57 protein-coding genes and 2 pseudogenes (1 of these 59 running past the window's edge) are annotated in these 50,212 nt (G+C 60.0%); 27 read left to right on the top strand and 32 right to left on the bottom strand.

The genetic code is table 11. From position 1 onward, the window contains the following. Nucleotides 1-268, bottom strand: a 268-nt coding sequence (locus tag C9E91_RS06255) for a Cif family virulence factor (protein WP_511458103.1), incomplete at its 3' end; no start/stop codon positions are given. A 104-nt stretch (nt 269-372) separates the two neighbouring features. Next, complete coding sequence (locus C9E91_RS06250) at nt 373-879, bottom strand: GNAT family N-acetyltransferase (RefSeq protein WP_107107489.1); 507 nt, start codon at nt 877-879, stop codon at nt 373-375. Between the two features lie 205 nt (nt 880-1,084). On the opposite strand from C9E91_RS06250, the gene C9E91_RS06245 reads away from it, so the two are divergent. Next, entirely contained in the window at nt 1,085-1,600 is a 516-nt protein-coding gene (locus tag C9E91_RS06245) for a hypothetical protein (protein ID WP_107107488.1), read from the top strand. Here C9E91_RS06245 and trhA read toward each other — a convergent pair. Then, nucleotides 1,575-2,243 carry a PAQR family membrane homeostasis protein TrhA gene (trhA, locus tag C9E91_RS06240; RefSeq protein WP_107107487.1) on the bottom strand — a complete coding sequence of 223 codons (669 nt, stop codon included), beginning with the start codon at nt 2,241-2,243 and terminating at the stop codon, nt 1,575-1,577. The two genes, C9E91_RS06245 and trhA, sit on opposite strands and share 26 nt — an antisense overlap. Nucleotides 2,244-2,562: 319 nt before the next feature. Between trhA and C9E91_RS06235 the strand changes: the two genes are divergently transcribed. Together C9E91_RS06235 and C9E91_RS06230 are read left to right on the top strand one after the other, a co-directional pair. Next, nucleotides 2,563-3,429, top strand: a complete 867-nt coding sequence (locus C9E91_RS06235; protein WP_107107486.1) for a VOC family protein — start codon at nt 2,563-2,565, stop codon at nt 3,427-3,429. 100 nt (nt 3,430-3,529) lie between these two features. Next, complete coding sequence (locus tag C9E91_RS06230) at nt 3,530-4,702, top strand: AI-2E family transporter (protein ID WP_107107485.1); 1,173 nt, start codon at nt 3,530-3,532, stop codon at nt 4,700-4,702. Between the two features lie 34 nt (nt 4,703-4,736). Here the strand turns inward: C9E91_RS06230 and C9E91_RS06225 are convergent, their stop codons facing one another. Next, entirely contained in the window at nt 4,737-5,531 is a 795-nt protein-coding gene (locus C9E91_RS06225) for a polysaccharide deacetylase family protein (protein WP_107107507.1), read from the bottom strand. A 273-nt stretch (nt 5,532-5,804) separates the two neighbouring features. Here C9E91_RS06225 and C9E91_RS06220 point away from each other — a divergent pair, with 273 nt between their 5' ends. Together C9E91_RS06220 and C9E91_RS06215 are read left to right on the top strand one after the other, a co-directional pair. After that, the gene (locus C9E91_RS06220) at nt 5,805-6,716 is read left to right on the top strand and encodes a DnaJ C-terminal domain-containing protein (RefSeq protein WP_107107484.1); all 912 of its coding nucleotides are present in this window, start codon (nt 5,805-5,807) and stop codon (nt 6,714-6,716) included. A gap of 3 nt (nt 6,717-6,719) precedes the next feature. Beyond that, nucleotides 6,720-7,052 (top strand): chaperone modulator CbpM, encoded by a 333-nt coding sequence (locus C9E91_RS06215; protein ID WP_107107483.1) that lies wholly within the window; start codon nt 6,720-6,722, stop codon nt 7,050-7,052. A gap of 5 nt (nt 7,053-7,057) precedes the next feature. On the opposite strand, the gene C9E91_RS06210 is transcribed toward C9E91_RS06215, so the two are convergent. After that, nucleotides 7,058-7,447, bottom strand: a complete 390-nt coding sequence (locus C9E91_RS06210; protein WP_107107482.1) for a DUF930 domain-containing protein — start codon at nt 7,445-7,447, stop codon at nt 7,058-7,060. A 283-nt stretch (nt 7,448-7,730) separates the two neighbouring features. Between C9E91_RS06210 and C9E91_RS06205 the strand changes: the two genes are divergently transcribed. Both C9E91_RS06205 and C9E91_RS06200 read left to right on the top strand, forming a co-directional pair. Further along, complete coding sequence (locus C9E91_RS06205; protein ID WP_107107481.1) at nt 7,731-9,824, top strand: S9 family peptidase; 2,094 nt, start codon at nt 7,731-7,733, stop codon at nt 9,822-9,824. A gap of 24 nt (nt 9,825-9,848) precedes the next feature. After that, nucleotides 9,849-10,370, top strand: a complete 522-nt coding sequence (locus C9E91_RS06200; RefSeq protein ID WP_107107480.1) for a DUF1697 domain-containing protein — start codon at nt 9,849-9,851, stop codon at nt 10,368-10,370. On the opposite strand, the gene C9E91_RS06195 is transcribed toward C9E91_RS06200, so the two are convergent. Next, nucleotides 10,367-10,678 (bottom strand): type II toxin-antitoxin system RelE/ParE family toxin, encoded by a 312-nt coding sequence (locus tag C9E91_RS06195; protein WP_107107479.1) that lies wholly within the window; start codon nt 10,676-10,678, stop codon nt 10,367-10,369. The genes C9E91_RS06200 and C9E91_RS06195 overlap by 4 nt on opposite strands. Nucleotides 10,679-10,682: 4 nt before the next feature. Continuing rightward, the gene (locus C9E91_RS06190; RefSeq protein ID WP_107107506.1) at nt 10,683-10,943 is read right to left on the bottom strand and encodes a type II toxin-antitoxin system ParD family antitoxin; all 261 of its coding nucleotides are present in this window, start codon (nt 10,941-10,943) and stop codon (nt 10,683-10,685) included. 95 nt (nt 10,944-11,038) lie between these two features. On the opposite strand from C9E91_RS06190, the gene C9E91_RS06185 reads away from it, so the two are divergent. Continuing rightward, entirely contained in the window at nt 11,039-12,547 is a 1,509-nt protein-coding gene (locus C9E91_RS06185) for a protein adenylyltransferase SelO (protein ID WP_107107478.1), read from the top strand. A 73-nt stretch (nt 12,548-12,620) separates the two neighbouring features. Next, nucleotides 12,621-13,151: a hypothetical protein gene (locus C9E91_RS06180; protein WP_107107477.1), complete on the top strand. Its 531-nt coding sequence runs from the start codon at nt 12,621-12,623 to the stop codon at nt 13,149-13,151. 90 nt (nt 13,152-13,241) lie between these two features. On the opposite strand, the gene bla is transcribed toward C9E91_RS06180, so the two are convergent. The 3 genes and pseudogenes from bla to dmeR form a co-directional block, all read right to left on the bottom strand. Next, a complete protein-coding gene (gene bla / locus C9E91_RS06175; protein WP_107107476.1) occupies nt 13,242-14,258 on the bottom strand; it encodes a class A beta-lactamase in 1,017 nt (338 codons plus the stop codon). Nucleotides 14,259-14,343: 85 nt separating this feature from the next. Further along, a pseudogene (gene dmeF, locus C9E91_RS06170) lies at nt 14,344-15,293 on the bottom strand (CDF family Co(II)/Ni(II) efflux transporter DmeF). Between the two features lie 37 nt (nt 15,294-15,330). Then, nucleotides 15,331-15,603 (bottom strand): Ni(II)/Co(II)-sensing transcriptional repressor DmeR, encoded by a 273-nt coding sequence (gene dmeR / locus C9E91_RS06165; protein ID WP_107107475.1) that lies wholly within the window; start codon nt 15,601-15,603, stop codon nt 15,331-15,333. 341 nt (nt 15,604-15,944) lie between these two features. Here dmeR and C9E91_RS06160 point away from each other — a divergent pair, with 341 nt between their 5' ends. After that, the gene (locus C9E91_RS06160) at nt 15,945-16,433 is read left to right on the top strand and encodes a GNAT family N-acetyltransferase (protein ID WP_107107474.1); all 489 of its coding nucleotides are present in this window, start codon (nt 15,945-15,947) and stop codon (nt 16,431-16,433) included. Between the two features lie 37 nt (nt 16,434-16,470). On the opposite strand, the gene C9E91_RS06155 is transcribed toward C9E91_RS06160, so the two are convergent. Then, the gene (locus C9E91_RS06155; RefSeq protein WP_107107505.1) at nt 16,471-17,088 is read right to left on the bottom strand and encodes a cysteine peptidase family C39 domain-containing protein; all 618 of its coding nucleotides are present in this window, start codon (nt 17,086-17,088) and stop codon (nt 16,471-16,473) included. A gap of 115 nt (nt 17,089-17,203) precedes the next feature. Here C9E91_RS06155 and C9E91_RS06150 point away from each other — a divergent pair, with 115 nt between their 5' ends. Next, on the top strand, nt 17,204-17,752 hold the full coding sequence (locus C9E91_RS06150) for a class I SAM-dependent methyltransferase (RefSeq protein ID WP_245407437.1): 549 nt from the start codon (nt 17,204-17,206) through the stop codon (nt 17,750-17,752). Continuing rightward, a complete protein-coding gene (locus tag C9E91_RS19960) occupies nt 17,736-17,984 on the top strand; it encodes a hypothetical protein (protein WP_245407436.1) in 249 nt (82 codons plus the stop codon). Before C9E91_RS06150 ends, C9E91_RS19960 begins: the two co-directional genes overlap by 17 nt. A gap of 15 nt (nt 17,985-17,999) precedes the next feature. Here C9E91_RS19960 and C9E91_RS06145 read toward each other — a convergent pair whose 3' ends face one another. From C9E91_RS06145 to C9E91_RS06135, 3 genes are all read right to left on the bottom strand, one after another. Continuing rightward, nucleotides 18,000-18,914: a cytochrome c gene (locus tag C9E91_RS06145; RefSeq protein ID WP_107107473.1), complete on the bottom strand. Its 915-nt coding sequence runs from the start codon at nt 18,912-18,914 to the stop codon at nt 18,000-18,002. 109 nt (nt 18,915-19,023) lie between these two features. Continuing rightward, nucleotides 19,024-19,467, bottom strand: a complete 444-nt coding sequence (locus C9E91_RS06140; RefSeq protein WP_107107472.1) for a c-type cytochrome — start codon at nt 19,465-19,467, stop codon at nt 19,024-19,026. 159 nt (nt 19,468-19,626) lie between these two features. Further along, nucleotides 19,627-20,262 (bottom strand): LysE family translocator, encoded by a 636-nt coding sequence (locus C9E91_RS06135; protein WP_107107471.1) that lies wholly within the window; start codon nt 20,260-20,262, stop codon nt 19,627-19,629. Between the two features lie 128 nt (nt 20,263-20,390). Between C9E91_RS06135 and C9E91_RS06130 the strand changes: the two genes are divergently transcribed. Next, nucleotides 20,391-21,092 (top strand): helix-turn-helix transcriptional regulator, encoded by a 702-nt coding sequence (locus C9E91_RS06130; RefSeq protein ID WP_107107470.1) that lies wholly within the window; start codon nt 20,391-20,393, stop codon nt 21,090-21,092. A gap of 36 nt (nt 21,093-21,128) precedes the next feature. Here the strand turns inward: C9E91_RS06130 and C9E91_RS06125 are convergent, their stop codons facing one another. Then, nucleotides 21,129-21,911 (bottom strand): SDR family NAD(P)-dependent oxidoreductase, encoded by a 783-nt coding sequence (locus tag C9E91_RS06125; RefSeq protein ID WP_107107469.1) that lies wholly within the window; start codon nt 21,909-21,911, stop codon nt 21,129-21,131. A 161-nt stretch (nt 21,912-22,072) separates the two neighbouring features. Here C9E91_RS06125 and C9E91_RS06120 point away from each other — a divergent pair, with 161 nt between their 5' ends. Further along, a complete protein-coding gene (locus C9E91_RS06120; RefSeq protein WP_107107504.1) occupies nt 22,073-22,969 on the top strand; it encodes an AraC family transcriptional regulator in 897 nt (298 codons plus the stop codon). Between the two features lie 20 nt (nt 22,970-22,989). On the opposite strand, the gene C9E91_RS06115 is transcribed toward C9E91_RS06120, so the two are convergent. From C9E91_RS06115 to C9E91_RS06105, 3 genes are all read right to left on the bottom strand, one after another. Beyond that, the gene (locus tag C9E91_RS06115) at nt 22,990-23,448 is read right to left on the bottom strand and encodes an anthrone oxygenase family protein (protein ID WP_245407435.1); all 459 of its coding nucleotides are present in this window, start codon (nt 23,446-23,448) and stop codon (nt 22,990-22,992) included. 116 nt (nt 23,449-23,564) lie between these two features. Further along, nucleotides 23,565-24,419 carry a metallophosphoesterase gene (locus C9E91_RS06110; RefSeq protein ID WP_107107467.1) on the bottom strand — a complete coding sequence of 285 codons (855 nt, stop codon included), beginning with the start codon at nt 24,417-24,419 and terminating at the stop codon, nt 23,565-23,567. Nucleotides 24,420-24,531: 112 nt separating this feature from the next. Beyond that, nucleotides 24,532-25,134: a superoxide dismutase gene (locus C9E91_RS06105; RefSeq protein WP_107107466.1), complete on the bottom strand. Its 603-nt coding sequence runs from the start codon at nt 25,132-25,134 to the stop codon at nt 24,532-24,534. A 287-nt stretch (nt 25,135-25,421) separates the two neighbouring features. Here C9E91_RS06105 and C9E91_RS06100 point away from each other — a divergent pair, with 287 nt between their 5' ends. Together C9E91_RS06100 and C9E91_RS06095 are read left to right on the top strand one after the other, a co-directional pair. Continuing rightward, nucleotides 25,422-26,072 (top strand): aspartate/glutamate racemase family protein, encoded by a 651-nt coding sequence (locus C9E91_RS06100; protein WP_107107465.1) that lies wholly within the window; start codon nt 25,422-25,424, stop codon nt 26,070-26,072. A 165-nt stretch (nt 26,073-26,237) separates the two neighbouring features. Beyond that, nucleotides 26,238-26,744: a hypothetical protein gene (locus tag C9E91_RS06095; RefSeq protein ID WP_107107464.1), complete on the top strand. Its 507-nt coding sequence runs from the start codon at nt 26,238-26,240 to the stop codon at nt 26,742-26,744. Nucleotides 26,745-26,785: 41 nt separating this feature from the next. On the opposite strand, the gene C9E91_RS06090 is transcribed toward C9E91_RS06095, so the two are convergent. Beyond that, nucleotides 26,786-27,130, bottom strand: coding sequence for a nuclear transport factor 2 family protein (locus C9E91_RS06090; protein WP_107107463.1), 345 nt, complete (start codon nt 27,128-27,130; stop codon nt 26,786-26,788). 184 nt (nt 27,131-27,314) lie between these two features. On the opposite strand from C9E91_RS06090, the gene C9E91_RS06085 reads away from it, so the two are divergent. Together C9E91_RS06085 and C9E91_RS06075 are read left to right on the top strand one after the other, a co-directional pair. Continuing rightward, nucleotides 27,315-28,127, top strand: a complete 813-nt coding sequence (locus C9E91_RS06085; RefSeq protein WP_107107462.1) for a helix-turn-helix domain-containing protein — start codon at nt 27,315-27,317, stop codon at nt 28,125-28,127. Between the two features lie 161 nt (nt 28,128-28,288). Then, nucleotides 28,289-29,521, top strand: a complete 1,233-nt coding sequence (locus C9E91_RS06075; protein ID WP_107107461.1) for an MFS transporter — start codon at nt 28,289-28,291, stop codon at nt 29,519-29,521. Nucleotides 29,522-29,525: 4 nt separating this feature from the next. On the opposite strand, the gene C9E91_RS06070 is transcribed toward C9E91_RS06075, so the two are convergent. The 3 genes from C9E91_RS06070 to C9E91_RS06065 all read right to left on the bottom strand — a co-directional run bounded on the left by C9E91_RS06070 (nt 29,526) and on the right by C9E91_RS06065 (nt 30,941). After that, nucleotides 29,526-29,777, bottom strand: a complete 252-nt coding sequence (locus C9E91_RS06070) for a DUF1488 family protein (protein ID WP_107107460.1) — start codon at nt 29,775-29,777, stop codon at nt 29,526-29,528. Nucleotides 29,778-29,846: 69 nt separating this feature from the next. Next, a complete protein-coding gene (locus C9E91_RS20055) occupies nt 29,847-29,969 on the bottom strand; it encodes a hypothetical protein (protein ID WP_280951158.1) in 123 nt (40 codons plus the stop codon). A gap of 84 nt (nt 29,970-30,053) precedes the next feature. Beyond that, nucleotides 30,054-30,941 carry a branched-chain amino acid aminotransferase gene (locus C9E91_RS06065; protein ID WP_107107459.1) on the bottom strand — a complete coding sequence of 296 codons (888 nt, stop codon included), beginning with the start codon at nt 30,939-30,941 and terminating at the stop codon, nt 30,054-30,056. Between the two features lie 208 nt (nt 30,942-31,149). Here C9E91_RS06065 and C9E91_RS06060 point away from each other — a divergent pair, with 208 nt between their 5' ends. The 4 genes and pseudogenes from C9E91_RS06060 (at nt 31,150) to zwf (ending at nt 35,906) form a co-directional block, all read left to right on the top strand. Continuing rightward, nucleotides 31,150-32,190, top strand: coding sequence for a zinc-dependent alcohol dehydrogenase family protein (locus tag C9E91_RS06060; protein ID WP_107107503.1), 1,041 nt, complete (start codon nt 31,150-31,152; stop codon nt 32,188-32,190). Between the two features lie 107 nt (nt 32,191-32,297). Next, complete coding sequence (locus C9E91_RS06055; RefSeq protein ID WP_107107458.1) at nt 32,298-33,362, top strand: patatin-like phospholipase family protein; 1,065 nt, start codon at nt 32,298-32,300, stop codon at nt 33,360-33,362. A 124-nt stretch (nt 33,363-33,486) separates the two neighbouring features. Then, nucleotides 33,487-34,237 (top strand): annotated as a pseudogene (gene tam / locus C9E91_RS06050) (trans-aconitate 2-methyltransferase). A gap of 169 nt (nt 34,238-34,406) precedes the next feature. Continuing rightward, nucleotides 34,407-35,906: a glucose-6-phosphate dehydrogenase gene (zwf, locus tag C9E91_RS06045; RefSeq protein WP_107107457.1), complete on the top strand. Its 1,500-nt coding sequence runs from the start codon at nt 34,407-34,409 to the stop codon at nt 35,904-35,906. Between the two features lie 26 nt (nt 35,907-35,932). Here the strand turns inward: zwf and C9E91_RS06040 are convergent, their stop codons facing one another. Together C9E91_RS06040 and C9E91_RS06035 are read right to left on the bottom strand one after the other, a co-directional pair. Further along, nucleotides 35,933-37,291: a metallophosphoesterase family protein gene (locus C9E91_RS06040; RefSeq protein WP_107107456.1), complete on the bottom strand. Its 1,359-nt coding sequence runs from the start codon at nt 37,289-37,291 to the stop codon at nt 35,933-35,935. 84 nt (nt 37,292-37,375) lie between these two features. Continuing rightward, the gene (locus tag C9E91_RS06035; protein WP_107107455.1) at nt 37,376-37,771 is read right to left on the bottom strand and encodes a hypothetical protein; all 396 of its coding nucleotides are present in this window, start codon (nt 37,769-37,771) and stop codon (nt 37,376-37,378) included. A gap of 241 nt (nt 37,772-38,012) precedes the next feature. Between C9E91_RS06035 and C9E91_RS06030 the strand changes: the two genes are divergently transcribed. Beyond that, nucleotides 38,013-39,542 (top strand): helicase HerA-like C-terminal domain-containing protein, encoded by a 1,530-nt coding sequence (locus C9E91_RS06030; protein WP_107107454.1) that lies wholly within the window; start codon nt 38,013-38,015, stop codon nt 39,540-39,542. A 38-nt stretch (nt 39,543-39,580) separates the two neighbouring features. Here the strand turns inward: C9E91_RS06030 and C9E91_RS06025 are convergent, their stop codons facing one another. Continuing rightward, the gene (locus C9E91_RS06025; RefSeq protein ID WP_107107453.1) at nt 39,581-40,357 is read right to left on the bottom strand and encodes a VOC family protein; all 777 of its coding nucleotides are present in this window, start codon (nt 40,355-40,357) and stop codon (nt 39,581-39,583) included. 284 nt (nt 40,358-40,641) lie between these two features. Then, nucleotides 40,642-41,367, bottom strand: a complete 726-nt coding sequence (locus tag C9E91_RS06020; RefSeq protein ID WP_107107452.1) for a DUF899 domain-containing protein — start codon at nt 41,365-41,367, stop codon at nt 40,642-40,644. Between the two features lie 73 nt (nt 41,368-41,440). On the opposite strand from C9E91_RS06020, the gene C9E91_RS06015 reads away from it, so the two are divergent. Continuing rightward, nucleotides 41,441-41,887: a MarR family winged helix-turn-helix transcriptional regulator gene (locus tag C9E91_RS06015; RefSeq protein WP_107107451.1), complete on the top strand. Its 447-nt coding sequence runs from the start codon at nt 41,441-41,443 to the stop codon at nt 41,885-41,887. On the opposite strand, the gene C9E91_RS06010 is transcribed toward C9E91_RS06015, so the two are convergent. The 3 genes from C9E91_RS06010 to C9E91_RS06000 form a co-directional block, all read right to left on the bottom strand. Then, nucleotides 41,884-42,642: an RES family NAD+ phosphorylase gene (locus tag C9E91_RS06010; protein ID WP_107107450.1), complete on the bottom strand. Its 759-nt coding sequence runs from the start codon at nt 42,640-42,642 to the stop codon at nt 41,884-41,886. The genes C9E91_RS06015 and C9E91_RS06010 overlap by 4 nt on opposite strands. Next, nucleotides 42,602-42,985, bottom strand: coding sequence for an MbcA/ParS/Xre antitoxin family protein (locus C9E91_RS06005; RefSeq protein ID WP_107107449.1), 384 nt, complete (start codon nt 42,983-42,985; stop codon nt 42,602-42,604). Before C9E91_RS06005 ends, C9E91_RS06010 begins: the two co-directional genes overlap by 41 nt. A 130-nt stretch (nt 42,986-43,115) precedes the next feature. Next, a complete protein-coding gene (locus tag C9E91_RS06000; RefSeq protein ID WP_107107448.1) occupies nt 43,116-43,538 on the bottom strand; it encodes an organic hydroperoxide resistance protein in 423 nt (140 codons plus the stop codon). Between the two features lie 133 nt (nt 43,539-43,671). Between C9E91_RS06000 and C9E91_RS05995 the strand changes: the two genes are divergently transcribed. After that, the gene (locus C9E91_RS05995; protein ID WP_107107447.1) at nt 43,672-44,133 is read left to right on the top strand and encodes a MarR family winged helix-turn-helix transcriptional regulator; all 462 of its coding nucleotides are present in this window, start codon (nt 43,672-43,674) and stop codon (nt 44,131-44,133) included. A 37-nt stretch (nt 44,134-44,170) separates the two neighbouring features. Here C9E91_RS05995 and C9E91_RS05990 read toward each other — a convergent pair whose 3' ends face one another. Further along, nucleotides 44,171-44,908: a L,D-transpeptidase family protein gene (locus C9E91_RS05990; protein WP_107107446.1), complete on the bottom strand. Its 738-nt coding sequence runs from the start codon at nt 44,906-44,908 to the stop codon at nt 44,171-44,173. A 153-nt stretch (nt 44,909-45,061) separates the two neighbouring features. After that, nucleotides 45,062-45,868 (bottom strand): L,D-transpeptidase, encoded by an 807-nt coding sequence (locus C9E91_RS05985; RefSeq protein WP_181316022.1) that lies wholly within the window; start codon nt 45,866-45,868, stop codon nt 45,062-45,064. 152 nt (nt 45,869-46,020) lie between these two features. Here C9E91_RS05985 and C9E91_RS05980 point away from each other — a divergent pair, with 152 nt between their 5' ends. Together C9E91_RS05980 and scpA are read left to right on the top strand one after the other, a co-directional pair. After that, nucleotides 46,021-47,373: a methylmalonyl-CoA mutase family protein gene (locus C9E91_RS05980; RefSeq protein ID WP_107107445.1), complete on the top strand. Its 1,353-nt coding sequence runs from the start codon at nt 46,021-46,023 to the stop codon at nt 47,371-47,373. 253 nt (nt 47,374-47,626) lie between these two features. Then, on the top strand, nt 47,627-49,759 hold the full coding sequence (gene scpA, locus C9E91_RS05975; RefSeq protein WP_107107444.1) for a methylmalonyl-CoA mutase: 2,133 nt from the start codon (nt 47,627-47,629) through the stop codon (nt 49,757-49,759). Nucleotides 49,760-49,763: 4 nt separating this feature from the next. Here scpA and C9E91_RS05970 read toward each other — a convergent pair whose 3' ends face one another. Further along, on the bottom strand, nt 49,764-50,212 hold the 3' portion of the coding sequence (locus C9E91_RS05970; RefSeq protein ID WP_107107443.1) for an alpha/beta hydrolase family protein. Its footprint extends 544 nt past the window's final position; 449 of the gene's 993 nt are visible here — the last part of the coding sequence; the start codon falls outside the window, past its right edge — the gene reads right to left on this strand; the stop codon is at nt 49,764-49,766.

The following is a 50,212-nucleotide window of genomic DNA, read 5'->3' as shown; positions in this document are numbered from 1 at the left end:
CCTCAATGATGTACCCCAAGTCCGCCGTCGCGTACTCGGAGAGGCGCTCAAAGCCGGTGGCCTCGCCGTCCCGGTAATTGGTTGCAGCCCGTTCCATGGTCGCGGCGGCCTTTTCCCACCCCTTCGCCGGCGGCCCGAACGGATTGGCGATAATGACGTCATCCCGTCGCGAGTAGAGATCTTTCAGAGGTTCAGGATCGCCCTTCACGAAAGCATCTAAAGCCAGATGATCCTGCTCGATAAAATTCGTTAAGTCAGAGGCCAACATCTTAGTGCCCTCAGATGATCGGAAACAGAACTTTATCCGAAAAGTCGGCCCTCCGCTCGCGCTGTCTCACTTCCCAGTCGGCCAACCGTTAATGAGTTCACGCCTTAGACCGTTATGCGCAGTTCCATGCAGGTCAGATCCAGCCAGCGACCGAACTTGGTGCCGACTTCTGAAAACTGACCAACGATGCGGAAGCCAAGCTTTTCATGCAGGCGGATGGAGGTGGCGTTGCCGGTCTCGATGGCGGCGATCATGACGTGGACATTGCCGGTAGCCGCACGGGCGACGAGTTCGCGCAGCAGGCCTTCACCGATCCCGAGGCCGCGATGATCCTTGTCCACATAGATGGAATTTTCGACCGTGTGGCGATAACCGTCAAAGGCACGCCAATCACCATAGGAGGCATAGCCGGCGACCTTGCCGTCCTTCTCCGCAACGACGACCGGAAAGCCCTTCGCCTTGCGCGCCTTGAGCCATTCAATCCGATTGTCGACGTCGACCAGCGTGTCATTCCAGATCGCCGTCGTGTGCAAGACCGCGTCGTTGTAGATCTCACAAATCGCAGGCAGATCAGCCTCGGTGGCATCGCGAAGCAGCACGGCTTGGTCCATAATCACATCGTCCAATTGTTCTAAGATACCGATGCGGCATACTCCGCGATATTGACGAAGTAAATCTGCCATTCCTGCATGGCTCGCAATGAAACCGTAACGAATTGAAGCTATTTTCTAATCATTCCTAGAATCACTATGGAATTTCTGCTGAAAAATGCGCTATTCATAGCTGGTTTGCAGATCCCGCCTCCCGGAAACCGCAATGCTCGCGCGCCTGATCGCCCTCCTGCTCTTTTCCGCCGCGCCGGCGTTGGCCACCGACTGGTGGTCCTACGACAATGCGCGGTTCGGCTATACGATTGAACTGCCGCCGGAATTCCGCCTTTCGGCCCGTTCGGACAATGGCGATGGCATGACCTTGGCGCCGACCGATCAGTCGGCGCGGCTGCTTGTTTTCGGCACCAATATCCTCGATGGCGACTTCTCGACCGAAGCGAATACCCGCATCGCACTCGCCAAGAATGATGGCTGGCAGATCTCCTATACGAAATCGACCTCGCACGGCATCAGCTTCTCAGGCACCAAACAGGGCCGCATCGTCTATGTACGCGGCGTCGCTCTCTGCAATGGCGCCGCGGCCTTCTTCCAGATGGATTATCCCAAGACGGACATGCAGCGCTTTGACGCCGTCGTCATGCGCCTGGTGCGCAGCCTGCATTCGACGATAAAGTGCGCGACAACGACACAGATCGTCAAAAATTTTCCGGTGACAGGCTGAAACAGGTCAGCACCGCCGAATAATGCACGGCGGCGGCGGCAAGCACGAAGCCGTGCCAGATGGCGTTCTGGAAACGCAACTTCTCCCAGACGTGGAAAATCACGCCCAGCGAATAGATGACGCCGCCGATGATGATCAGCAGCATCGACGCGAATGGTATGTGCAGGGCAACGGGTCTCGCCACCAGCACGCCGCTCCAGCCCATGGCGAGATAGAGCAGGATAGCCAGCCGGTCATACCGCCCCGGAAAAACACATTTCAGCATGATGCCGAGTCCGGCGAAAACCCAGATGGCAATCAGCATGGCAAACAGCAAAGGATCGTCGGCGCCACGCTGCAGGAACGGCGTATAGGTGGCGGCGATCAGGACGAAGATGGCGGAATGATCGAAACGTCGCAGGACCCACTTCGTCTGCGACACCGGCCACACATTGTAGGCGAAGGACATCGCCAGGGTCAGAACGAGGCCGACGCCATAGATCCAGGCCGCGGCAATCTCGCCGTAGGAACTCCATACCGTCGCATAGAAGATCAACACGGTCGAGCCGATCAAAGCCAAGACCACGCCGATCCCGTTGACGATGCTGTCAACGATCACTTCATATCGGTCATAGGCCCAACGGATCCCTCTGAATTCGGGCATGCGTGCTCCCATTGGTCGCGCTAACGTTGATCGTCTCACCTCGGGCGGATGGAGACAACTGGGTGGAATGCGCATATAGGTAAATCTTCGTGAATGGCGAGAGGACCATCACGCGGCTGTCAACGGACAGCGAACGCTCAATCCGCAATTTCTGATCTTCTGTGAACAATCAGAATCCGCCATATCTAGCTCAAGTACAGCGGGCCAGAGATTCTGAAGAGGCACATCAACCGGCGAAAGCTCTGAGGCCTGCCATTGGCGGCGTTTTCGTCGCCGCACCGGTTGCTCTCCTGCAAAACATTGAGGTTGGAATACCCGCATGACCGAAACCGCTCCCTCCTATGCACTGACGCGCCCCGCCTATGTCGGCCAGTCGCATCTTGTCGTCACCGACCTGGCGCTGGTGTCGCGCTTTTATCAGAACATGCTGGGCCTGAAGGTCATTGAAAAGACAGCCAGCGGCGAGGTGCTGGGCGTTGCCGGTCAGCCGCTTTTGACTCTGACGACCGATCGCGCGGCTAAACGAGCGCCGCAAACGGCCGCAGGCCTTTTCCATACCGCCTTCCTGATGCCCGATCGCGTCGAGCTTGCCCGTTGGCTGCGCCACGCGGCGCATAATGGCGTCGCCCTCGAAGGCGCCTCCGACCATATCGTCAGCGAGGCAATCTACCTTTCCGATCCCGAGGGCAACGGCATCGAGATCTATGCAGACCGGCCGCACGAGCAGTGGAAATTCCACAGCGACGGCACAGTCGAAATGGCAACGCTGCGCCTCGATTTGCAGAAACTTTACGAAAGCGCACCGCAGGATCGCTGGGACGGGATGGCCGAGGGTTCGGCGATCGGCCATATCCATTTGCAGGTCGGCGACGTCGCGGAAGCGAATGCCTTCTATCGCGATGTGCTGGGAATGCAGGTAATGGCGGCGCGCTATCCCGGCGCGACCTTCCTCGCAACCGGCGGCTATCACCATCATCTCGGCGCCAATACCTGGAACAGCCGCGGCGCCGGCGTCCGGTCCGAAGATATGACCGGCCTTTCCGACTACACGTTGCGTTTCAACGACAAGGACGCGCTCGACAAGGCCGTCGCCGCACTCGATCTGCATCAGATCAAGACGGAAAAGCGTGACGGCGGCGTTTCGCTGCGTGATCCCTGGGGCATCGGGCTGAATTTGATCGCCTGACCCCCTGTCCCGAAGCCTACCGAAAGGCCCGTTCTGGAACCAGGACGGGCCTTTCGCGTTTGCGTATCGAGGCAATGGGTTTCGCGCGACGGGTTCGGGGATGGATATCGCCAACGGCATACGCAAACAGGCGCGCAGACTTGCGGCGGCAAGCGAAGGGCGTTCCAGCGCCTGGGTGGATGCGTTACGGGCGGACACCGAACAGTTGGACAAAGCCTCATCAGAAAGACCCGTTCAGAAGGATGGGCTCGATGTCGCCGCGGCCTGGGCGGTTATCGGCATCTTCCTCGTCTTGGCGCTTGCCGGCGTCTATATGATGTCGATCATCCTCATTCCTGTGACGCTGGCCGTGGTCGTCGGCATGATCCTGGGGCTGGCTGCGGAAAGACTGAGCAAGCTTGGCGTGCCGCGCATCCTTAACGCCGTTCTGCTGTCATCGGCGGTGGCGCTGGTCATCTTCCTGATCATCAATTCGCTCGCCGGGCCTATGGCGACGCTTGCCCAGGAAGGGCCTGACTTTTTCCAACGCACCGTCGATCGGCTGATGCCCTATCTCGAACGGATCAAGTGGTTACACATCACGCCGCAGACCTTTGAAAGCGGGCCGATGTCGATCAATGTGCTGCTCGAAAACAGCGCCAACGTCCTGCACATCCTCGCCAATAGCCTGACGCCCGCCATCGTCCAGGGCCTGCTGTTTTTTGCGGCGCTGCTGCTGTTCCTTGCCGGCCGCATCAGCCTGCGCAAGACGATCATCTTGACCTTCTCCACCAGAACATCGCGGCTGGCGGCAATCCGCATCATCAATGCGGTCGAGCAAGTGCTCGGCTTCTACTTTGCGACGGCCGCGCTGATCTATGCCGGCCTCGGCGTCGTGATGACGATCATTGCCTATGTCGGCGGCATGAGCGCGCCGGTTCTCTGGGGCATCTTCGCCTTTCTCTCCAGCTTCGTCCCGTTCGTCGGCATCACGACGGTAACGATCGCGCTGGCGATCGCCGGCATCATCACCCATGACGATATCATCTTCGGTCTCGCCCCGGCCGTCGCCTTCTTCTCCGTCCATCTCACCGTGGAAAATCTGGTTTTCCCGGCAGTCATGGGTCGGCAATGGGAACTCAATCCATTCATCGTTTTCCTGGCGATTATCTTCTGGACCTGGATGTGGGGTGCTGTCGGCGCGATGCTCGCGCTGCCGCTGTCGCTGATCGTCATGACCGTGGTCAACGAGTTGTTCTTGGACGAAAAGGTGCAGCCGCAATTACCGGAGTGACCGCGTCAGCGATCGGCGCTGAGACCGAACCGCCTCAGTTCGTCGTATCGTCATCCCCCTGCTCGGGAATATCCTGTAGGCGAACGAACTGCACGCCCTTGGCCTTCAGCGCCAGGATGCTCGCGGCGACACCTTCACCGGCGGCATGGGTCGGCTGGTTGATATGCGAGATTATGACGTCGCCGTCCTTGGCAGAGGCATATTGTTTTTCCACCATCTTGGCCGGCAGCAGCGAGCCGCTGTCGCCATTCACGGAATAGCCGGCAATGCGATAGCCCATGCCGCGAATCTGAGCGATGGCCGAGAGGCTATATTTTGCCGTCGCGCCTCGGAACCAATGCGGCTGAGGAATGCCGGCGGCGATCATGGCATCGGCACCGCCTTTGACCTCCTGCGCGACCGCCTGCGGCGAACCGGCAGCGGGAATGCCATAGACCGCCATTGGGATATCGACCGCGGGAATGTGGTTCTGGCCGTGATCTTCAAGTTCGAAAATGTCGGGATGAGCGAGGAAGACGGCAAGCGTTTCGGGGTTGCTGCGCAGCCAGCGAGCGGTAACGAAGATCGTCGCCGGGATATGGTGATCGACCAATGTGCTGAGAATGCGCGGATCGGTCTTGCCCATGCAGGCGTCGAAGGTCAGGGCTATGCGCGGTGCGCCCTTACCGGCGCGATTGACGTGCAGATGGGGCTCGACCAACTTGACGTTCGAAGCCGCTGCCTTCGGCGGAAGTTGCGGCCAGACGACCGGCTTCGCCGTGGGCTCGGCGGCAAAAGCGGCCGGAACAGCGGCGAGCAGGAATGCAGACGTCAGCAGAAAACGGTTCATCAGGCAGCCACCGGTCGGATCGAATGAAATGAAGTCTGTTCGGAAAAGGTGCATGATTGCCACAAGCTCCTTGACGCTGTGCCCGCCATCGTCCGGCAAGGCGACGGAAATATGGCGGCTTGCCCATAACACCGCCCATTCCCCATCACAAATGCGGCAACGGCCATTCTGCCGCAATCGCCGGCACGACATGCCATCATTTATGCTACGATTGATACCACGCCTGCCTATCACTATCTGCGTATTTTCCTGTGCTCCCAAAGGGAAACATTCATGAGCCGTGATCCCTACGATATTCTGGGCGTAAAGCGGGACGCCCCGCAAAAAGACATTCAAAGCGCCTATCGCAAGCTTGCGAAAAAGCTGCATCCCGATCTGAACCCCGGCGACAAACAGGCCGAGGATAAATTCAAGGAAGTCTCCGCGGCCTACGGCATCCTCGGCGACGAGGAGAAGCGCGTGCGCTTCGACCGCGGCGAGATCGACAACACCGGCGCGGAGAAGCCGCCACGCAGCTATTATCGCGACTACGCGGCGAACGAAGGCCAGCGCGGCCCCTATCGCAACACGGGTGGTTTCGCCGATTTCGGGGATACCGACGATATACTTTCCAGCTTCTTCTCACGTCGCAGCCGAGGCCAATCCGGAATGCAGGGTCAGGATCGCCACTATTCCATGGAGGTCGACTTTCTCGACGCCATCAACGGCACGAAAAAGCAGATCAATCTGCCGGACGGACCGGCGCTCGACGTGCAGATACCGGCGGGAACCCGCGACGGGCAGACGCTGCGCCTCCGCGGCAAGGGCGACCCCGGTTTCGGCGGCGGCGCCTCCGGGGATGCGCTGATAGAGGTGCATGTGCGCCCGCACCGCTTCTTCGTTCGGGACGGCAACGATATTAGATTTGAACTGCCGATTTCGCTTGCGGAGGCGGTGCTCGGCGGCAAAGTCCGCGTGCCCACGCCGTCCGGTCCGGTCACTATTACCCTTCAACCGAACTCCAACACCGGCAAGGTTTTGCGGCTGAAGGGCAAAGGCGTGCCGGTGCATGGCAAGGACAACGGCGATGCCTATGTTTCGTTGAAGATCGTCTTGCCGGACGCGCCGGATGCGGAGCTGACGGCTTTTGTTTCCGAATGGCAGGGCGGCAAGACGCATGATCCCAGAAAGACCATGGGAGGCTGAGCTATGAACGAGAGCGAGTTTCGTTTGCGCCTCGAAATAGACAATACGGTGCTGGAGGTCTGGATTGAACAGGGCTGGCTCGTCCCCGAAACGACCGGTGAAGGCCGGCATTTTCGCGAAGCCGATCTGGCGCGGGGGCAGTTGATCCTAGATCTGGTCAACGCGATGGGCGTCAACGAGCCCGGTGTCGATCTGGTCATGGATCTGGTGGATCAGCTCCATGGGCTCAGGGGGACGCTACGCGACCTGACGGACGCCGTCTGTCATCAGAGTCCCGATGTGCAGGAGCATGTTCTCTCCGAACTCTACCGGCTGGAACGCCAAAGACGGCGCTGACGGCATCAATTGTAGAGATAGTATTTTGGCCAGCTCTCGCGCGGCACTTTCTCGCCGATTTCGTAGCTCAGGCCCCGCACATCGATATGCTGCGGGCCGGTCGTGCACTTATAGGAGAGATGATACCAGTCTCCCTTGCTGCGAAAGACCGCGCCAGGAGCATTCATCGAGTCCGGAGACATATCAGGGTCGCTGAACGTATAGGCGATGACCTTGTCGGGCTTGAAGCCGGCCTTCTCTGTGCTGATTCGTTTCATTGCCTCAGCATCGCAGGTCTGCTCCATCCGCTCGGAAGGATCGAGCTTCTCCAATTCCTTCTTCATGGTCGCATCCACGGCAAAAGCGGACGTCGCGATGGCTGCCAACGGGATGAGAATGGCGATGAATTTCAGCATGAAGACCGATCCCTTGCTTAACTGCGGGCTGGGAAGCGTCTGTTCGACCAGAAAAGCGATAAGGCCGCCTTATTATCGACGCAACATACGCGGACTTCGTTAAAGAATGTGGTCACATCAAGGCAGTCTGGGCGAGCTCTTCTGACTCCATCAGCTAGATCCAAGCTTATTGTCATCCGCTTGCTCGAGGCTTGAGCGGGCAATTGCCGCTTGAACCCCGGCCAAGCGCCCTCTATCTCTTCTTCACCTCATATCCGACTTTGATCCCGGAGAAAGCCTGCTCGTGTCTGCATTCAAGAACCTCCCCACCCCGCCCGCCGCTGCAAAAAAACCAGTCACGGATACGCGCCACGGCATCAGCCGCAGCGACGATTACGCCTGGCTGCGCGCCGACAATTGGCAGGCGATGTTCAAGGACACCAAGATTCTCGATCCGGAAATACGCGCGTATCTGGAGGCCGAGAACGCCTATATGAATGCGGCCATGGCGGATACGAAAGAGCTGCAGAAAGCGCTCTTTGCCGAAATGAAAGGCCGTATCAAGGAAGATGACAGCTCCGTGCCGGTCAAGGACGGGCCTTTTGCCTACGGCACGCTCTATGTCACCGGCGGCGAGCAGCCGCATTACTTCCGCGAGGCGCGCAATGGCGGCGAGCGCAAGCTCCTTTTGAACGGCGATAAGGAAAACGAGGGAAAATCCTATTTCCGCCTCTCCGGCATCGACCATTCCACGGATCATAGCCACGGCATCTGGGGCTATGACGACAAGGGCTCGGAATATTTCACGCTGAAGGTCCGCAATCTGGAAACCGGCGAAGATCTCGCCGACGTGATCGAAAACACCGGCGGCGGCGGTGTCTGGGCGCCCGACGGCAAGAGCTTTTTCTATACACTGCAGGACGAGAACCATCGTCCTTCGAAAATCTTCCATCACGTCGTCGGCACACCGCAATCGGAAGACCGGCTGGTCTATGAAGAGGAGGATTCCGGCTTCTTCATGGGTGTCGGTGGCTCGCTGCTGGATGACTATATTTTCATCGACATCCACGATCACGAGACCAGTGAATACCGCATCATTCCGACCTCGGATCTTATGGCCGAGCCGAAGCTGGTGGCCGCGCGCGACACCGGAATCGAGTATGAAATGGCGGAAGGCGGCGATGTCTTCTACATCCTCACCAATGACGGCGATGCCAAGGATTTCAAGATCATGGAAACGCCGGTCGACAAGCCGGCTAAAGAAAACTGGCGCGATGTCGTGGTCCACAAGCCGGGCACGCTGATCCTCAATCACATGGCCTATGCCCGTCATCTCATCTGGCTGGAACGCAAGGATGGCCTGCCGCGGATCATCGTCCGCGATCGCCGCAGCGGCGAAGAACATGCCATCGCCTTCGATGAGGAAGCCTATTCGCTCGGCCTGCAGGGTGCGGCCGAGTACGACACCGACGTCATTCGCTTCTCCTATTCCTCGATGACGACGCCGAGCCAGCTCTACGACTACAACATGGTGACGCGCGAGCGCACCCTGCTGAAGACGCAGGAAGTTCCGTCAGGCCACAATCCGGACGATTACGTCACCCGCCGCGTTTTCGCCCCCGCCTGGGACGGCGAACATGTGCCGGTGACCCTGCTCTATCGCAAGGATACACCGCTCGACGGCTCCGCGCCTTGCCTGCTCTATGGTTATGGCGCCTACGGCATCACCATTCCCGCCGGCTTCAACACCAATTGCCTATCGCTCGCCGACCGCGGTTTCGTCTATGCCATCGCCCATATCCGCGGCGGCAAGGACAAGGGCTTTGCCTGGTACGAAGACGGCAAGATGGACAAGAAGACCAATACCTTCAAGGACTTCATTGCCGCAGCCGACTATTTGAATCAGGAGAAGTTCACCTCCTACGCTAAGATCATCGCCGAGGGCGGCTCGGCCGGTGGCATGCTGATGGGCGCCATCGCCAACATGGCGCCGGAGAAATTCGCTGGCATTATCGCCGCCGTGCCCTTCGTCGATGTGCTCAACACCATGCTGGACGATACGCTGCCGCTGACGCCGCCGGAATGGCCGGAATGGGGCAATCCGATCGACAGCAAGGAAGAATACGAGCAGATCGCCGCCTACAGCCCCTATGACAATGTCGGCGAGAAGCCCTACCCGCCGATTCTGGCGCTCGGCGGCCTGACCGATCCGCGCGTCACCTATTGGGAGCCGGCGAAGTGGGTTGCCAAGCTGCGTGACAAAACCACTGGCGATGCGCCGATCCTTCTGAAAACCAACATGGATGCCGGCCATGGCGGCGCTTCGGGCCGCTTCCAGCGCCTGGAAGAAATCGCCTTCGAATATGGCTTCGCCATCAAGGTCGCCGGTAAGATCTAGCAAAAACCGCGGGAGGAGGAGCCGATGCCGGTCTATGTTGCCCTGCTGCGTGCCGTCAATGTCGGCGGCACCGGCGCACTGCCGATGGCGGAGCTGAAAGCCGTCTGCGAGGAGATCGGCTTTACCGACGTGAAGACCTATATCCAAAGCGGCAATGTGCTCTTCCGCTCGGACAGAGACGAGGCGGCCGTGCAGAAGGATCTGGAAGCGGCGCTGGCGCGGAAAATGGGTACATCGCCGGGCGTGCTCCTGCGCAGCCGTCAGGAGCTACAGGCCATCGCGGATGGCTCGCCCTTCCCGCATGCCAAACCGAACTATCTGCTCGTCAACTTCCTCCCAGAACCTGCACCGGCCGATGCCCTGGAAAAGCTGGTAGCACCCGGCGGAGAAGAGGTGCATGTCGCGGGTAGAGAAATCTACGTCCATTATCCCGATGGCTCCGGTCGCTCGAAACTGAGGCTGCCAGCACTGAAGGCGGGGACGTCCCGGAATCTCAATACGGTGAGGAAATTGGCGGAGATGGCGCGGGAGATGGAGGCGGGTTAACGATCCGACAAAAGCGTTTCGTAGTCCCGGCTACCGGAAAAGATATTGGTGATCCTCACCCGCTCGCCTTCAACCAAATAAAGAATAACGATACTGCGCTCAAAGACGACCATTCGCAGACTCGCGCCTAGATCCGAGCGAGCAACGCCGCCAAGTGGTACATCACCGATTTTTCCACATTTGTCCCGGATACGCTTGATATAAGCGAGCGCTATCTGCTTGTTTTTGCTTTGGTCCAATACGTATTCATATATCGACCGGAGATCAGCTTTAGCCGTTTCACGAAATACGACAGAATATCGCTTCATGCGTTTACTGCTGTTCCGCAGCCAGTGACTCGATCCAATCGTCTATATCTTGCAAACTCAGATCGGGCCTCGGATCATCCAGAGATGCCTTGACCTTCTGCCGGATCGCCGCGATCCGTTCCTGGTATTCCTCTTCCTCCCGCAACCACACGCGGACAGCAGCACGCAGCACCTCGCTGGTCGAGGCGTAAGCTCCGGCATCGACGCGGCTCTTGATGGCGGCGACCATTTCACTGGGGAGCGAGATGCTCAGTTTCTCGTTCATGGCGAACTCCTCGTGCTCGGTAGGATAAAGTAGGATCATTTCCTACTTCAAGCAAGCGCCTTGCGCCGCCTCCCCACCAGCCCTACCTTAGGTGCATGAGCTCTTCTCCCCATGACAATTCGGTGCTTCAGGCACCGTCGGCCCTGTTTGACAACAGCTATGCGCGCCTGCCGCCGCAATTTTTCGCGGAGCAGGCACCGACGCCGGTCGCAGGACCGCGGTTGATCAAGTTCAACGTGGCGCTAGCCGGCGAACTCGGGCTCGATGCCGAGGCGCTGGAACGGGACGGCGCGGCGATCTTCTCGGGCAACAGGCTCCTGCCGGGGTCCGAGCCGATCGCGATGGCCTATGCCGGTCACCAGTTCGGCGGTTTCGTGCCGCAGCTCGGGGATGGCCGGGCGATCCTGCTTGGTGAAGTCATCGACCGTTACGGCAGGCGCCGCGATATCCAGCTCAAGGGCGCGGGACCGACGCGCTTCTCACGGCGCGGCGACGGGCGGGCGGCAATCGGGCCGGTTCTGCGCGAATATATCGTCAGCGAAGCCATGCATGCGCTCGGCATTCCGACGACACGGGCACTGGCGGCGGTTGCCACCGGCGAACCCGTCTATCGTGAGAGAGTGCTGCCCGGTGCGGTCTTCACCCGCGTCGCGGCAAGCCATATCCGCGTCGGCACCTTCCAGTTCTTCGCCGCCCGCGGCGATACCGACAGTGTGCGCATCCTCGCCGACTATGTCATCGACCGGCATTATCCGGAGATCAAGGACCGGCAAAATCGCTATCTGGCGCTGTTGGAGGCCGTTTCCGAACGGCAGGCTGCGTTGATTGCGCGCTGGCTGCATGTCGGCTTCATCCATGGCGTGATGAATACCGACAATATGACCATTTCCGGCGAGACGATCGACTATGGTCCTTGCGCCTTCATGGACAGCTATAATCCGGCAACCGTCTTTTCTTCGATCGATCAGCAGGGCCGTTACGCCTATGCCAACCAGCCCGGCATCGGCCAATGGAACATTGCCCGGCTCGGTGAAACGCTGCTGTCGTTGATCGATCCGTCGGTGGACGCGGCCGTCGATCTGGCAAATGCGGTGCTCAAGGCCTATGGCGAGCGCTTCCAAACCCCTTGGCTTGCTGGGATGTGCGCCAAGATCGGCCTTGCAGCCGAGGAAGAAGGCGATCTCGACCTGATCCAGGCGCTGCTGGCGCTGATGCAACAGCAGGAGGCGGATTTCACCCTGACGTTCCGGCGGCTTGCAGCGCTTGCCGAGAGCGAGGACAACGAAACGGCTTTTGCCGCCAGCTTCAAGGACCCGGAATCGACCCAACCGTGGCTGACGCGCTGGCGCGAGCGGCTGAGCCGCGATCCGCAAGCACCGAACGAACGAGCACGGGCGATGCGGACCGTGAACCCGGCATTCATTCCACGCAACCATCGAATCGAACAGGCGATCGAAGCTGCGATCGAGGACGGGGATTTTTCACTGTTCGAGGCGCTGCTGACGGTGCTTGCAAGGCCCTATGAGGACCAACCGGCCTTCGCGCCCTATGCCGAACCGCCGCAACCGGCAGAGCGGGTGCTGCAAACCTTCTGCGGAACGTAAGAGAGCCTTAGTACACAAGCCCCGGACACGTTTGCCGAGTCATCGTCGCGCCAACCCACAGGGAGACATGACGATGAAAGTTCATCATAGCACCCAGAGCCTTTTCAGCAGCCCGATAAAGAGCCAGCAGGATACGGATTCTGACGACAGCACGCCGTTCATGCTGCCCGACGACAGCGACGAGCAGCAGACGCAGACACCTTCGGTCACATCCAGCGGCGTCCCCTCCTCCATCTCCTCCGGCTTCTGGCTCAACCAAACCGGTCAGACAGCCCCGTCGACATCGGATGTCGACGCCGATAAGAGCGACGGCGCGGCTCCGAGCATCAACGGTTCGGATTCGTCGAGCGATTCTTCCAGTCAGGATATTGCGGACGAGTTCTCCAAGTGGGCCCACATGACGCCTGCGGAAAAGATCCGCGCTCGATATCTGGAACAGCACCATTTGACGGAGGAGTCCCTCCGCGCGTTGCCAGCCGACCAGCAGAAGGCAATCAACGATGAGATCGCCAAACAAGTGAAGCAGCAACTCGGCATCGATAATAAGTCCGGCGGCGACAGCGATGAAACGGATAGTGCCGCTGCAGCCTTATCCATCGCTTGAGCTTCCTCGAAACGACATCAAGGCGATGCGATCCTGATTCACGTCGAGATCGTATCGCCTTGATTTTATTAATCACATTTCAAGATGCGACTATTTTAACCCCACCATGCCCGCAATGATCTTTCCGACTTCGGCGAAGACGGCCTCGATGTCCTTTGCGGGTGCGGTTGCCTCGCCGACATAGGTGGTGACGAGGATCGGACCGCGATCGGTGGGCCAGATGACGGCGACGTCGGCGTAGGAGCCGTTCTGACCGGTACCGGTCTTGTCGCCAACCTTCCATTCCTTCGGCAGGCCGGCGCGCAGGCGGGCATTGCCGGTGGTGTTATTGACCAGCCAATTCGACAATTGATCGCGCGAGGTTTCGGACAGCGTATTGCCGAGCGTCAGAAGTCCGATCGTATCCAGCATGGAATCCGGCGTCGTCGTGTCGCGCGGGTCGTCCTTGATCGCCTGGTTGACGTCAGGCTCCTTGCGGTCGAGTCGGGTTTCCGTGTCGCCGGTCGTACGCAGCCATGCGGTCAGCGCCGCTGGACCGCCGAAACTGTCGAGCAGCAGATTGCCGGCGGTGTTGTCGCTCAACATGATTGCCGCACCGCAGAGTTCGGCGATCGTCATGCCGTCGGTGCCGGCATGCTTTTCTGTCTCGGGCGAATAGGTAACGACAACATCCTTGCCATAAGTGACGCGGCGGTCGAGCTTCTCTACGCCCTGATCGACACGGGCAAGCACGAAACCGACCGCAAGCGCCTTATAGGTGCTGCACAAGGCAAACCGCTCCGCTTCGCGATAGCCGAGCGAAATATTGGTTTCCGTATCCAGCACGGAAACACCGAGGCGACCGCCCGTCTTCTTTTCCAGATCCGCCAACTGCTTGTCGGCATCGTCGGTGAACTGAGAATTGTCGGGACCTTGGTTGTCTTCCATGTCCTGATCGTCGGGTGCCGTGGAATTATCCTGGGTATCGGACGGCGCAGGAGCAGTCGCGTTGGGGCTCTTGTTGGCGCTGGCATCCTGCGCAAACAGGGTTTCAGGCCCCAATGTCAGAACGGGGAAAAGCAGCACCGAGCCTGCCAAGAGGCGGCGACGAGTAAGCGGTGTGGGCATACGGAAGCCTCCAGCGGAATCAGCCGAATTCTGAGCTAAGCGAGGAATATGGCAAGCCTCTGACGCGCCGAGCTTCCATCAGACGTTATGCTGCTTTTTTGACCTTGACTTCAACGGTGACGTGCGACAGTTCGTGGATAGCGGCCAGCCGTGCCTTGTAGAAGGCAGGATCGCGCGGCTCCGGCGTTACCACAGCGACGATCGCCGCATGATGGCCGGGGCCGACCTGCCACACATGCAGATCGGTGATGCGGTCGGCGTCCGTTTCGATGACCTCCCGGATCTCCTCCGGCAGGTCTTCACCCTGCGGGATGAAGTCGAGCAGGACTGCGCCCGAGGAACGCAATAGGCTCAAGGACCATTGCAGGATCACCAGTCCGCCGACAATGCCCATCAGCGGATCGAGGAAAGTCCAGCCGAAGCGGCTGCCGAGCAGGAGGGCGACAATGGCCAGAACCGAGGTCATGGCGTCGGCGATGACGTGGACATAGGCAGAGCGGAGATTGTTGTCCTTGCCGCCATGATCGTGGTCGTGATGATGATCATGGCCATGCGTGTGGGAATGCCCGTGATGGTGGTCGTGATCGTCGCGTAGCAGCCAGGCGCTGACGAGATTGACGAGCAGGCCGACGATGGCAATGGCGATCGCCTCGCGAAAATTGATCGCCACCGGATTCTGCAATCGCACGAGGCTTTCCCAAGCCATCAACAACGCGATCATGGCGAGGACGATGGCGCTGGCGAAGCCGGCGAGATCGCCGAGCTTGCCGGTGCCGAAGGTGAAGCGCGCATTGTGGGCATGGCGACGGGCATAGAGATAGGCCAATGCGGAAATCAGCATGGACTGGCATGCGTCGACATGTGCCAGCCATCGGCAACCAATGCCATCGAGCCGTATAGCGTGCCGGCACCGATTTCGACCACCATCATCACCGTCGTCAGCGCAATGACCAGCCAGATGCGGCGTTCGTTGCGGCGGTGGTCGGAGCCCAGGAATACGTGGCTATGCGTCAACGCATCCGAAGAAGTACTCATGACATCAGTCTCCTGTTGGATTGCCCAAAGCCTCTGATCAGCGCAGATAGGTCTTCAGCACATCGGATATTTCATCGACCGCCTGGCGGCGGGCCGACTCGCTTTCGGCGTGGAGCACATGTTCCTGCAGATGGTCTTCCAATATCTCGCCGGTCAGCCCCGTCAGGGCGCCGCGAATGGATGCCAGGAGCTGCAAAATCTCTCCACAAGGCCGCTCAGCCTCCAACGCCCTCTCCACCGCTTCCAACTGCCCTTTGAGGCGGCGGACGCGGGAAAGAAGTTTGGCTTGCTCTTGGATGGTATGGGACATGACGGCCTCATTTATAGTATAGGGGGGTATACTATATTTATTGCCAGAAGAAAACCCGCCCTCGGCGATGCCCGGGTGCGATAGGCTGACGTGTGCCCATGGTGATCTTGTCGGATAATGCTCCGCAGGAGGGAGAGCATCGACTCACCCCATTGACAAATCCGACATTCCAGCTCATCTATGCGCCCATGATCACGCACGCGCTCCACAATCGCTCGTATTTTTGGCTGTACCTGTAAGGGGCGGCCGGGACAGATCATATTGTCAACAAGCCGCCGTCAGGCGGCTTTGTTGTATCGGCAGCGTCCTGACGGCACATTCAAAAAAGGACGCAGAACCTCATGCTGGACGATAGCGAAATCTCACTTCTCCGCCCGCCTGTCATTACCATCCGCAATGCGCATCCGCGCGATTTGCCGGAATTGAACGATATGATCCGGTTGCTCGCCGCTCATCATGGCGATCCCTCAGCCGCGACCCCGGAACAGCTCGAACGCGATCTCTTCGGTCCGGTGCCATGGATCACGGCGCTGGTGGCGGAAGGCCAGAACGGGCTGATCGGCTACGCCATCCTCGTGCCGCTCTACCGGGCGCAGGAAGGTCAGCGCGGCATGGACCTGCATCATCTCTTCGTGCGCGACGGCCATCGCGGCCATGGCATCGGCCAGCATCTCGTCGATCGCGCTCGCGACATCGCCCGCAAGGCTGGCTGCGGCTATCTCTCCGTCAGCGCCGCGACCGGCAATGTCCAGGCGCACCGCTTCTACGAACAAATGGATTTCAAGCCACGTCCGGTCACCGGCATGCGCTATCTGCAGGCGCTTGCATGAGAACGGTCCGTCGGGATCGCCGTTGACCTTCCTATCGTCAGCGATCGATGGCGATCCCGCGCCCGGCGAAAAACCGGTCGAATGTTTCCAGCGGCATTTCCACGTTTTCCCGGGTTGCAGCCTCGTGACCGGAAGGATTGTGGAAACGGATCGTGTTTGAGTTAGCCACCGTCACCAAGACAAGATGTCCGCCCTTCGATGGCGGCTCGGTGTCCGGCCAGCGGATGGAATGGTGGACGGACGCGATGAAGAATTCGGATTGCTGGAGAATATCGCCGATATCTCCGACAGAAATGCCGGTGACGACCCTGGTGTTCAGGCCGAACCGATCTTTGACAAATGGAATGAAGGGCGCATAGATCAGGCCCTTGATCTTACCATCAGGCTCTTCGACATAGCCGCCATATTCCTTGCATGCCAATGCGAGATCCACGGTTGGCACGATTTTGCCCGTACGCGCGGCAAGAACCATTTTCAGGCAGGCCATACCGCAGAGATTGCCGGCCCAGCGGGCGTAATCCTCGACATTCCCCGCTCCCGAGCCTGCCCAAAGCGGGTCCCTCAGCAATGCCGCCTGCGCCCCTTCCGCCAGCACCGCCAGAGTCATGTCGGGGGTTTCCCATTGGCTGAAATAAGGAATCCTCTGTTCTGCCATTCCATCCATGATCGCCCGCTCCTGCCCTGCAACCGAAATTGGTTGCGCTGTAAAATTCAACTGAAATGCGCTAGAAAGATGGCCTCTCATACTGGATCTCAGAGGGAGATGGACCTTGGAACAGCGGTTCACTTTTGACGGGATGGCAGGCCTCTATGGCGATGCTCGCCCGACCTATCCCGAGTCGATGTTTGATGACATCGCCGCGTTTGCTGGTTTGGGCAGCAAGGATGCGATCCTTGAGATCGGCTGCGGTACAGGACAAGCAACACAGACCTTTGCACGCCGTGGCTTTTCCATCCTTGCGCTTGAACCCGGCAAGGAATTGATGGGCATCGCGCAGCAAAATCTAATGAAATTTCCCCATATACGCTTCGCGGAAACCACCTTTGAGGCGTGGCCGGGTAAGCCTGAAACGTTCAAGCTTGTGATGGCGGCCCAGTCCTTTCACTGGGTTGCACCAGACGTCCGATTTGCCAAGACTGCCGAGCAGCTCGCGCCGGGCGGCACGCTTGCCGTCTTTTGGAAATGTACCCATGCCGCCGGCACCACCGCTCGCCGCGGAATTCGCCCGCCTCTATTCGCGATACGCGCCATCGCTTTCAGGTCCACCCGCGGAAGCGTGGTATCTGCCAGACGGGCCTTTCGTGAAGTTGCTCGGTGAATCCGAACATTTCGAACCGGCAACGCACCGATCCTATCCCTGGAGCCGGATGCATAGTCCTGAAAGCTATACCGACCTGCTGCGCACGTTATCAAGCTACCGGCTTCTGGCGGATGACCGGAGGGAGGCGCTGCTCGCTGCGATTGCGGAGGTTATCGCGGCATACGGCGGAGAGTTCGAGCTTCGCTATGAAACTCACCTCTATATGGCAAAGCGGCTACGGGAGAAGTAGCCAGCCGCCTGCTTCTTACCGCGCCGGCACCGCCTTCAGGTAGGCCGCGATCGCCTCGCGGTCCGAGGCTGGCAGGCGGGCGATGTTTTGCTGGACTTCGGCCATCGAGCCGCCGACGGAGTCGAAGTCGGGGGTGAAACCGGTCTCCAGGTAGCTGGCGATGTCGCCGTCGCTCCAGCTAGCCATTGATTTCGAGCCGGGGGTGATGTCGGGAATGCGGCCCTTGCCTTCCGGGTTCGGGGCGCCGGCCAGCCACTGGTCCCTGACGAAGCCGCCGAGCCCGTCGCGCGGGGTGTGGCACTCGCCGCAATGGCCGGGGCCTTCTACCAGATATTGGCCGCGCTTGATCTTGTCGTCGGCATTGGCGATGACAACGCGTGGCTGATCGTTGAAATAGAGGAATTTCCAGCCACCGAGCGCCAGCCTGATATCGAAGGGGAACGGCAGCTCATGCGGCGGCGCGACGTTGCTGCTCTTCGGCAAGGTCTTCAGGAAACCCCAGAGGTCGTTGATGTCCTTGTCACTCATGCGGGCGTAGGAGCCGTAGGGGAACGCCGGATAAAGGTGCTCGCCGTTCTTGCCGACGCCGCGCTTCATCGCATTGCCGAATTCCGCAAGCGTCCAACCACCAAGGCCGGCCTTTTCATCCGGCGAGATATTGGGGACATGGAAAGTGCCGAAGGGACTGTTCAGCGCCAAGCCACCTGACAGAACCAGTTTGGCATCGCCCTTGGCGCCCGGCGCGGCATGACAACTCGTGCAGCCGCCAGCCCAGAACACCTGTTCGCCATTCTTGATATCGGGATCGCCGAGATTTGCCCAATGGCTCACCGGCAAGGGCGACGGCGCGGTGACGACATAGAACGTGCCGGAGCCGAAGATGGCGAGGCCGATAAGACAGAGCAGCCACCGGACAAATCGCGCAACCATGCCTCGCACTCCCTGTATTCAGCGTGCATCGAGAAATACTAAAATCCGCACCGGCGACCAAGCCGATGCGGATGCTTCAATTAATTTTCGGACAATGCCGGCCGACCGCTTAGTCCTTCTTGATGCGGTAGGCCTGATGACAGGCGCCGCAATCGCTGCCCAAAGTCTTCAGCGTAGCGCCGACGCCAGCCTGGTCGGCCGGGAGCTGCGCAAGTGCGACTTCGGCATTGTCGGAAAGTTTGGCAGCCTTGGCCTTGAAGTCATCGAAGTTATCCCAGATCTTCGGATTGACCTCAGCATCGGTCTTGTCGCTGTTCGGGCCAAAATGCTCTGGGAAAGCCTTGGCATTCTCGGCGATCGTCTGCAGCGCTGCCTTGACGACCTCGGCGTCATAAGGCTTGCTGCCCTTGGCGATGGCACCGAGAGCACCGGCAGCACCGCCGACCTTCTTCATCACGGCTATACGGGAATCATGCGTGCCATCGGCCGCAATAACGGAACCAAAGGCGACGCCGGCAAAAACCGTCGCAGCCACAATCGCTTTCCATTTCATACAATCTCTCCTACGTGATCAGGACCGCAAAAGCGGCCGGCGCGTTGTCACGGCCCACATGTTTGCCGGTTTCTGCGCCGGCAATGAAGTCACAAAGTGGTGAGAGCTGAGCAAAATCAGCGTCATATTTAAGACATGTACCAGATTTTGCGCCAAAAATCACGTCACCTTCCACCCTTCCCAGACGGTAAAGACCGAGACCGCGAACAGCAGCAGCCCGGCGACGCGACCGGCAAAGGCGGTCGCCCCCGGATTGGCGACCAGCAGATCGCGGCTGCGGCCGGCGGTGACTGCAAGCCCGCCATAGACGGCAAACTGCGTGACAATGGTCATCAGCCCCATGATAACAGCCTGTATCCAGATCGGACCGTAATCCGGCTTTAGAAACTGCGGATAGACGGCGAACACGAAGAGGTAGGCCTTGGGATTCATCATGCAGGTCACCGCTCCCTGACGAAAGGCCCGCCAGGTGGAACGGCTGCCGGCCGGTCCGTCGTGGCCGACGGTGATCGAGCTGCGCATCAGCGTGATGCCGATGAAGGCCATATAAGCGGCGCCGGCAACGAGCAGCGGATTGAAGAGGATCGGTACAAAATGCATCAGCAGGCCGACGCCAAGCGCGCCGTTCAGCGAATGCACCACGCCGCCGAGCATGATGCCGCCGGTGGCTGCCAATCCCCTGTTGCGGCCGCCGGTCAGCGCATTGGCGAGTACGAAGAGCATATCCATGCCCGGCACGATGATGATGCCGAAGAGGAGGAGAAAGAAGAGCCAGAGGTTTTCGCTGTAATCCATGTCAGTTGCCCATCGTCGCCTGCGAGCGCATCGCAGACGAACTTGTTGATTTTCAATTCGATAGGCAGTTTTATAGATCGGCCCAACTGACAGGGTGTTGTCAGGAGCCTTCAAATCACGAGGATGAAATGCGCAAGGCGTCGCGCCTGTTCGAGATCATCCAGATCCTGCGGCTGGCGAAAAAGCCGGTGACGGCGGCTGTCATCGCCGAGCGGCTGGAGGTGACGGTGCGCTCCGTCTATCGCGACATCGTGGCGCTGCAGGCGATGCGTGTTCCGATCGAAGGCGGACGCGGCATCGGCTATATCCTGCGCCCCGGCTTCGACCTGCCGCCGCTGATGTTTTCGATCGAGGAGATGGAGGCGATCGTGCTATCGCTGGCGCTGCTGGAGCGCACGGGGGACAACGAGCTGAAGCTCGCGGCCAAGCGCGTCAGTGCCAAGATCGCAGGCGCAGTGCCGCCGCCGCTTCGTCAGACACTCGATGCCAATGCCCTGCACGCCTGGGGCTTTGCCGCTCCTTCGGCCGCTGCCATCGATCTCGCTCTGGTGCGCCGTGCTATCCGCGACGAGGAAAAACTCGACCTCGCCTATCGCGACGAACTCGGCCGCGCCACCGAGCGCGTCATCCGCCCCATCGCCCTCATCTATTATTCCGAGACAGCCAATATCGTCGCCTGGTGCGAGCTGCGCCAAGCCATCCGCAATTTCCGCAGCGACCGCATCGAAGGCTGCGAGGCGACGGGATTGTGGTTCAAGGGCGAAGGCGATGGGCTGAGGCAGATCTGGGTGAACGGGTGGGAAATGAATGCCCAAGTTGCCGGCGGATGATCGCCGGACGGCCTAGCCAGCCCGGCGATCCGAGAATTAGACCATCATGCCCCCAGACACTTCGATGCGCTGGCCATTGACCCAGCGATTGTCGTCCGACAGCAGCGAGGCGATCATCGGGCCGATATCGTCGGGCAGACCGGCGCGGCCGAGCGCGGTCATGGAGGCAACCATCCTGTTGACCTCCGGATTGTCGCGAACGATGCCGCCGCTGAAATCCGTCTGGATCGCGCCTGGCGCCACCGTATTAACGGCGATGCCGCGAGGGCCGAGCTCCTTGGCGAGATACCGCGTCAGAACTTCGACCGCACCCTTCATGACGGCATAGGCCGACGAGCCCGGATTGCTGAAGCGGGCAAGGCCGGAAGAAATGTTGACGATGCGGCCACCGTCCTGAATGAGAGGAAGCAGCTTCTGCGTCAGGAAGTACACGCCCTTGAGATGAACGTTGTAGAGCTTGTCGAACTCGGCTTCGGTCGTTTCCGCGAAGGACGCGTGGTGGGACGTGCCGGCATTGTTGACGAGAAAATCGAAGCGATCGCGGCCCCATTTCTGTCGCAGCGCTTGGCCGACTTCGGAGATGAAAGCGTCGAAAGAACCAACGCCGCCGGCATCGAGTTGCAGCGCTACAGCCTTCGCTCCGAGAGCCTCGATCTCGGCAACCGCGCTTTCCGCTTCTGCCCGATTTGAGTGATAGGTCAGAATAGTATCGACGCCGCGCTGGGCGAGATGGACGGCCGTATTTCGGCCGAGACCGCGGCTGCCGCCGGTAATGATTGCGATCTTTGTCTTTGATCTATCTATATTTTCAGTCGTCATTGCCGTTCTCCAAGGAATGATTGATGACTGAAATTTACGCCCGCTAGGCCATCTCCTTGAATGCCGGAACTCTCGAATTTCTTGCCTATTCCTCCAACCGCCTTGTCGGCCCTTATCCCGCTGCTATGATGATGGAATGGCACTTGTCCGGGAGAATGCCGATGTCGTCAGCCCTTAAAGATGCGATCACGCAATTCATCGAAGCCAATGATAGCGGCGGCGACACCGTATTTTCGACAGGCATCGATGGCCTGCACATCATGCGCTCGACCGAGCCGAAGATGCCGCATGCGATGATCTATCGGCCGGCGCTTTGCGTCATTCTTCAAGGTGCAAAGCAATTGATGCTGAATGACAGAGTGATCGATTATGGCGAGCTACAGGCCCTCATCATCAGCATCGAGCTGCCCGCCGCCGGCAGGGTGCTCCAGGCCAGTGTTGAGAAGCCTTATATTGCCATCTCCCTCGAATTCGATGTCGGCATGATGCGCGAGGTGATGGAGCAGCTCGATAGGCCACCGAAACCGACCGGCGGCGCCCATCTTGGCATCTTTGTCGAAGATCTCAGCGAGCAACTGGCCGATTGCCTCGTGCGATTGACCCGCCTGCTCACAACGCCAAGCGCCATACCGGTGCTTTATCCGGCAATCATGCGGGAAATCTGTTTCTGGATGCTGACCGGCCCGAATGACGGCGAGGTCTGCAAGCTGGTGCTGCCGGACGGTCAGACGCGGCGCATTGCGGATGCGATCCGCCTGTTGCGCGACAATTTCGCCCAGCCGGTGCGCATCGAGCAGCTCGCTGCCGCCGCCCGCATGAGCCCCTCCTCGTTCCATCAGCATTTCAAAACGCTGACGTCGATGACGCCGCTGCAATATCAGAAGCAGATGCGGCTGCTCGAAGCCCGCCGCCTCATGGTCGCCGGCAGCGTCAATGTCGAGAATGCCGCCTATCGAGTCGGCTACGAAAGCGCGTCGCAGTTCAGCCGCGAATATACGCGCATGTTCGGTGCGCCGCCGAAGCGGGATGTGGCGAATATGCGGATAGCAGCGGAATAAGCGCCTGGGTTCGCGGGCCGCTAGAGAGCGACCGCGGTCACCAACAGAATAAAGGCCAGCAATCCCAAAGCGGCGCGTGCGGCATGCGACCATTCCCAGCGGTCGCGGAGCATGGTCCAGTCCGGTTTGGCGGCGGTCTCGCTCCGATGGCCACCAAATGGATCATGGGAGAAGAAACGCTCGCCCAACCCTTTCAGCTCGGCATCTTTGAGCCAGAAATTGTTTACCGGTTGCGTCACCAGCCAAAAGACGGCGTGCATGATGACCATGGCTGCAAAGGCGGCAGCAAACAGCCAGAACGCGATCGTGTTGGCTGGCGTCAGGAACAGAAGAAGCAGAAGCAAGAGAGTGCCGATCGGTTCGGCAACGCCGCCGATCGTAAACCCCGGATAATAAATCCGCTGAACCGTCAGATAATCTTCTTTCGACAGTCGCATCTTGCCCGGCAGCTCCAGCACATGTGCCAATGCCAGCGCCATGGCGACTGCGACGACTAAGATGGTCAGAATTTGCAATGTCGGAAACATCGGCCTCGCCTCACAGCAGCCTCGGTCCCTAAACTTTCATTGGCGCGGATCGTTCCTTATGGGGCCGCTCAAGCACCCTGCAGTGCCAGCACCCTGCTCACCTCACGTCCGAATCCTTCAATTTCCAGCCGATCCTTGTAAACCGAGACGATCGCATAGGCATTGGTATCTTCGGTATCGACCATGCCTTTGAAATTGATGAAATAGGTGCCGTGGACAACGCCGAAATTGCCGTCGTGATTGTGACCGCTGAGATAGGCGACGACATGATCATGTTCGGCCAGCAACGCCAGCATACGGTCGCTGTCGAGCGCGTTATGTGAATTCTCCGGGAAGATCGGGTAGTGGTTCGTGACGACCACCTTCTCGCCGGCGGCTTTCGCCTCGTCCAGTTTGGCGGCGAGCCAGGCATGTTGCGTATCGCTGATGGCAGCGTTCCAGCGGTGCGAGTTCATCGCACCGGCTTTATGCAATGCCTTCATCATCACCTTTGCCTCCGCCCGGCGTGGATCGCCCTCCGGCGGCGCGAAGAGGCTGATCTCGTTGCCGTCAAGCGCGATGAAACGGTAGCCCGCATGGGCGAAGTCATAATACGCCGATGGCATGCCGACGCGACTTGCGACTTCCGTCAGATGCTGCGCTGCGATGGCAAAATCGTGATTGCCGAGAAGAAAATGCCGTGCGTGCCGCAAGGTCTCGTAGACCGGCAAGATCGCATCGAAACTCTCCCAGCCACCATCAATGATATCGCCGAGCGTTACGACGAAGGCGAGATCGCGACGGTTGAATTCCGCAATCGCCTCTGCCAGCTTGGCGAGGCTGTTAGCCGGATAGCGATCCAGCGCAAGGTTAGGCTCCAAGGCGGCATATTGCGGATCGGCGACGACACCGAAACGAAAGAGTGGAGCGGACGGAGACGGCATGCGGCCTCGCTGGGAAGTGGCTGATGGCAATAAGATGCCTGTTAACGGCAGATACGAAAACACCCGACGCTATGGCAGCGCCGGGTGTGAAAGCAAGCCGAGATGGCAAGCCTTACTTCGTGGCGGCTTCGTAGCGCTCCAGGACGTAGTCCCAGTTGATCAGGCTGTCGATGAAGGCCTCGAGATATTTCGGACGCAGATTGCGGTAGTCGATGTAATAGGAGTGTTCCCATACGTCGACGCCGAGGATCGGCGTGGCGCCGTGAACGAGCGGATTTTCGCCGTTCGGGGTCTTGGAGATTTCGAGCTTGCCGTTCTTGACGGAAACCCATGCCCAGCCCGATCCGAACTGAGTGGCGCCGGCAGCGGCGAAATCGGCCTTGAACTTGTCATAGCCGCCGAGATCGGAATTGAAGGCTGCTTCGAGCTTGCCCGGCAGCTTGTTGCCGCCGCCGCCCTTCTTCATCCACTTCCAGAAATGGATGTGGTTGTAGTGCTGGGCAGCATTGTTGAAGAGACCGGCATTGGTGCCGAAGGACTTCTTCACGACCTCTTCGAGAGAGAGATCGGCAAGGCCCGCTTCGGTCGCCAGCTTGTTGCCATTGTCGACATAGGCCTTGTGGTGCTTGTCATGGTGAAACTCGAGGGTTTCACGCGACATGAAGGGGGAAAGCGCTTCGTAATCATAGGGAAGTTCAGGCAATTCGAAAGCCATGGTCTTATCTCCTCTTGGCAAAAAATTGCGTCGGCAGGTGATCGGGAACATAGGAGGGGACGGTGTGAAGGGCAACCGGCGGCATGCCAAAAAATAGCGGACTAAAGGAAAATTTACCCGCTATTTCAACATATATCGCCCGCATCCTCCGCGGGTATTTTTGCGCCTTCTAACGTATGAGGCCAGCGGTCGCGCTCTGCGGTGCGACACGCGTCGACAATCGGATCGCCAAAGGCTAGGTTCGGCGCATCGTCGTCCCTGCGGGCGGCTTCAGCGAGATCGCCTCCGTGAAAATAGCCTGCCTGCACACTGCCGAAAGCAATATCGCCATCTATGACAACGCCGCAAAGACGCTCGGTCTTCCGGCCGGTACTCTGCATCACCATGTCCGCGCCGATCTTCTCTTTGCCGCCGAACGGGCGGGTGGACTGACGCCGGACATCGAGGCGGAAACGGCTGCCGTCCTGCAGCAGCTTGCACAGGACGCGGATGCCGTTGTGCTCAACTGCTCGACCCTTGGCCCTGCAGCATTGCTGGCGGCAGACACCTCCGAGGTCCCTATTATCAGGGCCGACGGCGTGCTCGCGGAAAATGCCGTGAAAGCTGGCGGCAAAGTGACCGTGCTCTGCACCACCGAGACGACCATCGCCCCGACCACTAGGCTGTTCGAAAATGCAGCGAAGACCACAGGCGCAGACATTGATGTCCGCCTGATCGACGGGGCATGGGCGCTGTTCCGGGCCGGTGACCACAAAGCCTATCTGGTAGCGATCGCCGAGGCATCGGAGACAGCCTATCGCGAAGGGGCTGAAACGGTGGTCTTCGCGCAGGCCTCCATGACCGGTGCGGCGGCACTGCTAGGCGATGAATACGCACGGCCGATGAGCGGCCCGACCGCAGCATTGGAAGCCGCAATGACCGCAATAGGCGCAAACTGAACCAAGACATCGCCCGGACTTGCGGCTTCGATAGATTGAAGGCAGGCATTCAGCCATTGACAGCCTACCAACTAGTAGGTTAAGCATCGATCATCTGAGAGCGAGGAAGCGTCCATCGCTCGCCCATCAAGGCTACCTACTAGTCGATATACAAAGGAAACCATTATGCCTGCCCCTCTTTCTTTGCTCGGCGAACTCCACACTGCCATCAGCTTCGTTCCGATCGTTGCAGGGCTCTACAGCTTTGCCAGGCATGGCGGCATCCAGCCCGAGAGGCGATCGGGAAAGATCTATCTCGGTGGATTGGCGCTGTCGGTGGTGACCTCCTTCGGCCTTTCCTCGACAGGCGGGTTCAATCCTGGGCATGCGCTCGGCATCATGGCTCTGCTGGTGGCAGCAGCCGCAATTTTGCAGGAGAGATTGAGCTTTCTCGGCCGGCTGCGGGCATATCTGAAGGCATTCGGCCTGTCCTTCACCTATTTCCTGCTCTGGGTTCCCGGCATCAACGAAACGCTCTCGCGGTTGCCGCCGTCGCATCCGATCGGCAACGGCCCGGATTCGCCGCCCGTACAGATGGCCTTGCTCTCCTGGCTGATCCTGTTCGCCGCCGGCAGCCTCCTGCAAGCCTGGACGATCCATCGCGGCCATGCGCTATCCAAAGCGAGAGTGTGAGTTGAGTGATGGGCCGGCTTTTCGGGCTGGCCCATTATCTCTTAGACGTTACGTCCGAAATAGACATTCACCTCGGCAATCCTGTCGCCGGTAAAACGGATTACCTCCACATTGCGAAAGCTGTCTCCGTCCATCTTTTCGGCGCGGTAACCGACGATCACCTCATCGCGGTCCGGCACGAGATGTTCGATATGAATGGCGCGGAAGACCTTCTCCTTCGGCCAGCAATGTCTAAAATATTGGTCGCGGTCGATGTGATCGTCGCGCGGGCTGGAAAAGGTAAAATCGCTGGTCAACATCGGGCGGACGACATCGGGATGTTGCGCGACATAGGCGGCATAAAGCCGCCGCACGGTGTCGCAGCGGGCAGTATCAAGAGTGCTCATGATGCATCTCCTCCTATCCGGCAGCCGCTTTGGTCATCGATTTGGCCGCCGGCAATCCGATTGCGAAATGCAATCAGTTTATATCATGATGTGACAGAACCGACAAGGCGCTTTGCGGACTTGGCAGCGCCCGTGGCGTGGTCCAGATTATCGTCACAATCGATATCAGCAGGAAGCGGTCGCCATGCCGGAGGCTCATCAAATATTGGAAAAGCTGCGCCGCCTGGCGGGGAAGGACAATCGGCCGGTTACAATGCCGGCTGACGAGAAAAACTATTCCTCGCTCTTCACCTTCGTGACCCGGCAGCGTGAGCGCATTGCCGGCTCGACCTTTTCCCAGGTTTCGATCGTCGTTCTCGTCGAGGGCTGCAAGGATGTGCTGAGCATGGGGCGGCATCTGCGCTTTCCAGCCGGTACAGTGCTGGTCCTGCCCGCCGGCTGGCGCGGCGATGTCGTCAACGATCCCGATCCGCAGAGCGGTGTCTATCGCGCCATCTTCATCAGCTTTCCGGACGAACTCGTGCGCCGCGCCGTCAGGAGCTTTCCAACCAAGCACGTCGCATCGCAGATCGACCTGCCGCTCGATCCGGTGCTCGCCGCAGCAATCCACCATGCCGGTGAAGGTATCGCGTCCGGTGAGCTGCCGACTGCCCTGATCGAGCACCGCCTGATGGAGGTGCTGATGGTTCTCGGCATGCGGGGCACCCTGCCCGCTTCGCCGGAAACAACGGCCGAAGCCGTGCGTGCGCTGGTGCGCTGGCAGCCGGACCGCGCTTGGACTGCCGATCTCATCGCCGCCGAGCTCGGCACCAGCAACGCGACGCTGCGGCGCCGTCTCTCGCAGGAAGGTTCGTCGCTGCGCGACGTGATGGCAAGCGAACGCGTCGCTCTGGCGACCACGCTGCTGACCGAAGATGGATTGTCGCTGCGCGAAGCCGCCCTTGCCACCGGCTACCGCTCTCCCCGCCGCTTCGCCGAACGACTGCGGAACAGTTGAGCGTTTTCGGACGAAGTTTGAGCGTTTACGTACGCCGGGGTACTAAGACGATCTGTTAGACCCTGGCGAATAAAAGCTCGAACGAGCTGAAACGCGAAGGGGCATATCCTTGCCTCCGGTCACCAGGAATTATTTTACACGTTGAATGCAAAGGCCAAGAAATGACTGCTGAGACAAGATGGGATGCGGCCGCGCCGGCCGAACCGGAAACCGCCTATTGGATGCGGAATCTGATCATCTGCCTCATCGGCTCCTTCACCACCATCGTGGCGATGACGCTGTTGCTTCCCTTCCTACCGCTCTACGTCGAGGAGCTTGGCGTCGCTGACAAGGCGGCGATCGTGCAATGGTCCGGCATCGCCTATGGTGCCACCTTCTTTGCTGCCGCCTTCGTCGCGCCCCTCTGGGGCCGGCTCGGCGATATCTATGGCCGCAAGCTGATGCTGGTGCGCGCGAGCCTCGGCATGACGGTGGCGATCTCGCTGATGGGAATGGCAGGCAGTGTCTGGGAATTGGTGGCGCTGCGCCTGTTTACCGGGCTCGCCGGTGGTTATGCCTCCGGCTCGATGGTGCTGGTGGCAACCCAGACGCCGAAACATCGCTCGGCCTGGGCGCTCGGCGTCTTGTCCTCCGGCATCATGGCCGGCAATCTGGTCGGACCTCTGATCGGCGGCGCGTTGCCGCCCGTGATCGGCATTCGCGGCACTTTCCTGCTCGCCGGTGGCGTGATCTTCTTCACCTTCCTGGCGACCACCTTCCTGATCAAGGAAGAGAAATCGCCGGCGCGAAAGAAGGCTGCTAAAGCGAGCGGTAGCTGGACTTCCATACCAGACAAACAGCCTGCTATCGCCATGTTGACGATCGGCCTGCTGCTGATGCTCGCCAATATGTCGATCGAGCCGATCATTACCGTCTATGTCGCTCAGTTCGTCGACGGCGCAAATGTCACGATGATTTCGGGCGTGGTCATGGCTGCGGCCGCCCTTGGCAGCATCCTCTCAGCATCATGGCTCGGCAAGCTTGCCGATCGCATTGGCCATTGGACGGTGATCACGGCGGCGCTTGCGGCAGCGGCGCTGATGTTGATCCCGCAGGCTTTCGTCACCTCGGCCTGGCAACTGATTGTGCTGCGCTTCCTAATGGGCATCGCGCTCGGCGGGCTCCTGCCCTGCATCACCGCCGTCATCCGCCTCAACGTACCGGACGCGGCGGCCGGGGGCATCCTCGGTCTTTCGATCTCCTCGCAGTATGTCGGTCAGGTGGCCGGCCCCGTCATGGGCGGCTTCGTCGGCGGCCATGTCGGCATGCGCGCCGTGTTTCTCGGAACCTGCGTGCTGCTGGCGATCGGCGCGATCTATTGCTGGTGGGTCAGCCCGAAGAGAGAAGCGGAATAATTCGCTAGCGAAAATCGTTCGGCGTCAGGATGTATATGCGCCGGCCGCCATAGCTATAGGCCCTTGTGGCCACCTTCTGAATCGCGTCGCGTCCGGCGTCGAAAGCGGCGAGATAGCCTGCTTCTGACTTGGCATTCGGAAAGACATCCACTTCTACCAGAAACGGGACCTCAAACATGCCGTCGTATCCGCTGAAACGGATACGACGCGCCGAGGCGTCATAGCTACGGCTCCGGTTCGGAAAGCTCAGACTCATCGTCGACCTCCTCTGAACAAAGCGTACCCGACGGCTCCATCGGAACCTTCGGCCTCCGTTGCTTCGACATCACCACGTGAACCCGAACAGCATCGAATAGATGACGAACCCCGTCGCCGCGATAACACAGAGCTGTAGGAACAGCCTGTAATAGTCGAAGAGATAGATGGAAGACGGAAGGGAAATTTTCATGTCGGCCTCCTCAATAGCTTTCGCCGGCCGACGTCATTTTACCACAAATGCTATCTTCGCATCGCCTAATTTAATTATTTCCGACTACTCCTCGCTGGCACTGCGCCCGTAAGCCCAGTCCATGTAAAGTTCCAACGCCTTGCGGGCGACCGGACCCTGCTGGAATTCGCGGTCGTCGAGGCGGTTGACCGAAACGACCTTCGAGTAGTTGCCGGTGGTGAAGATCTCGTCGGCGGCCATGAATTGCTCAACCGACAGCGTTTCCTCGCGCACGTCAAATCCTTCCCGGCGCAACAGGCCCATGACGCGGGCGCGGGTGATGCCGGCGAGGAACGTGCGGTTGGCGACCGGCGTGTAGATGATGCCGTCCTTCACCATGAAAACGTTGGAGGAGGCAGTCTCGACGACATTGCCGATCATATCGCGCACCAGCGCATTGTCGAAACCGCGCTTCTTCGCTTCCACGATCATGCGGCCGCTGTTCGGATAGAGCGAGCCGGCTTTGGCGTCGGTCATTGCGGTTTCCGGCGACGGGCGGCGGAAGGGCGAGACCGTCAACGTCACGCCGCCATGACCACCCAACGGCGCTTCGAACAGGCAGAGCGCGAAACGAGTCGATTCCGCATCGACGGCAACGATGCTGCCCGCCGAGCCGTGTTCGCCCCAATACATCGGCTTGATGTAAATTGGCGTGTTGCCGTCGAACCTCTTCACGCCCTCCCAGGCGAGCGCTTCGATTTCTTCAGCCGTCTTCAGCGGCTTCAGCCCCATGGCTAGCGCAGAGCGGTTGATGCGCTGACAATGAAGGTCGAGATCGGGCGCGATACCGTCGAACCAGCGCGCGCCGTCGAACACCGTCGAGCCTAGCCACATGGCATGCGAGGTCGGGCCGATCAGCGGCGGATTGCCGGTGAGCCATTCTCCATCGACATAGGTCCAGGTTGTGGTGCGGGGGGATGTATCGACAGCCATGATCTTTTCCTCCTGAAAGCGGCAAGAAGGAAATCCCCGCACAACCTGGGGGTCAAGGGGAAATTGCGGCCCGAAATCCATTCGCAACAAAGCGCCAGAAGCCGCATTCCCGGCGCAATTTTCATGCGCCGAAACAACAGCTTGACGAATGGATGAATCAGGAAAAATGATGGGCCATACCAAAGGCGGCAGAACGCGTGAGATTCCGATGAAAGCTATGTACTACGAGGCCTTCGAGGCCGTGCCCGAGATTCGTACCCTTCCCGATCCCACTCCAAGCGAGGACGGCGTCGTTATCGCTGTCGGCGCGACAGGGCTTTGCCGCAGCGATTGGCATGGCTGGATGGGCCATGATCCCGACATCAAGCTGCCGCATGTGCCCGGCCATGAGCTTGCCGGCAAGGTGGTCGCGGCAGGCCGGGGCGTCGTCCGTTTCAAGGTCGGCGACCGCGTCACCGTGCCCTTCGTTTCCGGCTGCGGCCATTGCGCCGAATGCCATTCCGGCAACCAGCAGGTCTGCCCGAACCAGTTCCAGCCCGGCTTCACCCATTGGGGCTCCTTCGCCGAATATGTGGCGATCGATTATGCCGACACCAATCTGGTGCGCTTGCCGGAGACGATCGACGACGCGACGGCGGCGAGCCTCGGCTGCCGTTTCGCCACCTCCTTTCGCGCCGTCGCCGACCAGGCCAGAACCCGGCCAGGCGAATGGATCGCGGTGCATGGCTGCGGCGGCGTCGGCCTGTCCGCCATCATGATCGCAAGCGCCCTCGGTGCGAATGCCATCGCCATTGATATTTCCGACGAGAAGCTGGCCTTCGCGCGGGAATGCGGCGCGGTGGCGGCGATCAATGCGGCGGGCGTTGCCGATGTCGCGGAGGCCGTGCGCGAGATCACCAAGGGCGGCGCGCATGTGTCGATCGATGCGCTCGGCCATCCCGTCACCTGCTTCAATTCGATCAAGAATCTCCGCCGCCGCGGCCGGCATGTGCAGGTCGGCCTAATGCTCGGCGAGCATGCCGCGCCGCAGATCCCGATGGCGCAGGTGATCGGGCATGAGCTCGAGATTTACGGCAGCCACGGCATGCAGGCCTGGCGTTACGACGCCATGCTGGACATGCTCGCCGCCGGCAAGATCGCCCCGCAAAAGCTGATCGGCCGCAAAATCAGCCTTGAAGAGGCCGTGCCGGCACTGATGGCACTGGACAAGGCGGAAGGCACGGGGATCAGCGTCATTACACGATTTTAGGCCTCCCTCCCCCCTCGGAAGAGGTAGGCGCGAACCGCTCCGCTTTCATTGAACGACGCCATGCCGCTGCTATCTTTGCCGACGGGCAGATATAGGAGGGGAATTCCATGACGGTGCGATTCATCCTATCCATCGACGGCGGCGGTATTCGCGGCCTTATTCCGGCGCTGGTCGTTGCCGAACTCGCCAAGCGGCTGAGCGGCTTGCCGATGCACAAAGCCTTCGATCTGATCGCCGGCACATCGACCGGCGGCATCATCGCAGCCGGGCTCACCTGCCCGCACCCTTCCGGCAACGGCTATGCGGCCTGCATACCGGATGATCTCGTCACGCTCTATGCCAAGGAGGGGCAAGATATTTTCGGCAAGACGCTACTGTCGAAAATCATCAATCTCGGCGGGCTTGCGGAGGAGCGTTACGATGCGACGCCGTTGGAAACGAAGCTGCAGGCGCGGTTAGGAACCGCCGAAATCACCGCCGGACTGACCAAGGTGCTGATCACCGCTTACGACATCAAGGCGCGCCAGGCGCTGATCATGACCAATTCCGACGATGAAAACAGCCATTTCCGCTATTGGCAGGCTTGCCGCGCTACCTCCGCGGCACCGAGCTATTTCGAGCCGGCGCTGATCGAAAACATCGCCAAACCCGCCGATGATCCGAACCGCCTCGTTCCCCTGGTCGATGGCGGCGTTTTCGCCAACGATCCCGTCCTTGCAGCCTATGTCGAAGCTCGCAAGATGGGCTGGGAAAAGGGCCGCGACTCCGTCGTGGTTCTATCGCTCGGCACCGGCCAGCAGAATCGTCCTATCCCCTATCAACAGGCAAAGAGCTGGGGCGCACTTGGCTGGATCAACCCCGCCAACGGCACGCCGCTGATCTCTATCCTCATGCAAGGCCAGGTATCGACCGCCTCCTACGAGGCCAATTCTCTGCTCAACCCCGCCAAGACGAAGATGGTTGATGGCTCGACGCAGGTCACACCGGCCAATGTCGGCAAGCTTGCCTATTTCCGTATCGACGGCCCGCTCATCGGCGCCAATGACGAAATGGACGATGCCTCTGCCGGTAACATCACGGCGCTTACGAACGTCGCCCAACAGCTCATCGCCCGCAATACGGCAGCGCTGGACGAGGTCGCGAAACGCATCCTAGCGGTGAAGGGAAAATAGCAGGCGGTTGGGCCATTTGCCGCATAGGGGCGAGAACTTCGCCTCTGGCGATCTCGCCTTCGAAGTGATCAAACTCGACCCGCGCAAAGTCGACAAGATGCAATCTGATGAAGAGGATAGGATCATGGCGTGGTCTGCCGGACAATATGTGAAGTTCGAGGATGAACGCACGCGCCCGGCGCGCGACCTGCTGGCGCAGGTGCCGTTGGAGCGCATAGATCGCGCCATCGATCTTGGCTGCGGGCCTGGCAATTCGACGGAGCTCATCGTCGAGCGCTACGGTGCCGCCGGCGTCTCCGGCCTCGATAGTGATGAGAATATGCTGGAAGCGGCCCGCAAACGCATGCCCGGCATGGAGTTTCTCAAGGCCGATCTTGCCACCTGGCGGCCGGAAGAACCTGTCGATCTGCTCTTTGCCAACGCCGTCTTCCAATGGCTGCCTGATCATCTCGATATTTTCGAGCGGCTGATGGATGCGCTCAAGCCGGGAGGTGTGCTCGCCATCCAGATGCCGGACAATCTGACCGAACTCAGCCACCTGATGATGGAAGAGACCGCGAAAAACGGCCCGTGGAGCGATGCTTTTGCAAAGAAGAGCGTGCGCCGCAATCCCCTTCCCCCGGCTGATCGGTAAGTCTGCACGCGTCGACCTCTGGCACATCAACTACAATCACCCATTGGAAAATGCCGCCGCCATCGTCGAATGGGTCAAGGGCACGGGCTTGCGCCCCTATCTCGATCACGCCGGCGCCGAACATCGCGATGCTTTTGCGGTCGACTATCTCGCACGCATCGAAAAGGCCTATCCGCCCTTGGTGGACGGCAAAGTCCTGCTGCGGTTTCCGCGGCTGTTCATGATCGCTGTGAAGAAGTAGCGGCCGCCGATGGGATCGTCCATCGGAGCGCAACGCCTTTCGAAAAGCGATTCCGGTTTTCTCGATCTTGGGTTAGAACATCCTCGCCCAGCATCAGCACAACCGGCTGAAGGAGAAGATTCATGTCGTCCAGAAACCTGATCTCCCTATTCCAGACGGAGGCGCATTCATGACCGGATTTACCGTCCCCCCCGCTCCACCGCTGACACTCGTCATCTTCGGTGCAACCGGCGACCTGACGCGCCGGCTGCTGATGCCGACGCTGATCAACATGACCAAGGCCGGCATGTTGGGCGACGATGTGCATGTGCTCGGCGTCAGCATCGAACCCGGCGGCGACGAGTTCCTGGTCGAGCGTCTTGACACCTTCCTCGCCGCGAACGGAATGGAGCAAGCGCAGCAGAGCGACGCCTGGCAGAGGTTGAAGACGCGCATCTCCTATGTTTCCGGAGACTTCACCCAGGGCGCAATCTATGAGGAAATCACCAGGCGCCTGCGGCAGGCGCCGAGCGCCAATGCCGCTTTCTATTTTGCCGTGCAGCCGCGCTTTTTCGGCGACATCACCAGCCGCCTCGCCGAGCATGGGCTTCTTGATGAAACCGCCGGCGTCTTCCGGCGCATCGCCATCGAGAAACCGTTCGGCCATGACCTCGCTTCCGCGCAGATGCTGAACGCGACGCTTCTGCACAGCGCGGATGAGAGCCAAGTTTATCGCATCGACCATTTCCTTGGTAAGGAAACGGTGCAGAACATCATGACGACGCGCTTTGCCAACATGATGATCGAAGCCCTGTGGAACAACAATTACATCGACCATGTGCAGATCACTGCGGCGGAATTGGTGGATGTCGGTACGCGCGGCAAGTTCTACGACGCGACGGGCGCTCTGCGCGATATGGTGCCGAACCATCTGTTCCAGCTTCTTGCCATGGTGGCCATGGAACCGCCGAACAGCTTCGACGCAGAATCCGTCCGCAACGAAAAGGGCAAGGTGCTGAAGGCGCTGCGCCGCTACTCACCGGACGAGGCGGCGAAAAACGCGGTGCGCGGTGCCTATACCGCCGGGCAGCTCGACGGCAAAGATCTGCCGGCCTACATGGAGACGCAGGATGTCGCGCCAGACAGCAATACCGAAACCTATGTGGCGCTGAAACTTTTCGTCGACACCTGGCGCTGGGCAGGCGTGCCCTTCTATCTGCGCACGGGCAAGGCCTTGAGGGCGCGTGACACTGAAGTCGTCATTACCTTCCGACAGGTGCCTTTCGCGCAATTTCCCCGCGTAGCCGCGCGACCGGACTTGCCGCCGAACAAGCTGATCATTCAGGTGCAGCCGAACGAAGGGCTGCAGATGGGAATCTCCATCAAATCGCCGGGGTTGGCATTGAAGACCTCGCCGATCGAGCTCGACTTCCGCTATGCCGACCATTTCGACATTGGTCATCAGACGGGCTATGAATCACTGCTCTACGAACTCTTCGTCGGCGACCAAACCCTGTTCCAGCGCGCCGACAGCATCGAAGCCGGCTGGGCGGCCGTGCAACCTTTCCTCGATCTCTGGGCCGAGGGCAGCAAACCCGACCCTTACGCGCCGGGCAGCATGGGACCGGCCTGTGCGGACGAGCTCATCGGGCGCGACGGCCGCGTCTGGCACAAGATTGGAGACGATTGAGGCGTAAAGGACAGGGCCGCGGGCGCCTATCCTGCGGCAAAGGCTACCTCCAGCCCCTCACCCATGAAGGCGCGGTCTTCAATGCCGCGCTGACCATGGCCGACGCTCCATTGCGCCGGCCAGACCAAACGTTCGAGGCCGGTAGCGGAAGCTCCGTCGAAAGATGTCCATCTGTCATCGCCAAGCATGCGATAGAGCATGCCGCCCGGCCCCATCCCGGCATGCAAGGCGATATCGACATCGAAGTGCTGGCCGAGGGCGAAATCGGGGCCAAACCAGTAGTGCGGACTGCGACCGGGATCGCGGCCAAGGATAAGGGTCAGAGTTTGCCGCGGACCGCGCAAACCGAGCCAGAATGGTGCGATACTGTCGGTATTGAAGGCGGAAAAGAGGGTCTGAGCGGGCGCATGCGCCGTCGTAGGCATAGAGCCCTTTATCCGCAATTCGATGATGCGATCATTGTTCATCGGGCCGGCAAAGCCGGCCAGATGCATCCCCGGCGGCAGGGTTTGCCAGCTCTCGGGATCGGCCGGCTTGAAAGGCCATTGCAATCGTTCACGAACGGCGCCGTTCGTATCCAGCACCTGATAGCGAAAGCTATCCGCATCGAGCGTCGCCTGGATGCAGTGAAGATATTCCACACCCTCCGGCATTCTATGCGCGGTGCCTGCACCGGCCGTACAAAGCTGTAGGACACCGCGGTGAACCTGAACGTCGAAGGCGAGGATGTGGCTGCAGACATAGGCCAGGACGCCTGCTTCGACCAGAATATCCCAAAATCGCTTGGCGTGGTCCGGGCCGATCTCGCGCTGATACGATCCGGAAAATCCGTTGACAGGGAAAACGGGGTGATGGCCGAGGACGATTTTATGAGCGGCATCGCCATGCTTTTTCAGCGTCGCCTCCAGCCACTCCGTCTCGACATGGCCCTCGCCGCCAAGACCGGTCCATAAGGTATGGACGAAGATCAGAAGGAGATCACCGCGACGCACCCAGTAGGACAGGCCTTTCTGACCCGGCGGGCCGTTGTCCGGAAGCCGCAGGACGCTGCGAAAGACCTGCTCGCTCATCTCGTCATAGGTGGTGTGGTTGCCGGTCGTGTGCCAAAGCGGTGTCTTTTGACGATCGAGCCAGCCCATTTCATGCTCGAACCAATGCCGCCATTGCGCCCTCAAAGCCTCCGAATCGGCGGTCAGGCCGATGATCTCGTCGCCTGGAAACAGGATGAATTCCGGCGGCGGATCGAGCCGGCGTAAAACGGCGTTGACGGCGGCAAAAGTCCCCTCATGCAGCGCACCAGGGACGCCGGAACAGGAATCGCCATAGAGTACGAACTGATGACCAGGCCCGTTCGGGCGAAGGGACGGAATGGAGTTTGCGGACATGGGACAGTTTGCAACTTGCTACATGGTCAAACAACAAAGCCCCGCGATTAGACCGCGGGGCTCCTCGTCACAAATGACAGCATATTACAGGAACTGGCTCAATCCCGGCACGGAGTTGACGACCTCATCGACCACTTCATTGCCGGCATGCTCGCGAGCGGTCGCAATGGTTTCCTTGGCGAGCGACGAAATTTCGCCCATGCTGAGACCGCTGCTCATCAGGGATTGGCCGAGCGCCATGAGACCGCCACCGCCGCCAACGGCGCTGAGGAGGCCGCCGAGCAGACCGCCGCCGGAGGTTTCTTCACCATTGTATTGCGCCACCAGATCGGAAGCGCCAGGGATGGATTCGATCATCTTGGTGACCGGGCCATCCGGGGCTTCGCGCTGCAGGAAGCCAAGCATCATGCCAACGGCCTTCTCCGCAATATCGGGGGAAATGCCGGCTTTCGTTGCGATCTGATCAATAATCTCGTTCATTCTGGCCTCCTGCCTGTTACTTATGACGTGAACGTCAACGTAATTGAATGCGCCGACCGACTCAAGTCGGCCGGGTTGTGCACGACTGTACCGGAAGCATCACCATGAAGCGAACGGTTGTCCCCATTCAAGTCTCTTCTTATAACAGCCTCAGGACAAATCAATGAATGGGCCGCTGGCACCCTCGCCCCTCGCAATTCTCGGGGTTGCCGTGCCGCCGCCCAAAGGGAGACGACGCCTGATGCTGCAGCAGGATGGACAGATTTTCGTCGGCGCGAGCCGCAATCCGGACGAGAGCATCAACAAGGACGAGTATCTGACGCTGAAATTCGGCAATCGCCACGGTCTCGTCACCGGCGCGACCGGCACCGGCAAGACAGTGACCCTGCAGGTGCTGGCGGAGGGTTTTTCCAAGGCCGGCGTGCCGGTCTTCTGCGCCGACATCAAGGGCGACCTCTCCGGCATCGCCGCCAAAGGCGAGCCGAAGGATTTCCTTTTGAAGCGTGCCGAGGAGATCGGCCTGAAGCCCTACGAATTCGATCAGTTCCCGGTGATCTTCTGGGATCTCTACGGCGAAAAGGGTCATCGCGTGCGCACCACCATCGCCGAGATGGGGCCGCTGTTGCTGGCACGGCTGATGGACGCCTCGGAAGCGCAGGAAGGCGTGCTCAACATCGCCTTCAAGATTGCCGATGATAATGGTCTGGCGCTGCTCGACCTCAAGGATTTGCAGGCCTTGCTCAACTATATGGGCGACCATGCCAGCGAGCTTTCTAGCCAGTTCGGCCTCATCTCGAAGTCTTCCGTCGGCTCGATCCAGCGGGCTCTGCTGGTTCTGGAGCAGCAAGGAGCGGAAAACTTCTTCGGCGAACCGGCGCTGAAGATTTCCGACATCATGCGCGTCAGCAATGACGGTTACGGGCAAGTTTCGGTGCTTGCCGCCGACAAGCTGATGATGAACCCGCGCCTCTACGCCACCTTCCTGCTGTGGTTGCTTTCCGAACTCTTCGAGGAACTGCCGGAAGTCGGCGATCCTGAAAAGCCGAGGCTGGTGTTCTTCTTCGACGAAGCCCACCTTCTCTTCAACGATGCGCCAAAGGTGCTGATCGAGCGCGTCGAACAGGTCGTGCGCCTGATCCGCTCCAAGGGCGTCGGGGTCTATTTCGTCACACAGAACCCGCTCGACGTGCCGGAAACCGTGCTCGCCCAGCTTGGCAACCGTGTACAGCATGCGCTGCGCGCCTATTCGCCGCGCGAACAAAAGGCAGTCCAGACGGCCGCCGAAACCTTCCGGCCGAACCCCGCCTTCGATTGTGCCGAAGTCATCACCACGCTCGGCACCGGCGAAGCGCTGGTCTCCATGCTCGAAGGCAAGGGAGCGCCCTCGATCGTCGAACGCACCTTGATCCGGCCGCCGTCGGGCCGCATCGGCCCGGTCACCGACACCGAGCGCCTGGCCATCATCAATGCCAGCCCGGTTGCCGGCCTCTATGACGAGACGGTCGACCGCGAATCCGCCTTCGAAATCCTCACCGCCCGCGCCCGCAAGGCCGCCGAGCAGGATGCTGCAAAACAAAACGACGGAAGCGCCGGCGGCCGCTGGACGCTCCCCGGCTTCGGTGGCGACGACAACAAGCCGGCAAGCCGCGGCCGTGCCGGCTACCAGCGCGAGACGATCATGGAAGCGGCGATGAAGAGCGTCGCGCGCACGGTCGCGACGCAGGTTGGCCGGGCGCTGGTGAGAGGGATTTTGGGAAGCTTGAAGCGGTAGTTAAGACCCCTTCTCCCCGTGGGGAGAAGGGGAAGACCTTACCGCGCCGGTGCAACGAGCGAGAAGAACGCGCCTTGCGGGTCGGTGCATTGGACGATCCAGCTACCGCCGGGGACTTCCATCGGGCCGTTGACGACCTTGCCGCCGGCTTCGTTGACGCGGCCAATGGCAGCATCGATTGCCGAGACATTGAAATAGAAGTTCCAGGCGGCCATCTGCATTTCCGCCGGCTTGGTCATGATGCCGCCGAAGTCGCGGTCACCGATCTTGAAGATCTTGTAGGTGCCCATCGGCCCCATGTCGAAATCGGAGCTCGATTCCCAGCCGAACATGTCGCAATAGAAGTCAAAGGCTTTCGGACCGTCGCCAGAATAGAGTTCGTGCCAGCCGACATAGCCGGGAGCATTGGGTTCCGACGGCTCCCAGCCCTCACTGGGCAGTGGCGTGAAGATGCAGAAGGCGGCGCCATAGGGATCGGCGACGACGGCGAAACGGCCGACACCCGGAATGTCTCCCGGCTCGCGATAGACCTTGCCGCCCTTAGCGGCGATCGTCTTGGCCGCTTCGTCGACGTTCGGCACGCTGATATAGCCGGTCCAGCAGGGCGGCGTGCCCATGGCCTTGGCCTCGTCCGGCAGGATCATCATGCCGGCGATCGGGCCGGCGCCGGCGCTGAACAGAGTATAGGCCATCTCGATATCCGGCATGCCGGCATCCTTGGCGTCCCAGCCGACAACCTTGCGGTAGAAGGCCTCTCCCGCGGCCATATCGGTGGTCATGAGTTCGTACCAGACAAAATATCCCTTCGCAGCCATTTTAGATCTCCCTATTGCTTGCGGCGGTGATTGGCGATCATGAATTCCTTCCAGCTTCAGTCCGGCTGGCACGAGGAAAAGATGCGTTCATTGTCGTCGATAAGTGTGATGCCTTCACGATAGCTGGCCGACTGCAGGAGTGTGCTCTTCCGTCAGTTCCGCCCTCATCGCGTCTCTCCTTGGCGATTGGCCAAGCCCTATACCCCGTAGTGCTCTAAACACGGCACTTCGGATCTTGTTCCCACGCGATTTCCAGGAAAGCCGCGCAGCCTACGCTGTCATGCTCAGTGGCAGCACGATTGCGCCTTTGGGGCCTCCTCATATTCATCGTGGCGGCGCACGAAATCCATGGTTCGGCCTTCGTTGCGGCCCTTGGGCGCGCGGTCGAGGATCATCAATGTCCCGATCAGCTCTTCCGGGCCGCGGGCGTAGCTGGAATAGGTATGGAAGACATTGCCCACCTCGTCCTTATAGAAGGCGCTGAGGCCCGGTAGCTCGTCATGACCCTCGGACCGGTCCATGTCGGTGAAATTGTAGAACACCGTCTCGCCAGCGAGTTGATCTTCGGAAAACGAGACGTGGTAATCGAAATTGAAGTCATTGGCGAAGGAGGAGACCCAGGGAAACTCCCAGCCCATGCGCTTCTTGTAGGCTTCCACCTTCTCGATCGGCGCACGGGACACGGCAACGAGGGTGACGTCGTGGTGATTGAGATGTGGCAGCGCACCGTCGAAATGATCGGCGAGGAACGAACAACCGGGACATCCGGCCTCCCAATTCGGGCCGAGCATGAAGTGATAGACGATGAGTTGACTGCGCCCATCGAAGAGTTCCGCAAGCGATTTCCTGCCCGTGGGCGTGTCGAAAACATAATCCTTGTCGACCTTGACCCAAGGCAGCGCCAAGCGTTCGGCGTTGACATGGTCACGCAGATGCGTCGCTTCCTTTTCCTTGGCTAGCAGCTCGCGGCGGGCCTCCAGCCACACCTCGCGTGAGACGATTTGGTTCATTGCCCGCGCCCTCCTCCGGCGTTCACATCGTACCAAAACTTGACAAATAGATTGATATCAATATTACTAAACCATGTCAAACGTGATTGAGATTCCTTTCGAGACAACACTACTGGTGCGCGATACTTGCCTTTGCCTGCATGTGCAGCGCGCCGCTCGGGCCTTGGCGCGCCGTTTCGACGAGGCACTGAGGCCGCTCGGGCTCACCAACGGCCAGTTTTCTCTGATGATGTCGCTAAACAGGCCGGAGCCTGCGGCCATGGGGCCGGTCGCAACCCTTCTCGCAATAGACCAGACGACACTGACAGCGGCCTTAAAACCGCTGACACGGCGGGGCTGGGTGACCATTCTGCCCAATCCCCGGGATCGCCGAGCCCGGTTGCTCAGCCTGACGCCGACGGGCAAAGCGGTGCTTGCGGCGGCCGTGCCGATCTGGAAGGTGACGCATGCCGAGGTGGAGACAAGATTGCCCGACGGCAATGCTGAGCGGTTGCGGCAGGATCTGCTGGCGCTGTCTTAAGCGCTATTTCGCATACGGGGATCGGCGCCAAAATCGCTGCGCGCAAAACCGATACGGCTTTTCGGGAAATCGCAGAGTGCCTGAACGCCGGCGGGCGACAGCCGGATGCGCCAGGTCTGGCGTTCAACGGGTTCTCGCGCAGCGAAGGCATGGGCCGTTAGAAGCGCAAGATTCTTCCCGCCCTGGGAATCCCTAACGGAGCGGTAGAGGATTGCCTGGATGCCCCCTGCCCGCGCTGCGTCGGCAAGAGACTGGCAAGCTTCGTAGCTGACAGGATCGCTCCAGGCCTCGCGATCCCGATCCAACGGCGAATGGGTGAGATCGATCGCCTGCTCGGTGGCTATTGCGGCGGCGAAGGCGGTATATTCCGCGGCATTGGCGGGCAACGGCGTCTCCGGAGAATCGGCAAAGAAAAGCAGCCTGTAAAAGCTCATTTCAGCCAGCGCCGTTTCGACCCGTTCGGAAGCATAGAAGACGCCTAGAGTACGCCCCGCCCGTCTGAAGCGTGAGCCGTGAGGATAGACCGCTCCATAGCGGAAAGGGGTCGCCAAGAGGTAGTCCAGGCCGATGCATTCTGGCGGTAGCGCCGGCTTGCTCTCCTCCAGCAGATGTTCGAGAAGCGCCTGCTCTTCCAGCGTATCGACCAGTTTCAACGTCGAGACCTGATGCTGCGCCTCCACCAGCCGCCAATAGCGGCCGGAAATCGACCGAGCCTCAGACGAGAGCGCGGCGGGCGTCCAGATAGGCAAGGACATCGGTCAATCCGGAAATGGAGGTGATTTTTTCGAGCGGCGTCGCGCCGAAGGCGAGATTGACATTGCGCAGCCATTGCCGCGCCACGGCCTCATCGCCGCCGACGATGGCATCGAGCGAGCGAAACAGGCGCACGAAAAGAACGGCGAGTTCAAATGGTTTGCTATGCCGCTCCAAAAGATGATCCTGCCGCTTCATGCGCGACACCGTCGCTTCCGAAACGCCGATGACGGCAGCGAGCATGCGCGCGTTCAACCCCAGCCGATCCGCGGCATTAACGACCGCCTTGGTGATGACCAGGGCCTCACCCGGATTTGCATGACTGATCGCTTGAGCATGTATCATGGCGACATCCTTTCCCAAGAAAGTATATAGCAAATTTCTTGCAAAAGAAAAGGAGCGACATGCACCGAAATGCCTATCGCTCCTTTTGTCGCATCCGTTCCGTCAGTTCGGAAGATGGAAAAGCCTATTCTCAGGCAACCGTGACCGGCACTTCCGTGGAGGTGCGCATGGCATGGCTATAGGGGCAGACGATGTGAGCGGCAGCGGCGAGCTTTTCAGCTTCGGCCTTGTCCATGCCGGGAATATGAACCGACAGCGAGACTTCGATGCCGAAGCCGGTGCCATCCGCACGCGGCCCGATGCCGACCGTTGCCGTCACCTTGGCGTCTTCCGGAATCTTGACCTTCTGCTGACCCGCAACAAATTTCAGGGCGCCCAGAAAGCAGGCGGAATAGCCCGCAGCGAAGAGCTGCTCAGGATTGGTGCCGGTAGCGCCGTCACCGCCGAGCTCCTTCGGCACGGTCAGGGTAACGTCAAGAACGCCGTTTTCAGAAACGGCGTGGCCCGCACGGCCGCCGGTGGCAGAAGCCTTGGTGGTGTAGAGGATAGGCATGTCAGATCTCCTTTGCGAGTTGGATGAAGACTGTATATAACGCGATTTAATCGTGCGCAATATATTTTTGTAATTTGATTTTGAAAAATGAACCTGTGACAATGAGATCAACAAGAAACTGGCGGGAGCAGCGATGACGGACGAGGTGCAGGAGCGGGCAATCCCGGATGAGGAAAAGCGGCTGGAACGGCAGCTTTGTTTTGCCGTCTACGCAACTGCCCATGCCTTCAACCGCGCCTACAAACCGATCCTCGATCGTGTCGGCCTGACCTATCCGCAATATCTGGTGATGCTGGTGCTCTGGGAAAAGGGCTGCTTACCGGTCAAGACCATCGGCGAGCAGCTTGACCTCGATTCGGGCACGCTGTCACCGCTGTTGAAACGCCTCGAGCAAGCCGGCCTGATCGGCCGCGTGCGCGACCCAAAGGACGAACGGCAGGTCATCGTTTCATTGACGGAAAAGGGCACCGGCATGAAATGCCAGGTCGCTACGATCATGGCCGCCATCGGCGAAGCCGTCGGCTGCGACATGGATGAAATGGCCAGTCTGCGCGACCGACTGCAGCGGTTGAGAGCGAATTTAACGGCCGAATGAGCCGTTAAATTCCACTCGTCAACAACATGTCCAAAACTTAGGCCTGCGTGACCAGGATCGGCGCGCGTTCCGGCACACGGTCATAGAGATCGATGACGTCCTGATTGAGCAGGCGGACACAGCCCGAGGACACCGCCTTGCCGATGGAGCGCCAATCGGGATTGCCGTGCAGACGGTAGAGCGAATCCTGCTTGTCCTCGAAAATATAAAGCGCGCGCGCCCCGAGCGGATTCTTCAGGCCAGGTTCCATGCCGCCGTTGGCGATGGAATATTTAACGAGTTCCGGCTGGCGGGCGACCATTTCGTCCGGCGGGTTCCAGCGCGGCCACTTCTTGCGCCACTGGATGACACCGCGGCCCTGCCAGGCAAAACCTTCGCGGCCGACGCCGATACCATAGCGCATAGCCGTGCCGCCCGGCTCGGTAACATAAAGGAAGCGCTCGCGCGTGTTGACGACGACAGTACCCGGCGGCTCGCCGGTCGGATCGACAACGCGCTGACGATAATATTTCGGATCGATCTGCTGATAGGGTATCGCCGGAAGATGGAAGCCGCCGTCATCCATAGCCGCATAGATTACGGCCGGGTCCGGCTGCTCGCCATTATAGCTGGAAAGCCAACTGCCGACGGGGCGATAGGTCGAACCGCTGTACTGCACCGGGCTGACGATCGGGTTGCTTTCGACCGTGGAAGCGCAGCCGGCGAGCGTCGAAACGGCGCCGATGCCCGCAAGGGCGAGGAAATTTCGTCGGGAAAGAGAAGAAGGCAGGCTCATGTCGACAGCATCATTCCTGTTGGAAGCGGAAACCCGAACCAACCCGATTCGGTTCCCGGCTAGATTCGCAGAGACAGGAATAAAACTAAAGAGCGCAGTGCAGCCCGGCTATCGCACTTATGCAACATCACGAAAATTTGTTGCAATCTGTCACTACTGAACGACAACTTCCGCCTTTGCCGACACACGATTGAAGAGATCGATCACATCCTGGTTCAGCATGCGTACGCAACCGGATGACGCCTGCTTGCCGATCGACTGCCAATCCGGCGTGCCGTGAATGCGATAGAGCGTATCCCTGCCATTCTGGAAGATATAGAGCGCGCGGGCGCCGAGGGGATTGGTCGGCCCGGGATTCATACCGCCGCGTTGGGCCGAAACCGGCTTGATCTCCGGTTCGCGGGCCACCATTTCGCTTGGCGGCGTCCAGCGCGGCCATTTCTGTTTCCACTGGATGACGCCTCTGCCATGCCAGGCATAACCGGCCGCGCCAAGGCCAACGCCATAACGCATCGCCCTGCCGCCCGGCTCGACGAAATAGAGATAGTGCCCCCTCGTGTCGATGACGATCGTGCCGGGTCTTTCATTGGTCCGGTAGTCCACTTCCTGACGCAGAAAACGCGGGTCTATCCGCTTGTAGGGGATCGCCGGCAGGGTGAAATCGTCTTCACTCTTCTGCGCGTACATGGCCTGATGCACCGGATTGGACGTCGGCAGGCCATAGGTCTGATTGAATTGCGAGCGGAAAAGGTCGCGCGCCTGCGGCACTGGCTGTACCGGAAGGCGCCCCACCTTCTGCGGATCGATGCCTTCAGGCTGATAGAAGATGGGCGCGGTTTCCTGAGCAAATCGATCGGGATCGGTCGCCCCGGTATCGGGAATAATGCTGCAGCCGGAGAGCGCAGCAAGAGCGGCGACAGCGAGCAGGCGACGGGAAGCGGGCAAGAGATCGGCCATCATCGGGAACCAGTTGAATACGGATCGGTCAACCACATGATGACCGGCGCGGCTGGCGCGAACCTGGCGTCGAAGGCGAAGATATTGCGGCATCTGGCCAAACTTCTGTTTTACCTTGCCCTGGCTTGGGTTAGACCATGGGGACGGAGGATAGCATGAATATCGACAGTCTCGACCCGAACGTTTTTGCTCCGGCAAGTCGTGCGGCATGGCTCAAGCTGGTGGACCGGGCGCTGAAGGGCGCAGACTTCCAGGAGGCGCTGGTATCGCGAACGGATGACGGCATCGCGATCGAGCCGCTCTATGCCCGTCGCTCCGATACCACACCATTGGCCCGCCGCCATATCGACCGTCCTTGGATGGTCAGCCAGCGTATGGATGATCCGGATATCGAGCGCGCTTTCACCCAACTCGACGAGGATATCGCCAACGGGGCTAGCGGCGTCAACCTGATCTCAAAAGCCAGCCCTTCGGCCTTTGGTGTCGGCATCGACGCAGACATCGAGGCGTTTGCAGCAAGATTGGCGGCTTCGGTTTCAGGCAACGCCGTCTCGCTGCGCCTTGACGGCCTCTCGCCGGCTTTTGCCGCAGCACTGGCGTCGGCATTCGCGACAAGCCAGCATCTCCCGACCATGCATTTCGGCCTCGACGTTTTCGCCTCCAAAGGCATGGCACAGGAGATGACGGAGAGCTTCCGGCGCCTGCGCGATACCGGTTTTGCTGGAACCCTCGTCAATGCCGACGGTCGTGCCGTGCACAATGCCGGCGGAACGGAGGCCCAGGAACTGGCCGTCATGGCGGCGGCGCTCGTCGGCCATCTGAAACTATTGGATCAGGCGAGCATCGCACCGGAGGCGACCCTGAACGCGGCGAGTCTCTGTCTGTCTGCCGATCAGAACCAATTCGTCACCATGGCGAAAGCGCGCGCCGCACGCATGATCTTTGCCCGCATCGCGGAGGTCTGCGGCATTTCCCACCCGCCGACGGCCCATCTCTACATGGAAACGAGCTACCGCATGCTTACCCGGCTCGACCCGGAAACCAACATCTTGCGCAACACGATAGCCGTCTTCTCTGCCGGCACCGGGGGCGCCGACGAGATTTCCGTGCTGCCGCATAGCTTGACCCATGGCATTCCCGATCCGCTGGCGCGGCGTCTGGCGCGCAATACGCAGACCGTCCTGATTGCCGAAAGCCATCTCGACCACGTCGTCGACCCGGCCGCCGGGGCCGGCGGGATCGAGGCGCTGACCGAGACTTTGGCGGAAAAGGCCTGGGAGATTTTCGTGGGCATCGAGCGGAATGGCGGGCTTGCGGAGATTATCGCCAGTGGCCGCTTGGCGGCGATGGTGGCCGAGGCGAAAACGAACCGTGCGGCGAAGCCGATTGTGGGGACGACATTGTTTGCTGCGAAGGCAGAGCGGTCGGTAGTTATCCTGGGAGAATTAGGGCCCGTGGCGGAGTGCATGGGGTTGGCACCAGTGCGACTGGATGAGGTGGCGGCATGATGGCGGCTGTGGAATTTGCGGGAAGTGCACACACCCCTCTGTCACTTCGTGACATCTCCCCCACAAGGGGGGAGATCGTTTGGAGTTTGACGCGCCGTTCGACGGCACAACAAAACTTTATTTCAACAGATTCGATGTTTGTTTCGGGTAAGAGGGCGCCACGCGCTACCGATCTCCCCCCTTGTGGGGGAGATGTCACGACAGTGACAGAGGCGGGTGGCGCAAGCGCGGCATATGCGGAGGTATCGGCCCCATGACCTCCATCCCCGATTTCGCGACCATCCCTTGGGCAAAACCCCAAGCCACGACGCCGAAAACCGGCGCCCCAGCTTGGCAGACCCCGGAAGACATCGCCGTCAAGCGCATCTACGACACGGCCGACCTTGCCGGCCTGAATTTCCTCGACACCTATCCCGGCGCTGCTCCCTTCGTCCGCGGCCCCTATCCGACCATGTATGTCCAGCAACCCTGGACCATCCGGCAATATGCGGGCTTTTCCACCGCCGAGGAATCGAACGCCTTTTACCGCCGCAATCTCGCGGCCGGCCAGAAGGGCCTTTCCGTCGCCTTCGATCTTGCCACCCATCGCGGCTATGACAGCGACCATCCGCGCGTTGCCGGCGATGTCGGCATGGCGGGCGTGGCGATCGATTCCATTCTCGACATGCGCCAGCTTTTCGATGGCATCCCGCTTGGTGAGATGAGCGTGTCGATGACCATGAACGGCGCGGTGCTGCCGGTGATGGCGCTTTATATCGTCGCCGCCGAGGAGCAAGGCGTTTCCGAGGACAAGCTCTCGGGCACGATCCAGAACGACATCCTCAAGGAGTTCATGGTCCGCAATACCTATATCTATCCGCCGCAGCCCTCGATGCGGATCGTGTCGGACATTTTCAGCTATACCAGCCAGCGGATGCCGAAATTCAATTCGATCTCGATTTCCGGCTACCATATGCAGGAGGCCGGTGCGACGGCGGATCTGGAGCTCGCCTATACGATCGCCGACGGCATCGAATATGCCCGTGCCGGGGTGGCCGCCGGGCTGGATATCGACAGTTTCGCACCGCGCCTCTCCTTCTTCTGGGCGGTCGGCATGAACTTCTTCATGGAAGTCGCCAAGATGCGTGCCGCACGGTTGATCTGGGCCGCGTTGATGCAGAAGAACTTTGCGCCGAAGGGTGGGAAGTCGCTCGCGCTTCGCACCCACAGCCAGACCTCTGGCTGGTCGTTGACGGCGCAGGATCCGATGAACAATATCATCCGCACCATGGTCGAAGCCATGGCGGCGACGCAGGGCCATACCCAGTCCCTGCACACCAATTCCTTCGACGAAGCGCTTGCTCTGCCGACGGATCATTCGGCCCGCATCGCCCGCAACACACAGATCCTGCTGCAGAAGGAATCCGGCACGACCGGGATCATCGATCCCTGGGGCGGCTCGGCTTATGTCGAGCGGCTGACGCATGATCTGGCAGCCCGCGCGCTTACCCATATCGAAGAGGTCGAAGCGCTGGGCGGCATGGCCAAGGCGATCGAAAAGGGCATTCCGAAGCTCCGGATCGAAGAGGCGGCCGCTCGCACGCAGGCGCGTATCGACAGCGGCCACCAGACCGTGGTCGGCGTCAATTTCTCGCGACCTGAACAGGATATCGAAGTCGACGTGCTGAAGGTGGACAATTCCGAAGTCCGCGCCCGCCAGCTTTCGAAACTGCAGCAATTGAAGGGCACGCGTGAGACGGCAGCGGTGGAGACCGCTTTGGAGGCCCTAACCGCAGCCGCGCGCAACGGCACCGGTAATCTCCTGGATTTCGCCGTGAAGGCAGCGCGAGCGAGAGCGACGGTCGGCGAAATCTCGCTGGCGCTGGAAAAGGCCTACGGCCGGCATGTTGCGGAGATCAGAACCATATCCGGCGTCTACCGCAAGGAAGTCGGCAATGCCGATCCTCTGTTCAACAAAGCGATTGCCAAGGTGGAAGCTTTTCGCAAGGCGAAGGGCGAGAAGCCCCGCATCCTCGTCGCCAAGATGGGGCAGGATGGACACGACCGCGGGCAGAAGGTCATCGCCACAGCCTTCGCCGATCTCGGCTTCGATGTCATCGTCGGTGCGATGTTTCAGACGCCGGAGGAAGTGGCAGATCTCGCGGTTCGGGAAGGCGCCGACATCATCGGCGCGTCATCACTTGCCGCCGGTCATCTGACGCTGGTGCCGGAACTCAAGGAAGCGCTGACCCGCCGCCATGCCGGCCGCATCCTCATCGCCGTCGGCGGCGTCATCCCACCCCAGGATTTCGCTGCATTGGAAACCGCCGGAGCGGACGCGATTTTCCCGCCGGGAACGGTGATTGCAGAGGCGGCGGCGGCCTTGGTCGATCGGCTGATGCGCTGATCGTTTAGGCCGCCACACTCTTGAAAAACTGGATGCTCTGTTCGATTTCACCCGGTAGCGACGAGTTGTGATTGCCCTGAACCGTCGCCACTTCCATTTTGACACCGCCAGCAAGAGCGCGCTTAGAAAGCAGCGTCGCCCGGGCCTGCAAAGTGCCCTCTTCGCTGGCTTGCATGACCTTCAAAGGGCATTTGAAGCTGTGGGCATAGCAGATCGGCGAGCGCATCTGGAATTCGCGCGGATTTTTCGCGTTGAAGCGGATATCCTCCGGATAACGATGGAAGAAGGCGAAGGCATCCGGATTGCCTGACATGGGAGTGGCCGCGCGGAAGCGTTTGGCCGACATTGCCGCCAGCATCGCCAGCGTACCGCCGACGCTGTGCCCCGCGAGGAAGAGGCGATGCGGATCAACGCCCGGCAGGTGGCGCAGACGGTCGGATGCGGCGAGAACGT

The sequence above is a fragment of the Rhizobium sp. SEMIA4064 genome (assembly GCF_003025035.1).
Classification (GTDB): Bacteria; Pseudomonadota; Alphaproteobacteria; order Rhizobiales; family Rhizobiaceae; genus Rhizobium; species Rhizobium paranaense.
This window is presented reverse-complemented; position numbering and strand designations above follow the sequence as displayed.

Bases quoted from the DNA above. Each gene is read 5' to 3' on its own strand.
- C9E91_RS06250 (WP_107107489.1), bottom strand. From the start codon at position 879: ATGGACCAAGCCGTGCTGCTTCGCGATGCCACCGAGGCTGATCTGCCT.
- C9E91_RS06245 (WP_107107488.1), top strand. From the start codon at position 1,085: ATGCTCGCGCGCCTGATCGCCCTCCTGCTCTTTTCCGCCGCGCCGGCG.
- trhA (WP_107107487.1), bottom strand. From the start codon at position 2,243: ATGCCCGAATTCAGAGGGATCCGTTGGGCCTATGACCGATATGAAGTG.
- C9E91_RS06235 (WP_107107486.1), top strand. From the start codon at position 2,563: ATGACCGAAACCGCTCCCTCCTATGCACTGACGCGCCCCGCCTATGTC.
- C9E91_RS06230 (WP_107107485.1), top strand. From the start codon at position 3,530: ATGGATATCGCCAACGGCATACGCAAACAGGCGCGCAGACTTGCGGCG.
- C9E91_RS06225 (WP_107107507.1), bottom strand. From the start codon at position 5,531: ATGAACCGTTTTCTGCTGACGTCTGCATTCCTGCTCGCCGCTGTTCCG.
- C9E91_RS06220 (WP_107107484.1), top strand. From the start codon at position 5,805: ATGAGCCGTGATCCCTACGATATTCTGGGCGTAAAGCGGGACGCCCCG.
- C9E91_RS06215 (WP_107107483.1), top strand. From the start codon at position 6,720: ATGAACGAGAGCGAGTTTCGTTTGCGCCTCGAAATAGACAATACGGTG.
- C9E91_RS06210 (WP_107107482.1), bottom strand. From the start codon at position 7,447: ATGCTGAAATTCATCGCCATTCTCATCCCGTTGGCAGCCATCGCGACG.
- C9E91_RS06200 (WP_107107480.1), top strand. From the start codon at position 9,849: ATGCCGGTCTATGTTGCCCTGCTGCGTGCCGTCAATGTCGGCGGCACC.
- C9E91_RS06195 (WP_107107479.1), bottom strand. From the start codon at position 10,678: ATGAAGCGATATTCTGTCGTATTTCGTGAAACGGCTAAAGCTGATCTC.
- C9E91_RS06190 (WP_107107506.1), bottom strand. From the start codon at position 10,943: ATGAACGAGAAACTGAGCATCTCGCTCCCCAGTGAAATGGTCGCCGCC.
- C9E91_RS06185 (WP_107107478.1), top strand. From the start codon at position 11,039: ATGAGCTCTTCTCCCCATGACAATTCGGTGCTTCAGGCACCGTCGGCC.
- C9E91_RS06180 (WP_107107477.1), top strand. From the start codon at position 12,621: ATGAAAGTTCATCATAGCACCCAGAGCCTTTTCAGCAGCCCGATAAAG.
- bla (WP_107107476.1), bottom strand. From the start codon at position 14,258: ATGCCCACACCGCTTACTCGTCGCCGCCTCTTGGCAGGCTCGGTGCTG.
- dmeR (WP_107107475.1), bottom strand. From the start codon at position 15,603: ATGTCCCATACCATCCAAGAGCAAGCCAAACTTCTTTCCCGCGTCCGC.
- C9E91_RS06160 (WP_107107474.1), top strand. From the start codon at position 15,945: ATGCTGGACGATAGCGAAATCTCACTTCTCCGCCCGCCTGTCATTACC.
- C9E91_RS06155 (WP_107107505.1), bottom strand. From the start codon at position 17,088: ATGGCAGAACAGAGGATTCCTTATTTCAGCCAATGGGAAACCCCCGAC.
- C9E91_RS06145 (WP_107107473.1), bottom strand. From the start codon at position 18,914: ATGGTTGCGCGATTTGTCCGGTGGCTGCTCTGTCTTATCGGCCTCGCC.
- C9E91_RS06140 (WP_107107472.1), bottom strand. From the start codon at position 19,467: ATGAAATGGAAAGCGATTGTGGCTGCGACGGTTTTTGCCGGCGTCGCC.
- C9E91_RS06135 (WP_107107471.1), bottom strand. From the start codon at position 20,262: ATGGATTACAGCGAAAACCTCTGGCTCTTCTTTCTCCTCCTCTTCGGC.
- C9E91_RS06130 (WP_107107470.1), top strand. From the start codon at position 20,391: ATGCGCAAGGCGTCGCGCCTGTTCGAGATCATCCAGATCCTGCGGCTG.
- C9E91_RS06125 (WP_107107469.1), bottom strand. From the start codon at position 21,911: ATGACGACTGAAAATATAGATAGATCAAAGACAAAGATCGCAATCATT.
- C9E91_RS06120 (WP_107107504.1), top strand. From the start codon at position 22,073: ATGTCGTCAGCCCTTAAAGATGCGATCACGCAATTCATCGAAGCCAAT.
- C9E91_RS06115 (WP_245407435.1), bottom strand. From the start codon at position 23,448: ATGGCGCTGGCATTGGCACATGTGCTGGAGCTGCCGGGCAAGATGCGA.
- C9E91_RS06110 (WP_107107467.1), bottom strand. From the start codon at position 24,419: ATGCCGTCTCCGTCCGCTCCACTCTTTCGTTTCGGTGTCGTCGCCGAT.
- C9E91_RS06105 (WP_107107466.1), bottom strand. From the start codon at position 25,134: ATGGCTTTCGAATTGCCTGAACTTCCCTATGATTACGAAGCGCTTTCC.
- C9E91_RS06095 (WP_107107464.1), top strand. From the start codon at position 26,238: ATGCCTGCCCCTCTTTCTTTGCTCGGCGAACTCCACACTGCCATCAGC.
- C9E91_RS06090 (WP_107107463.1), bottom strand. From the start codon at position 27,130: ATGAGCACTCTTGATACTGCCCGCTGCGACACCGTGCGGCGGCTTTAT.
- C9E91_RS06085 (WP_107107462.1), top strand. From the start codon at position 27,315: ATGCCGGAGGCTCATCAAATATTGGAAAAGCTGCGCCGCCTGGCGGGG.
- C9E91_RS06075 (WP_107107461.1), top strand. From the start codon at position 28,289: ATGACTGCTGAGACAAGATGGGATGCGGCCGCGCCGGCCGAACCGGAA.
- C9E91_RS06070 (WP_107107460.1), bottom strand. From the start codon at position 29,777: ATGAGTCTGAGCTTTCCGAACCGGAGCCGTAGCTATGACGCCTCGGCG.
- C9E91_RS20055 (WP_280951158.1), bottom strand. From the start codon at position 29,969: ATGAAAATTTCCCTTCCGTCTTCCATCTATCTCTTCGACTATTACAGG.
- C9E91_RS06065 (WP_107107459.1), bottom strand. From the start codon at position 30,941: ATGGCTGTCGATACATCCCCCCGCACCACAACCTGGACCTATGTCGAT.
- C9E91_RS06060 (WP_107107503.1), top strand. From the start codon at position 31,150: ATGAAAGCTATGTACTACGAGGCCTTCGAGGCCGTGCCCGAGATTCGT.
- C9E91_RS06055 (WP_107107458.1), top strand. From the start codon at position 32,298: ATGACGGTGCGATTCATCCTATCCATCGACGGCGGCGGTATTCGCGGC.
- zwf (WP_107107457.1), top strand. From the start codon at position 34,407: ATGACCGGATTTACCGTCCCCCCCGCTCCACCGCTGACACTCGTCATC.
- C9E91_RS06040 (WP_107107456.1), bottom strand. From the start codon at position 37,291: ATGTCCGCAAACTCCATTCCGTCCCTTCGCCCGAACGGGCCTGGTCAT.
- C9E91_RS06035 (WP_107107455.1), bottom strand. From the start codon at position 37,771: ATGAACGAGATTATTGATCAGATCGCAACGAAAGCCGGCATTTCCCCC.
- C9E91_RS06030 (WP_107107454.1), top strand. From the start codon at position 38,013: ATGCTGCAGCAGGATGGACAGATTTTCGTCGGCGCGAGCCGCAATCCG.
- C9E91_RS06025 (WP_107107453.1), bottom strand. From the start codon at position 40,357: ATGGCTGCGAAGGGATATTTTGTCTGGTACGAACTCATGACCACCGAT.
- C9E91_RS06020 (WP_107107452.1), bottom strand. From the start codon at position 41,367: ATGAACCAAATCGTCTCACGCGAGGTGTGGCTGGAGGCCCGCCGCGAG.
- C9E91_RS06015 (WP_107107451.1), top strand. From the start codon at position 41,441: ATGTCAAACGTGATTGAGATTCCTTTCGAGACAACACTACTGGTGCGC.
- C9E91_RS06010 (WP_107107450.1), bottom strand. From the start codon at position 42,642: ATGTCCTTGCCTATCTGGACGCCCGCCGCGCTCTCGTCTGAGGCTCGG.
- C9E91_RS06005 (WP_107107449.1), bottom strand. From the start codon at position 42,985: ATGATACATGCTCAAGCGATCAGTCATGCAAATCCGGGTGAGGCCCTG.
- C9E91_RS06000 (WP_107107448.1), bottom strand. From the start codon at position 43,538: ATGCCTATCCTCTACACCACCAAGGCTTCTGCCACCGGCGGCCGTGCG.
- C9E91_RS05995 (WP_107107447.1), top strand. From the start codon at position 43,672: ATGACGGACGAGGTGCAGGAGCGGGCAATCCCGGATGAGGAAAAGCGG.
- C9E91_RS05990 (WP_107107446.1), bottom strand. From the start codon at position 44,908: ATGAGCCTGCCTTCTTCTCTTTCCCGACGAAATTTCCTCGCCCTTGCG.
- C9E91_RS05985 (WP_181316022.1), bottom strand. From the start codon at position 45,868: ATGATGGCCGATCTCTTGCCCGCTTCCCGTCGCCTGCTCGCTGTCGCC.
- C9E91_RS05980 (WP_107107445.1), top strand. From the start codon at position 46,021: ATGAATATCGACAGTCTCGACCCGAACGTTTTTGCTCCGGCAAGTCGT.
- scpA (WP_107107444.1), top strand. From the start codon at position 47,627: ATGACCTCCATCCCCGATTTCGCGACCATCCCTTGGGCAAAACCCCAA.